Origin of the sequence: Xanthomonas hortorum pv. pelargonii (genome assembly GCF_024499015.1) — a bacterium.
GTDB classification, from domain to species: Bacteria; Pseudomonadota; Gammaproteobacteria; order Xanthomonadales; family Xanthomonadaceae; genus Xanthomonas; species Xanthomonas hortorum_B.
Genome location: NZ_CP098604.1, coordinates 4,315,168 through 4,372,838, shown reverse-complemented (window position 1 = coordinate 4,372,838; position 57,671 = coordinate 4,315,168). Strand labels below are relative to the sequence as shown.

General features: G+C 64.6%; 35 protein-coding genes, 1 tRNA gene and 3 pseudogenes (2 of these 39 only partly in view). 12 read left to right on the top strand and 27 right to left on the bottom strand.

Annotation, left to right across the window (positions count from 1 at the left end):
- Both coaD and rsmD read right to left on the bottom strand, forming a co-directional pair.
- Positions 1-450 carry the 5' portion of a pantetheine-phosphate adenylyltransferase gene (coaD, locus tag NDY25_RS18735; protein WP_006448932.1) on the bottom strand. Its footprint begins 57 nt before the window's first position, so 450 of the gene's 507 nt are visible here — the first part of the coding sequence; the start codon lies at positions 448-450; the stop codon falls past the left edge of the window.
- A complete protein-coding gene (gene rsmD, locus NDY25_RS18730) occupies positions 447-1,070 on the bottom strand; it encodes a 16S rRNA (guanine(966)-N(2))-methyltransferase RsmD (protein WP_168958401.1) in 624 nt (207 codons plus the stop codon). The genes coaD and rsmD overlap by 4 nt, the downstream gene beginning before the upstream one ends.
- Before the next feature lie 238 nt (positions 1,071-1,308).
- Between rsmD and htpG the strand changes: the two genes are divergently transcribed.
- On the top strand, positions 1,309-3,213 hold the full coding sequence (gene htpG / locus NDY25_RS18725; RefSeq protein ID WP_256627623.1) for a molecular chaperone HtpG: 1,905 nt from the start codon (positions 1,309-1,311) through the stop codon (positions 3,211-3,213).
- Between the two features lie 201 nt (positions 3,214-3,414).
- Here htpG and NDY25_RS18720 read toward each other — a convergent pair whose 3' ends face one another.
- From NDY25_RS18720 to NDY25_RS18690, 7 genes are all read right to left on the bottom strand, one after another.
- Positions 3,415-5,790, bottom strand: coding sequence for a glycoside hydrolase family 127 protein (locus NDY25_RS18720; RefSeq protein WP_168958403.1), 2,376 nt, complete (start codon positions 5,788-5,790; stop codon positions 3,415-3,417).
- Positions 5,791-5,956: 166 nt separating this feature from the next.
- On the bottom strand, positions 5,957-8,854 hold the full coding sequence (locus NDY25_RS18715; RefSeq protein WP_168958404.1) for a TonB-dependent receptor: 2,898 nt from the start codon (positions 8,852-8,854) through the stop codon (positions 5,957-5,959).
- A gap of 560 nt (positions 8,855-9,414) precedes the next feature.
- A complete protein-coding gene (locus tag NDY25_RS18710) occupies positions 9,415-11,778 on the bottom strand; it encodes a S9 family peptidase (RefSeq protein ID WP_168958405.1) in 2,364 nt (787 codons plus the stop codon).
- Between the two features lie 191 nt (positions 11,779-11,969).
- Positions 11,970-13,589 (bottom strand): family 43 glycosylhydrolase, encoded by a 1,620-nt coding sequence (locus tag NDY25_RS18705; protein ID WP_256627622.1) that lies wholly within the window; start codon positions 13,587-13,589, stop codon positions 11,970-11,972.
- On the bottom strand, positions 13,586-17,947 hold the full coding sequence (locus NDY25_RS18700) for an Ig-like domain-containing protein (RefSeq protein WP_168958407.1): 4,362 nt from the start codon (positions 17,945-17,947) through the stop codon (positions 13,586-13,588). Before NDY25_RS18700 ends, NDY25_RS18705 begins: the two co-directional genes overlap by 4 nt.
- A 54-nt stretch (positions 17,948-18,001) precedes the next feature.
- Entirely contained in the window at positions 18,002-20,815 is a 2,814-nt protein-coding gene (locus NDY25_RS18695) for a TonB-dependent receptor plug domain-containing protein (protein ID WP_168958408.1), read from the bottom strand.
- A 440-nt stretch (positions 20,816-21,255) separates the two neighbouring features.
- On the bottom strand, positions 21,256-23,613 hold the full coding sequence (locus NDY25_RS18690; RefSeq protein WP_168958409.1) for a glucosidase family protein: 2,358 nt from the start codon (positions 23,611-23,613) through the stop codon (positions 21,256-21,258).
- A gap of 504 nt (positions 23,614-24,117) precedes the next feature.
- Here NDY25_RS18690 and NDY25_RS18685 point away from each other — a divergent pair.
- From NDY25_RS18685 to NDY25_RS18675, 3 genes and pseudogenes are all read left to right on the top strand, one after another.
- Positions 24,118-25,683: a S53 family peptidase gene (locus tag NDY25_RS18685; protein WP_168958410.1), complete on the top strand. Its 1,566-nt coding sequence runs from the start codon at positions 24,118-24,120 to the stop codon at positions 25,681-25,683.
- A gap of 189 nt (positions 25,684-25,872) precedes the next feature.
- Entirely contained in the window at positions 25,873-27,039 is a 1,167-nt protein-coding gene (locus tag NDY25_RS18680; protein ID WP_233366509.1) for a DUF5694 domain-containing protein, read from the top strand.
- Between the two features lie 409 nt (positions 27,040-27,448).
- A pseudogene (locus NDY25_RS18675) lies at positions 27,449-28,533 on the top strand (DUF5694 domain-containing protein).
- A gap of 598 nt (positions 28,534-29,131) precedes the next feature.
- Here NDY25_RS18675 and NDY25_RS18670 read toward each other — a convergent pair.
- The 13 genes and pseudogenes from NDY25_RS18670 to NDY25_RS18610 form a co-directional block, all read right to left on the bottom strand.
- Positions 29,132-29,428, bottom strand: a complete 297-nt coding sequence (locus NDY25_RS18670; protein ID WP_168958412.1) for a flagellar basal body rod protein FlgC — start codon at positions 29,426-29,428, stop codon at positions 29,132-29,134.
- 232 nt (positions 29,429-29,660) lie between these two features.
- Positions 29,661-31,300 (bottom strand): annotated as a pseudogene (locus tag NDY25_RS18665) (DUF5597 domain-containing protein).
- A complete protein-coding gene (locus NDY25_RS18660; RefSeq protein WP_233366508.1) occupies positions 31,297-33,645 on the bottom strand; it encodes a S9 family peptidase in 2,349 nt (782 codons plus the stop codon). Before NDY25_RS18660 ends, NDY25_RS18665 begins: the two are co-directional and overlap by 4 nt.
- Positions 33,635-35,221, bottom strand: a complete 1,587-nt coding sequence (locus tag NDY25_RS18655) for an APC family permease (protein WP_168958414.1) — start codon at positions 35,219-35,221, stop codon at positions 33,635-33,637. Before NDY25_RS18655 ends, NDY25_RS18660 begins: the two co-directional genes overlap by 11 nt.
- A gap of 66 nt (positions 35,222-35,287) precedes the next feature.
- Complete coding sequence (locus NDY25_RS18650) at positions 35,288-37,168, bottom strand: DUF885 domain-containing protein (protein ID WP_168958415.1); 1,881 nt, start codon at positions 37,166-37,168, stop codon at positions 35,288-35,290.
- On the bottom strand, positions 37,165-39,003 hold the full coding sequence (locus NDY25_RS18645) for a DUF885 domain-containing protein (protein ID WP_256628013.1): 1,839 nt from the start codon (positions 39,001-39,003) through the stop codon (positions 37,165-37,167). The genes NDY25_RS18650 and NDY25_RS18645 overlap by 4 nt, the downstream gene beginning before the upstream one ends.
- Positions 39,004-39,098: 95 nt before the next feature.
- The gene (locus NDY25_RS18640; RefSeq protein WP_168958417.1) at positions 39,099-40,298 is read right to left on the bottom strand and encodes a M24 family metallopeptidase; all 1,200 of its coding nucleotides are present in this window, start codon (positions 40,296-40,298) and stop codon (positions 39,099-39,101) included.
- On the bottom strand, positions 40,295-41,911 hold the full coding sequence (locus NDY25_RS18635; RefSeq protein ID WP_168958418.1) for an aldehyde dehydrogenase family protein: 1,617 nt from the start codon (positions 41,909-41,911) through the stop codon (positions 40,295-40,297). Before NDY25_RS18635 ends, NDY25_RS18640 begins: the two co-directional genes overlap by 4 nt.
- Before the next feature lie 212 nt (positions 41,912-42,123).
- Positions 42,124-43,032: a dihydrodipicolinate synthase family protein gene (locus tag NDY25_RS18630; protein ID WP_168958419.1), complete on the bottom strand. Its 909-nt coding sequence runs from the start codon at positions 43,030-43,032 to the stop codon at positions 42,124-42,126.
- Positions 43,029-44,342, bottom strand: coding sequence for an FAD-dependent oxidoreductase (locus tag NDY25_RS18625; protein ID WP_168958420.1), 1,314 nt, complete (start codon positions 44,340-44,342; stop codon positions 43,029-43,031). Before NDY25_RS18625 ends, NDY25_RS18630 begins: the two co-directional genes overlap by 4 nt.
- Positions 44,335-44,580: a 2Fe-2S iron-sulfur cluster-binding protein gene (locus NDY25_RS18620; protein WP_055825951.1), complete on the bottom strand. Its 246-nt coding sequence runs from the start codon at positions 44,578-44,580 to the stop codon at positions 44,335-44,337. The genes NDY25_RS18625 and NDY25_RS18620 overlap by 8 nt, the downstream gene beginning before the upstream one ends.
- The gene (locus NDY25_RS18615; protein WP_168958421.1) at positions 44,577-45,839 is read right to left on the bottom strand and encodes an NAD(P)/FAD-dependent oxidoreductase; all 1,263 of its coding nucleotides are present in this window, start codon (positions 45,837-45,839) and stop codon (positions 44,577-44,579) included. The genes NDY25_RS18620 and NDY25_RS18615 overlap by 4 nt, the downstream gene beginning before the upstream one ends.
- Positions 45,839-46,777 (bottom strand): proline racemase family protein, encoded by a 939-nt coding sequence (locus NDY25_RS18610; RefSeq protein ID WP_168958422.1) that lies wholly within the window; start codon positions 46,775-46,777, stop codon positions 45,839-45,841. The genes NDY25_RS18615 and NDY25_RS18610 overlap by 1 nt, the downstream gene beginning before the upstream one ends.
- A gap of 160 nt (positions 46,778-46,937) precedes the next feature.
- Here NDY25_RS18610 and NDY25_RS18605 point away from each other — a divergent pair, with 160 nt between their 5' ends.
- The 4 genes and pseudogenes from NDY25_RS18605 to NDY25_RS18590 all read left to right on the top strand — a co-directional run bounded on the left by NDY25_RS18605 (position 46,938) and on the right by NDY25_RS18590 (position 51,007).
- Entirely contained in the window at positions 46,938-47,654 is a 717-nt protein-coding gene (locus NDY25_RS18605) for an AraC family transcriptional regulator (protein ID WP_006451835.1), read from the top strand.
- A gap of 204 nt (positions 47,655-47,858) precedes the next feature.
- Positions 47,859-49,545 (top strand): annotated as a pseudogene (gene ftsY, locus NDY25_RS18600) (signal recognition particle-docking protein FtsY).
- Positions 49,546-49,601: 56 nt separating this feature from the next.
- On the top strand, positions 49,602-50,675 hold the full coding sequence (gene mutY / locus NDY25_RS18595) for an A/G-specific adenine glycosylase (protein WP_168958424.1): 1,074 nt from the start codon (positions 49,602-49,604) through the stop codon (positions 50,673-50,675).
- Between the two features lie 53 nt (positions 50,676-50,728).
- Positions 50,729-51,007, top strand: coding sequence for an oxidative damage protection protein (locus tag NDY25_RS18590; protein WP_168958425.1), 279 nt, complete (start codon positions 50,729-50,731; stop codon positions 51,005-51,007).
- Positions 51,008-51,784: 777 nt separating this feature from the next.
- On the opposite strand, the gene NDY25_RS18585 is transcribed toward NDY25_RS18590, so the two are convergent.
- The gene (locus NDY25_RS18585) at positions 51,785-53,407 is read right to left on the bottom strand and encodes a hybrid sensor histidine kinase/response regulator (RefSeq protein WP_168958426.1); all 1,623 of its coding nucleotides are present in this window, start codon (positions 53,405-53,407) and stop codon (positions 51,785-51,787) included.
- Between the two features lie 115 nt (positions 53,408-53,522).
- The gene (locus tag NDY25_RS18580) at positions 53,523-53,855 is read right to left on the bottom strand and encodes an SMR family transporter (protein ID WP_168958461.1); all 333 of its coding nucleotides are present in this window, start codon (positions 53,853-53,855) and stop codon (positions 53,523-53,525) included.
- 287 nt (positions 53,856-54,142) lie between these two features.
- Between NDY25_RS18580 and NDY25_RS18575 the strand changes: the two genes are divergently transcribed.
- Positions 54,143-54,817 carry a class I SAM-dependent methyltransferase gene (locus tag NDY25_RS18575; RefSeq protein ID WP_074057240.1) on the top strand — a complete coding sequence of 225 codons (675 nt, stop codon included), beginning with the start codon at positions 54,143-54,145 and terminating at the stop codon, positions 54,815-54,817.
- Positions 54,818-54,833: 16 nt separating this feature from the next.
- Here NDY25_RS18575 and NDY25_RS18570 read toward each other — a convergent pair whose 3' ends face one another.
- The 3 genes from NDY25_RS18570 to NDY25_RS18560 all read right to left on the bottom strand — a co-directional run bounded on the left by NDY25_RS18570 (position 54,834) and on the right by NDY25_RS18560 (position 56,225).
- A complete protein-coding gene (locus tag NDY25_RS18570) occupies positions 54,834-55,415 on the bottom strand; it encodes a hypothetical protein (protein ID WP_168958462.1) in 582 nt (193 codons plus the stop codon).
- 183 nt (positions 55,416-55,598) lie between these two features.
- Complete coding sequence (locus tag NDY25_RS18565; RefSeq protein ID WP_043889283.1) at positions 55,599-55,865, bottom strand: hypothetical protein; 267 nt, start codon at positions 55,863-55,865, stop codon at positions 55,599-55,601.
- 284 nt (positions 55,866-56,149) lie between these two features.
- Positions 56,150-56,225 (bottom strand) — tRNA-Phe (locus tag NDY25_RS18560).
- Between the two features lie 180 nt (positions 56,226-56,405).
- Between NDY25_RS18560 and NDY25_RS18555 the strand changes: the two genes are divergently transcribed.
- The 3 genes from NDY25_RS18555 to NDY25_RS18545 form a co-directional block, all read left to right on the top strand.
- The gene (locus tag NDY25_RS18555; protein WP_168958427.1) at positions 56,406-56,942 is read left to right on the top strand and encodes a lipocalin family protein; all 537 of its coding nucleotides are present in this window, start codon (positions 56,406-56,408) and stop codon (positions 56,940-56,942) included.
- Positions 56,943-57,049: 107 nt separating this feature from the next.
- Complete coding sequence (locus NDY25_RS18550) at positions 57,050-57,526, top strand: LEA/WHy family protein (RefSeq protein WP_023904379.1); 477 nt, start codon at positions 57,050-57,052, stop codon at positions 57,524-57,526.
- A gap of 37 nt (positions 57,527-57,563) precedes the next feature.
- Positions 57,564-57,671, top strand: partial view of an acyl-CoA dehydrogenase C-terminal domain-containing protein gene (locus NDY25_RS18545; protein WP_168958428.1) — the beginning only. It continues 1,686 nt past the right edge of the window; only the first 108 of its 1,794 coding nucleotides appear in the window; the start codon lies at positions 57,564-57,566; its stop codon lies off the right edge, out of view.

Below are 57,671 nucleotides of genomic sequence, written 5' to 3'. Positions count from 1 at the left end.
AACGAAACCGGACACGTCCCCGCCCAGCCGCGCGATTTCGCGCACCAGCGAGGACGAGATGAAGCTGTATTGCTCGGCCGGGGTGAGAAACAGCGTCTCCACCTCCGGGATCAGATGGCGGTTCATGCTGGCCATCTGGAATTCGTATTCGAAGTCGGACACTGCGCGCAGACCGCGCAGCAGCACACCGGCGCCCATGTCGCGCACGAAGTGGGCCAGCAGCGTATCGAAGCCGCGCACTTCCACGTTGGCGTGTGCGGCCAAGGCTTCCTGGGCGAGCTCGACGCGGCGCTCCAGCGGCAGCGCCGGCCCCTTGGACGGACTGTAGGCAACACCGACCACCACCCGCTCGAACAACGGCGCGGCGCGATTCACCAGGTCGATATGACCGTTGGTGATCGGGTCGAAAGTACCGGGATAGACAGCAGTGCGGCTGTTGGCCACGCTCATACGGAAACTACCGGGGTCGGGTCGCTGTTCAGTGTAGCAGCGGCCCGGCGGTACAGCGCATAGCGCACCTGCTGGGTGGCGCCTTCGCGATGCAGATGCCAGCCGGCCGGTACCTGCGGCGGCAATTCGGCCGGGCCTTCCAGATACAACCAGGCATCCGGTGTGAGGTGCGCGGGCAGGCGTTCCAGCACGCTCGGCCACAGGCCGGCGGCAAACGGCGGGTCGACGAACACGATGCTGGCCTGCGCTGCAGGTGCACGCTCCAGCCAGCGCAGTGCGTCTTCCTGCAGCACCTGCACCTGATCGGCCGCCTCCAGCCGGGCCACGTGCTCGCGCAGCCGCTGCACCAGGCCGGGGTCGCGCTCGATCAGGGTCGCATGCGCGGCCCCGCGCGACACCGCTTCCAGACCCAGCGCGCCAGACCCGGCGAACAGGTCCAGCACGCGCGCACCGGGCAGGCGCGGCATCAGCCAATTGAATACCGTTTCGCGGACCCGGTCGCTGCTCGGGCGCAGGCCTGGCAGATCGGGCACCGCCAGCTTGGTGTTGCGCCAGCGCCCGCCGACGATACGCACCTGCCCTTCCGCGCCGCGTGGCGCTGGCCGTGCGGGGCGGCTCATTGCAGCGTTCCTGATGGAGGACAGCAAGCGCGGGAGAGTGGCAGGACGCGTGGCGGCATGGAGCAAGGCAAGGCAAACGGGGCCGCCATGATAGCGCTGCCCGGCGCTGGCGCCGCTGGTGTCGCAGTGCGCCGACAATGCCGGATCCACCGGCTTGCCTTGAAAAAATCCTCGTGCGACCTCATCCCCCAGGCCATCGGCCGCACTGCGGCCTTGGCCACCACGGAGCACGACCCCAATGACCGTTGATACCGACAAGCAGACGCTTGGCTTCCAGACCGAGGTCAAGCAGCTGCTGCAGCTGATGATCCACTCGTTGTACTCGAACAAGGAAATCTTCCTGCGCGAGCTGGTGTCCAATGCCGCCGACGCCGCCGACAAGCTGCGTTTCGAAGCATTGGTCAAGCCCGAGCTGCTGGAAGGCGGCGGCGAGTTGCGCATTCGCGTGGACTACGACAAGGACGCGCGCACCGTCACCATCGACGACAACGGCATCGGCATGAGCCGCGAAGATGCGGTCTCGCATCTGGGCACGATCGCCAAGTCCGGCACTGCCGACTTCCTCAAGCACCTGAGCGGCGACCAGAAGAAGGACGCCAACCTGATCGGCCAGTTCGGCGTGGGGTTCTATAGCGCCTTCATCGTCGCCGACCAGGTCGACGTGTATTCGCGCCGCGCCGGCCTGCCCGCCAACGAAGGCGTGCATTGGTCCTCGCGTGGCGAAGGCGAGTTCGAAATCGCCAGCATCGACAAGCCCGAGCGCGGCACCCGCATCGTGCTGCAGCTGAAAGAAGGCGAAGATAGTTTTGCCGACGGCTGGACGCTGCGCGGCATCCTCAAAGAGTACTCCGACCACATCGGCCTGCCGATCGAAATGCGCAAGGAGCATCACGGCGAAGAGGCCGACGCGCCGGCTGAGCCGGAGTGGGAAGCGGTCAACCGCGCCAGCGCGCTGTGGACGCGCCCCAAGAGCGAGATCAGCGAGCAGGAATACCAGGAGTTCTACAAACACGTTGCCCACGATGCGGGCAACCCGCTGGCATGGAGCCATAACAAGGTCGAAGGCAAGCTGGATTACACCTCGCTGCTGTTCGTGCCCGGCCGCGCACCGTTCGACCTGTATCACCGCGATTCGGCCAAGGGCCTGAAGCTGTATGTGCAGCGCGTGTTCGTGCTGGATCAGGCCGAGCAGTTCCTGCCGCTGTACCTGCGCTTCATCAAGGGTGTGGTGGATTCATCCGACCTGTCGCTCAATGTGTCGCGCGAAATTCTGCAATCCGGCCCGGTGGTGGATTCGATGAAGTCGGCGCTGACCAAGCGTGCGCTGGACATGCTGGAGAAACTCGCCAAGGACAAGCCCGAGGACTATGTGACGTTCTGGCGCAACTTCGGCCAGGCGCTGAAGGAAGGCCCGGCCGAAGATTATGCCAACCGCGAAAAGATCGCCGGCCTGCTGCGGTTCTCGTCCACCCACGACACCACTGGCGCGCAAAGCGTGGGCCTGGCCGATTATGTCGGTCGCCTGACCGAAGGCCAGGACAAGCTGTATTACCTCACCGGCGAAAGCTACGCGCAGATCAAGGACAGCCCGCATCTCGAAGTGTTCCGCAAGAAGGGCATCGAAGTGCTGCTGCTCACCGACCGCATCGACGAATGGCTGATGAGCTACCTCACCGAGTTCGACGGCAAGTCGTTCGTGGACGTGGCACGCGGCGACCTGGATCTGGGCAAGCTGGATTCGGAAGAAGACAAGAAGGCGCAGGAAGAAGTCGCCAAATCCAAGGAAGGCCTGGCCTCGCGCATCAAGGCCGCACTCGGCGACGACGTGGCCGAAGTACGCGTCTCGCACCGCCTGACCGACTCCCCCGCCATCCTCGCCATCGGCCAGGGCGACCTGGGTCTGCAGATGCGCCAGCTGCTGGAAGCCAGCGGCCAGGCCGTGCCGGAAACCAAGCCGGTGTTCGAGTTCAACCCGGCCCACCCGCTGATCGAAAAGCTGGATGCGGAACAGGATATGGATCGGTTTGGCGATTTGAGCCGCGTCTTGTTCGACCAGGCTGCGTTGGCTGCGGGCGATAGTCTCAAGGACCCAGCTGGGTATGTGAAGCGGTTGAACAAGTTGCTGCTGGAGTTGTCGGCGTAAGGCTTACGGCACACGTGTGATACACCAAGACCGGCGCATGCGCCGGTCTTTTTGCGCATCTCTCAGGGCGACTGTTGGAAGAGCGGCGGCAGCGGTGTCCGACACCAACCGATCCGACAACGGCCCGCACTCCTCCTGCGCGCATGGTGCTCGCTCCGGCCAAAGCGCAGGCAACGTCATTGAAGCTGTGGCGGCCGGCGCTTACGCAGATTCCAACACCCAACACCCAAACGCAGGCCCGGCCGAATAGCCGGTCTCCGGCTCGATGCGGATCTGCAAAGTGGCGCGTCCGGCTACAGCTGCAGGCAAGGCGTAATCCACATCGACGAAATCCAGGCCGCGGTTGCCGTCCAGGCGTTCGTTGGCAATGAGTTCGCCGTCGGCGAGGATGCGGAAGCGGCGGCGGGTTTCGTCGCCCCAGTAGCGCAGGCGCAGGACGCTTGCCTTGGTGGTGTTGCGCAGGGTGAAGGCGATGAAGCCGCCGGTGCGGGCATCGCGGCCGGCGCGGCGACGGTAGCTGAGGGCGTAGGAGCTTTCGCTCTGCAGGCCGTGGGCTTTTTCGGATGCTTCGTCACCCAGGGCGATGCGATCCAATGCGCGCGTGTCGAGTGCCTGCTGTCTGGCCTCGGCTGCGGCCTGCTCGGCCTGTTGCTGCTGCCACGCGGCGGTGTCACGGTGTTCCAGATAGAGCGCGCTGCGGCGATCGAATTGGGCGTAGAACGGGGAGAACCGCCAGTGCTGGGCGCCGTCGCTATAGTCGAACGCGGACTGGCCAGCCACCGGCTGCAAATGCTGCAAGACCTCATCGCCGCCGATCAATGCCGGGGTTTTGCCCGACCAGGGTTTTGCCGCATCGCCTAGGTCCGCAGCCAAGACCAGCGGCCCGCGCAGCACCGAGACCCAGGCCGGGTCGCCCGCTGCGGCTTCTAGGCGCAGTGGCATTTCGAACGACAAGTTGAGCGTGTCGCCAGCGCGCCAAACGCGGGCGATGCGGAGATAGCCCTCGCTGACGGCAGCATCGACAGGCTGGCCATTGAGCTGCAGCACCGGCGACTGCGCCCAGCCGGGCACGCGCAGTGCAAGCGTGCGTTGCTCTGCCGGCGCGGCAGCGATGCGGAGCGATGCACTGCCCTGCTCCGGCATCGCGCTGTGCAGGGTCATATCCAGCCCGGCGGCATCGCGCACGCTGGAGGGCACGTAGAGGTTGACGTAAACGCCCTGCCCGTCCTGCCAATAGATGGAATCGCCGAACTGGGCATGCGCCTCCATGCCGCTGCCGACGCAGCACCAGAAATCGTCGAATGGCGAGGACCAGCCGCGCGCTTCGCCGGCCAGCATCGGTGTCATGTAGGTGAACATACCGGTGCGCGGATGCTGCTGCGCCATCACGTGGTTGAGCAGCGTGCGCTCGTAGTAGTCGAAGAACTCGGCCTGCGGGCCCCACTGGTACAGATGCCGGGTGAGCTTGAGCATGTTGTAGCTGGCGCAGTGCTCGCAGGTCTGTTCGGTAAGAAACTTCGAAGTGCTGTCCGGCTGCTGGAAATATTCGCGATCGCCATTGCCGCCGATCACGTAGGTATGGTGGTCGGTGACGGTGTGCCAGAAGAAGCGCGCCGCCGCGCCCGAGGCGGCATCGCCGGTGACTTCGTACTCGCGTGCCAGGCCGATCAGCTTGGGGATGTTGGTGTTGGAATGCTGGTGCACCAGTTCGTCGCGCTGGGCGATGAGCGGATCGAGCACGGCGTGGTGGTGCAGGCGTTGCGCCAACGCCAGCCACTGCGCATCGGCGGTGCGCACATGCAGCTCGACGAAGGATTCGTTGAGACCCCCGAATTCGCACGACAACACCTTTTGCAACTGCGCATCGTCGAGTGCGGAAAACACCGCTTGCAGATAGCCAGCCAGGCCCACCGCGACCTGCAGCGCCTGCGCGTTGTCGCAATGCGCATGCACGTCGAGCAGGCCGGCGAACAACTTGTGCCAGGTGTACAGCGGTGCCCAGCTGCCGTTGAGATAGAACGGCGCCGGGTCGATCTTGCCTTTCTTCAGTTCATCGAACACGGCGCGGCCGCTCTCGATCTTGCCTGCGGCATTCTTGCGCGTGAATCCGGCCACGTAGCCATCGCCTGCATGCGCCTGGCAGCGTGCGAGCTCTGCGACCAGATAATGCGCACGCGTGCGGCATTGCGCATCGCCGGTCTGCGCATGCATCAAGGCCAATGCGCTGAGATAGTGTCCCAGCGTATGCCCGGCGATGGTGTCCGCTTCCCAGCCGCCATACGCCGGCGCCTTGGGGTCGAGGCCGGCGTACAACACAAAGTTGTGCAGCAGCCGGTCCGGCTCCAGCCGCATCAGATAGCGTCGATTGGCGTGCAGCGCATCCAGAAACAGCGACGGGGTCAGCCTGACCTGCGCCAACGGTACCGCGCGGATACTGCCGGGTTGTGCAGCGTTGGCGTGCGCAGGAAATCGCAGAAAACCCGCAGCAACCGCCAGACTGCTCCAGGCCAGAAAGCGCCGCCGCGACAAGCTCAGCGCGTGGTCGGTGGTGTGCTCGGTAACGAAGACATCGGTCATAGGATCAGCTTAGCTCCTGTCGGTGCGCGCAGACTGCGCGCGCCGTTACAACCCACACTGGCAGAAGCCGCCAGAGAAGCGATTGCGTGGCACCGCCTGCGCGCGCCCGACCGGATCGGGTGGCGCGCACCAGTGTATTGAAACCGCAGCGACGACACGGCGGCGATCAGAACTTCACCGTCGCACGTGCCCAATAGAACCGACCAAGCAGATCGTAGGTCGCCACATCGGTGTTGGCGTTACCCACGTTGTTGGAGTAATACAACGGTGGTTGCTTGTTGGCGATATTGTCCACGCCCACTTCAAAGCGCGTATGCCACGGCTCCACGTTATAACCGAGCTGCAGGTTGTTGTAGACGTAGGCGCCGATCTTGCGCACCACCGTCGGCTCGTTGGAATCGGCCGACAGGCTCTGGTCCGGATCCGAATTGCCGATGGCGGTATTGCCGACATAACGGATGCGCCAGGTGGCGCTCCAATCGTCCAACGCCCAATTCACTGTCCCCAGCGCACGCCAGCGCGGGAAATTGCCGTAGGCCTGGGTGTAGCGGCCCACGTTGTGGATGGTGACCGAGCTGGGATCGGTGGTATCGGGCAGCACGTCGTAACGGGTGAGATAGGTGCCATTGAGACCTGCAGTGACATTGCCCCAAGGCGTGGATGGCAGGCGATAGGTCAGATTGAAATCGATGCCCTTGGCCCAGAGCTTGCCCAGGTTGACGGTGGGCTCGGCGATGTAATTGATGGTGCCGTTGCCGTTGCGATGGATCAGCGCGCAGAAGGAGCTGGCCGAGTTGGCGAAACATTGATTGAGTACGGTCTGCGCCGACACCGTGGTGATGGTGTCTTCCAGATCGATGCGCCACCAGTCCGCGCTCAGCGACAGGCCATCGATCCACTGCGGATCGTAGACCAGCCCCACATCGTAGGACTTGCCGGTCTCCGGCTTGAGTTGATAACCGGCCACCACCGCGCCGGACACCTTGCCCGACACCTGACCATCGGATTGCTGATAGCTGCCGTTGGTCGGCACGTTTGCGCAGGCCACGCTGTTGCCGCCGGTGTAACCGTTGCACGGGTCGTTGACGGTGGCCGCATCGCCGGCCACGCCGGCATACAACTCGTTGATGTTGGGCGCGCGGAACACCTGCGAAACAGTGCCGCGCAGCAACAGATTTTCGATCGGGCGATATTCCAGCGACACCTTGCTGTTGGTCTTGCTGCCGACCGAGCTGAAGTCGGAAAAACGCGTGCCCAGCGTGATGTTCAGTGCGTTGATGCCGGGCAAGTCCTTGAGCAACGGGAACAATGCTTCGGCATAGGCTTCCTTGACGTCGAAACTGCCGCTCAAGGTGGATGCGCAGAACTCGATCACACCGCACAGGCCGTCTTCATCGCCAGTCCACAGCGCATCGGAGGCGGTGGTCGAGCGCTCCTTGCGATAGGAGATGCCGCTTGCCAGGCTGACGGTGCCGGCCGGCAAATCGAACAACGAACCGTTGGCATTGGCCTCGAATTGCTTGACGGTGTAGACGCTGGTCACGATCGGGTTGACCACCATGCCCTGCAACGTGGCGAGGTTGCTGCTGTCGTTGAGGTTGAAGAAATTCAGCGGTGTGCAAGCGGCAATCGCCGCGCCCGCACTGCCGCACCTGACCACACCATCGCTATCCAGGAACGACGGGCCGATGGCCTGATTGAACGTTGCGTAGTCGAGAAAACCGTTGTTGATCGACTTCTGTTTGACCTTGCCGTAATTGAAGTTGGCGTCCCACTGCCAGGAGCTGTCGCCGAAGTGACCGCGCAAGCCCGGGCTGATCTGGAAGTTGTAGGTGTTGTATTGATAGCTGCGATTGCCCAGCACGGTGGCGCGCGTATTGAGGTCGTTGTAAGAGGTGCCGGTGCTGCGATCGGTGCCGAAGTTCACCCCGAACGGGTTGTAGTAACTCTGCGACGACACCAGGATGTTGTCGCCATTGGAGAAGATCGGAATCGGCGCGATGATCGAGGCGGATTCGGTTTTACTGAACCAGGTGTTGACGTAGCCTTCGACATTGTCGGTAAAGCGATAGGTGCCTAGCAAAAAGGCATTGGTGCGCTTTTGCGGGGTCTGCAACAGATTGAACGGCTGGTAGTTGTAGGAGTCGGCGCTGGCGTTGTAACAATGGAAATCGCCAGGGCCAGCGCGACCGCTGACGCCGCTGTTGAGGGTGACGCGTCCGCAGCCGTTGGCCTGCGCAAGCTGCGTGGACTGATCCGAACCATCGTTGAAATTGACCGTGCCGGTGGGCGTGGCGGACGAGCCCTGCTTCACCGGTTGGCCGTTGGTCAATGCCAGCGCGTCCTTGGAATAGTCGCGCGCCGCTGCCGAGACCGGATCGATGTTGTGGTACGACAGGCCACCGATCAGGCTGCCGCGTTCCCAGGTCTTGCCGGTGGTCAAGGCGAAGTTGCGTCGGTTGCCATCGCCCTCGCTGCTGGTGCCGAAGTCGCTGCTGAATTGCACGCCGTCGAACTGGCTGCGCAGGATGAAATTGACCACACCACCGATGGCATCGGAGCCATACACCGCAGAGGCGCCATTGCTGAGCACCTCGATGCGCTCGATCATGCTGGCCGGAATCGCGTTGACGTCGTTGTAGGCGAGCCGGATACCGTTGACCAGCACCAGCGTGCGCTTATCGCCCAGGCCGCGCAGCGAAATCGCCGAGGCGCCGGTGCCGCCGCCGTTGTTGGTATACGGGTTGGTGGCGTTGCCGGCGATCGATGGCAGCTCCTGCAGCAGATCGCCTACGGTGGCCTTGCCGGTGGCGGCAATCTGTTCCTGGCTGACGGTGATCACCGGGTTGGCGGTTTCGGTATCCACGCGGCGCAGGCGCGAGCCGGTGACGACCACGCTATCGAGCGTTTGCGGCGCATCGCTCGTGCTGCCTGCCTGCTGCGCAGCCACTGGAGCGGCCGCAGTTGCCGAAAGCGCCAGCAACAGCGCGCTGGTAAGCATGTTCGGCAAGGGCCGCACACTGGCAACGGTGGTCCGTGAGAAAGGCAACAGCAACATCGGCATGCGGGGCTCCTGATTCAAACGACAGACAAACGGCGGGCAACACACGCCCGTGCCGGCGTGCACCAGCGCGGGTGGAGACAAGTGGCAGCGGCGCGTCGCAGCGACATCTTTGGCGACGGCCATACAGTGGACACGCAGACAACCTGCGATGCGCGCGACCAGCAGAGGCCACGCAACGACGCGCGTTGTCTAAAGAGGTCATTCCGCACTGGAGTCGCCCATGCGCTCCAGTTTCATCAGCTGGTCACAATGTGCCTGTGCGCACGCGCTACGTCTTGTCGCATTTGGCGACCACGCATGCGGAAAACAGCATGGTTCGCATCTGAACGATCATCGGTTGGCGTTGTGTTGGCAGTCCAGTCCGCAGCTGGGCGTGCCGTTACGCGGCAGTTTTTGAAGCAGTTGCGGTGGCGTATCGCTGGTCACTACCTGCACTGATGTTTGGGCGCGCCGGTAAAAATGACAGCGAGCAATGCGCATTCTTCTGCGCGCACTGCTCACTCCACCAGGGCACACAGTGCGCGATCAGGCAGCGTGCCGTGGCACGCAACCCGCATCCATCACGGTGCCTGCGTGGTCGGCGTTGCCGGGTTGCGATTCCATTGCGGCGTTGGCGATTGCTGCATCCAGCGCATGAAGAAATCCAGCAGACGGCGTTTGCCGTAATCGCCACCGGCGCCATGATCGCCGCCAGGTACCACCAGCAGATCGAAATCCTTGCCGGCCTTGATCAGGCGGTCGGCCACCTGGAAGGTGCTGGCCGGGTCGACATTCATGTCCATGTCGCCGGTGACCAGCAGCAGATGGCCTTGCAGCCGTGCTGCGTTTTCCACGTTCGACGATTCGGCGTACCACGGCCCCACCGGCCAGCCCATCCATTGTTCGTTCCACCAGATCTTGTCCATGCGATTGTCGTGGCAACCGGAGTTGGCCACGCCCGCCACATAGAATTCCGGATGAAACAGCAGCGCGGCCAGCGCGTTCTGGCCGCCTGCCGAGGTGCCGTACACACCGACACCGCCGGCGATGTCGTACCACGGATATTGCGCGGCGGCGGCCTTGTGCCAGGCGATACGATCCGGCAAGCCGGCATCCTTGAGATTGCGCCAGGCCACATCGTGGAAGGCGCGCGCGCGATTGTTGGTGCCCATGCCATCGATCTGCGCCACCGCAAAGCCCAGCCCGGTCAGCGCCGGCACGCGCGTGGTGAAACTCTTCGGCACGAACGAGCCCTGCGGGCCGGCGTAAATGTATTCGATCACGCGATAGCGCTGCTGCGGATTCAGTTGCTGGGGGCGCTGGATCACGCCCCAGATCTCGGTCTTGCCATCGCGCCCGGTGGTATGGAACGGCAACGGCGGCTGCCAGCCAGCGGCCTGCAAACGACTCAGATCGGTACGCTCCACCGTGCGCGCCAGGCTGCCATCGACACTGCGCCGCAACTCCAGCACCGGCCCGAGATCCACGCGCGAGTAAAGGTCCAGCAACCACTTTCCATCCGGCGAGTAACTGACCTGATGGTCGGCGGCGGTTGGCGTCAATGCAGTGAGTCCGTTGCCATCCAGGCCGATGCGATAGGCGTGGCGGTAGTACGGGTCTTCGCCGGGCTGCATGCCGGAGGCGGTGAAATACAGCTGCCCTGCGGCCTCATCGAGGTAATCGAGCTTGCGTACCACCCAATCGCCGCGGGTGACCTGGCGAATCACCTCGCCGCTGCGGCCATCGTACAGATACACATGCTCCCAGCCATCGCGTTCGGACGCCCACAGGATCTGCTTGCCATCGGCAAGATCGCGCCGCGCGTGCTTGCCGCCATTTTCGTGGTCGCCGCTGAGTTCGGAGTATTCGATAAAGGTGGGCGAGGTTTCTTCGATCAAGCTGCGCGCGGCGGCCGTGCGTGCGTCCACTTCGATGACCCGATAAAGCTGATGGCCGCGCGCGTTGTATTCGAAGGTAAAGCCGCGGCTGTCCTTCCACCAGACCATCTCGCTCAAGGTGAAGGCATTGGGCAGCAAGGTCATCGCCACCGGATGCACAGCGCGCGTAGCGATGTCGAACAACACCGGCTGCATCACCGGCAACACATCGCCGGGCTTGGGATAGACCTGTTGATGCAACTTGGGTTGCACCTGATCGGCCGGTGCGGATTCGATGTAATAGACCATGCGCGGCGGTGGCGCCTTGACCCGATACGCGGCCAGATGCTGCGAATCCGGCGACCACTGGATGCTGTCGAGCGCGTAGTAATCGTCGGCACGACCATCACGACTGAGCACGCTGCGCTCGCCACCGGCCACCGGCGCGATGACCAGATTGGCTTGCTCCACCCAGGCGCGCCAGCGGCCATCCGGCGACACCTTGGCCTCGCGTTCGCCCTGCTTGAACGGCAGACGCATGTCCATCGTCTCGGCCGGCACATCGCGCTCGGGCACATGTTCGCAGTGGTAGCGCGCCAGATCGCATTGCCAGCCCAGCTTCGCCAGCTGAAAGCCCAGGCGTTGCTGTTGCAGCGTGGGGTCCTCCAGATGCAGTTGCGTTGCATCGATGTCCTGCGCACCGGCCTGCGTCAAAGCCGCCGCCAACCTTGCATGATCGAAGGCCAGCGTATTGCGGCCACTGGCGGCATCCACCAGGCGGTACTCGATGGCCGGCGCCTGGTTGGTGCGTGCAACACCGCGCCGATACAGGAAGCGTCCCGCATCGATCCAGACTGGCGCCGTCGGTTGCTGGTCGACCAGGGACGCGTAGTGATCGGACAGGCCGATGGCCTGCGCGTACTGCGCCGGTGTGGGCGGGGGTGTGGGCGGGGCTGCGACCGATGCAGCCACTGCGCTTGCCGATAGCGCGCAGAGCACGATGCTCAGGCACCACGCTGCGATGGTGTGCCACCGGGAGGTCTGTGTGTGGTGCAGCGTTGGCTTCATGCGTTTGTCCGGGAATGGAGCGTGGTCACGATCAACATTTGTCATGCAAGTCGAGATAGGAAAGCGTGGTTGATGCAATGCGGTGATTGCCCGAGTCGGGCACACCCTGATTGAGCTGCCTGCACGCCGACGATTGCGTAGCGTCGCCAGCACCCAGCCGCAGCGTGGGCGCCAGCGCTTTTTCAGCCGCGTTAAGGCGCATCACAGTGTGTACTGTCGGCAGCGCTCGCTGCAGGCAGACGCTGCGGCTGCGGCGCCAACACTTCCCATTCCTGCACCGCCAGCGCGGCATGGCGGGTTCCGGCGCCGGAGGCATCCAGCACCACACGCACGCAACGCGTTGTCACCGGCGCGAACGACACCGCTTCGTAGCGATCGACGCGCGTGCCGTAGCTGTCGCTTGGCTGCACCGGATGCCATTGCCCGCCTTGCCGAAATTCCAGATGCCAACGCGCCGGCGGCGCCACGCCGATCTGCGCACCGGCCGGCTGATCGGCCCAGAACACGATGCGGGTGCGGTCCAGGGTCACCGGCTGTGACCAGCTGTATTGAATCCACTGCTGCGGCGGATTGTTCGGTGTCCAGCTTCCCCATAGTTGCGGCGGCAGCGGATTGGCCCTGACGATGCCGTCGTTGAGCGCGGCCATCCAGTACTGCAGCGGAATGTCCGGGCCGTTTGAAGCGGTGGCGTAGGCGGCAGGCGCCTGATTGCGCTGCAGTGGTGTGGGCGGCTGCGGGCGCCGGGTCGGGGTGACGGTGCGAACGCGCGCCGGTTGCGTGCTGTCGTCCCACTCCAGGCGATCGATCGCCACGCTGCGGCGAAAATGCCCGCCACCGCGCGCATCGGCGGTGTGATAGACCAGATACCACTGCTGGTTGAAGGCCACTATGCCGGGATGCGAGGTGGTGGAAGATACTGGCGGCAACACGATGCCGCGATAGGTCCACGGCCCCAGCGCAGTCGGCGCGCTCGCATAGGCGATGCACGCGTGATACAGCGTGGGCGTGCAGGCGGAATCGCGGCCGGCATTGTTGGCTGCATACGCCAGGTAATAGCTGCCGTTGCGCTTGAACAGCCAGGGCGCTTCGAAATAGCCGGTCAGCGTCTCCACCCGCACCGGCGTGCCCTTGAAGCTGACCATGTCGCGCTGCAGCTCCACACCGTACAACGCGCCGAAGGTGCCCCAGTACAGATACACGCGCCCATCCTCGTCCACCAGCACGGTTGGGTCGATGTTCTGGATGTCGTTGGTGCCTGGCACCGACTGCGACACCACCGGCCCTTGCGGATGCGCATCGGTCCAGGGGCCGAGCGGGCTGTCGGCCACCGCCACGCCGATGGCGAACGGATCAGGGTTCGGCGAATTGCGCTGCTGCACCGGCGCATACAGGTAATAGCGCCCATCCGGCCCCTGCACGATCTGCGCGGCGTAGGCGTAGCGTTTGTCTGCCCAGGCGAACACCTGTTGCGGGCGCAGCACATCGCGGTAATGCATCCACTGCCCGCTGCCCGGGTCGCTGCTGACGAACATCTGCCAACCCGGCATGACGAATGCGTTCTGGTCAGGCGCGGCGGTATCACGCCCGGCCAGGATGTACAGCTTGCCGTCGGCGACCAGCGGCGCCGGGTCGGCCGAATAGCTGCTGCCATCGGCCAGGATCGGGTTGCCGGGTGCGTGCAGGCGCTTGCCTTGCGTCGTCGTCGTCGTCGTCGTCGTCGTCGTTGGCGTTGGCGTTGCGGCGCATGCCGGAACACTGGCCAGCGACACTGCACATGCCAGTCCGAACACGCGAGTGAGGATGCGCGTCATGGAGTGGCGGTCTTGATCTGCACCGTCAGCGGGACCGACACCTGCCCGGTGGGCGCTCGCCCCTGGGCCGTACCGGTCAATGCGATCTCGCCGGGGTGCGCGTAGCGCGCAGGTGCCAGCGCCGGCCACTGCACCGGTAGCCGTTCGCGCGAACCGTCGTTGTACTGCACGCTGACAAACCCCGGCAGCGTCGGCGCATGCCCAGCCATCGCGCTCACCACTGGCAACGCCTGCACGCTGGTGATCTGCCCTGGCGGCGTGGCGCGCAACCAGACGCTGGCCTTGATCGGAATCGCGCCTTCCACCAAACCTTGTAGCTCCACTGCGCCCTCCCCGCTGAGACGATCCGCAGGCAATTGTGCCCACTGCACCGCAACCGGCAACACGCTGCCGTCGGCGAAGAACGCGGTGATTTCCTGTGGCAGCGAGGGCGGCTGCCCGGGCGCGGTGCGCAGGTCGATCGTCTCGAGCTGGCTGGGCAGTTCGGAAAACACCTGCCATTCGTCCACGCCGACTGCCGCATGCCCGGTCGCAGTGGCTTGCGTGGTCAGCACTGCACGCAGCCCGGTTGTCACGATGGGCGCAAAAGTCGCCGTGCTCGCTGCGCCGCCGCCGACAATCGGGTAGCCGCCCTTGGCCACGATGTCCTGCCAGCGCCCGTCGCGCAGGAACTGCAGCTTCCAGCTGGAGGGCGGCGCCACGCCGCCGTCGGGCTGGTCGTCCCACACCGACAGCGTGCTGGACGAGACACGCACCGGCCGTGGCCACTGGTACTGCAACCAGACCAATGCAGGTTGCGCGCGGCCATAGCTGCCCCAGCGACGCGCGTTGCCCGGCACACTGCCCGCAGCGGGAATGAAGCCGTCGTTGAGCGCCGCCACGCGGTGATGCGCACTGGTAACCTCGGCGCTGTCGGTGGCCATGCCCTGTAACGGCACCTGCTGCAGTGCCGGCGCTTCGGGCGCATCCACCTGCACATCGGCATGACCGGCGAGCGCGCCATCGTTGGCCAGCAGCCGCAGCCTATAGCGCCCTGCGCGGGTGAAGCGTACCGCTGTGCGCATCGCGGCAGCATCCGCAAACAGCGCTTCACCGCCGTCGGGCGCGTGCTGTGTCTGCCAGTGCACCTGCAGCGCACCGTTGGGCAAGCCGTCGTCGCCCACGCGGCCATCCACCACCACGCTGCCATCGGATCCGGGATCGTCCAGCTGCCACGCCTGCACCTGCGGCGGCGCATTGCCGGCGACTGCAGGCGCCGGCATGCCGCTGTCGAAGACCTGAATTTCCTTGATGCCAGTGCGCGCACTGCCGGCGTGGGTCACCACTACACGCAGCGCACGCGCACGGATCGGCGGAAAGCGCACGCGGTTGCGATTGCCCTGCGCAATCGCTGTATCGCGCACCTGTCCGGGAACGCGCTTCCAGTTGCCGGCGCCGTCCTGGTACTGCACGACATAGATCCACGGCGCGGCGTAACCAGGAAGGGTGCCAGACGCAAAACCGTGTTGCTCACCAGCGGGCGAAGAGCTGCGATAGAAATACAGCACCAGCTGATCCAGTTGCCGTGCTTGGCCCAAGTCCAGCGCAATCCAGTCGCTAGCCAACGGCGAGCCGGCCGTGCCCCAGAACGGCGTGCTGGCGGTGCTGCCGTCCACCGCAGCAGCTGCCGCAAATCCGGGCGTGGCGAAGCTGCTGGTGACAGCGGCGCCTTCGGCCAGATTGCGGCTGGCAGTGGTGGGCAGTGACACATCCACACCGGCCTTGGCCAGGATCTGGGCGGTGCGCGAGGTGCTCGCAAAGCGCACCTGCGACATCGCAGCCAGTTGCAGGGGATGTGCGTCGAGCACTTGCGCCACGCCATTGCGATTGACCGCATCCGGCGCTGCACTCACCTTGCCGCTCGCCGGGTCGTAGATCACATGCGCCAGCCGGTCGACGCGAAACGCCAGCCGTCCATCCAGATACACGCTATATCCCTTGCCCACCTTGCCACCGTAATGGGTGCCGGTGCGATCCCAGACGATGCTCAGGTTGCGATCGCGATAGCGCAGATGTTCGGCGGCAAAATATGCCCAGCCGATATCGATCGGATACAGCTCGATCTTTTCATCGCTGCGCGGGCGCAAGCCCATCGCATCCTCGATCATGCTGAAGTTGGTCGCACCCAACTGGGTGTGGTGGATCCATGAGCGGTAGCCGATCTTGCCGCCGTTGCCTGCACTGCCCTTGGCCCAGAATTCGTTTTGGTCTGGGTAGCGGTTGTCGCCGTCGATGTAGGGCGCCCACGCGTTCCAGTACAGCAATGTGCGGTAACTCTGCGCGCTCAGAAACGGGCTGGGGTAATCGCGCAGCGCCTCGCCCAACAGACGGAACGCGACAGTGGCGTTGATGGTGGAAAAGTTGTTGCTGCCGGCATCGGCGCCGCTGCTGCGCGCCTGCAGATCGACCTGGTTGGCGGTATAGAACGGAAACAGCGGGTACTGCGCCGCATCGGCAAACAGGCGCAGTGCCCGCACATATTTGGGGTCATAGTCGGGCTCGCCCTGCTTGGGCATCAAGCCCACGCTGAAGGGGTAATAGTTGTTGGTCTCCTTCCAGTCCACCGGTAAGCGCGGCCCGCTGGCCTGGCGATGCTTGAGCAGATCGCCGTGCAAACCCACCGAGTCGGCGGAGTCGCTATGGTCCTGCCACAACACCTCGACAACCGCCTTGCGGATGCGGCGCGCGGTGGCCTGCATGCGCACCGCTGTCGCGGTGTCGCCGGCCAGCAACGCAGCCTGCGCGGCGGCCTGCGCGTTGGCATACACATAGGCGCTTTCGGTGCGATCCATGCGGATCTGCCCGTGCTGCTTGGCCCAATCGAACGACACCGCATCGGCGTCGTTGCCGGTCATCGCGGCCCAGTCGTACTCGATCAATCCGTTGTGATTGAGATCATAAGCGGCCAGGACACCATCCACATCGCCGCTGCCATAACGCGCCAGTTTTTGCGCGAGTGCGGCCGGCCCGCCATGCAACTGCATCGACCGCCATGCGGCGGCGGTGATGTATTGCGCATAGGAGTTGGACCAGTGTTCCGGCGAGCCGGGATTATCGGTGTACTTGCCACCGCCGGCGGTCTCGCCTGCACTGAGCCAACTGCCGTAGGCGTACAGCGGGTCGCGCAGATACTTCAGGTCGTCCAGAAACATGCCGGTGGTCAGCACGATCGCGTTGTTGTAACCAAGCACGCCTTCGATGGCGACCGGAAACTGGTAGTCGTTGCCTGGCACGTTGGCATCGAGAAAATTGAAGCGCAGCACCCACCAGCGATAGAACAGGCTCTTGGTGATGTTCTCGTCGGGCGTGTCCAGATACGGCAGGTTGTCCACCCACCAGCGATTGTAGCTGGCGACATGTGCCTGGTAGGCCTGCTGCGGCGACTGTGCGGCGATGCGCAGGTACTCGTCGCGCGCTTCCGGCAATTCGTGCGTGAGCAGGCCCAGCTGCACTTTCACTGCAGCAGTCTCGCCGGTGGCGGGCAAGGCCACCTCGCGCACCAGATGCTTGCCATCCACCCGAAAACCATCGCCGGACAAGCGTGGAAACACCGTGGTGATCGCGTTGTAGGCAGCGAAGGCGCCGGTCAATTCATTGCCGTCTGCATGCTGCGCCATCGGCGAGAGCGCCTGTACCGATAGCGCATGCGCTGCGCCATCCAGGCTGGAAAAGGTGAGACTGGCCACCGCGACATTCTGTTCGGTGATGTACTTCACCAACCGCATGCGCACGCCTGCGTTGACATCGTCGTACACGCTGCTGAAATAACTGGGCGTTTGCCGTCGCTGCGTGGCGTCCTCCTTCCACTGCACCGGCTGCGGGCCCTGCATGGACTGGATCCGCAGCAGCGCGTCGTAATCGGTGGCATGCCAGTACGCCACCTGGCCAACGAAGCCGGGTTGCGCAGGTTGGTGATCGGCCAGATAGGCGGCGCGGCCACGTGTCAACAACCACTGGTTGCTGTCGCCTGCCCCACCGCCCTCCCCGTCGCGCGCCAGCATGCGGTCGATCCAGAAATCCTTGCCCGGCGCCTGCCCGGCCCCGTGTGCGATATCGGCGGCATAGATCCTCGCCAGTTGTCCGCCAGGCGCGAAGGCCACACCGCTGTCCGGCACCGGATGCGCGAGCCCGCGAAAACGTGGCTCGCCAATGGCGGCGTTGGTCGCCGCAATCGGCGTGTCCTGCGTTTCATTGGCGGTTGCCGACGGCACGCTCAAGACCGCACACCCCCAGAGCAGCGCGGCCGCACCGGAACGCTGCACCAGGCGCGGCCAGCGCCGGTGCCGATCCAGGAACGACATCACGCGAGATCTGCGCATGCGCAGGCTCCTTGAAAAGTGCCAGCCCACACGGTCAGCACCTGCAACGGCACTTCAAAACTCCACCCGCACTCTGCTCCAGAAGTAACGGCCCAAGGTGTCGTAGGTGGTGGCATCGGTGTTGGCCGCATTGGAGTAGCTGTAGAACCGCGGCGGCGCGCGATTAGCGAGGTTATCCACGCCCAGCGCGAGCGTGCTATGCAGCGACGCGATTTTCCGGCTCAGCGAGGTGTTGTGATAGACCACCGACCCGATAGGAAAGTAACGGCAGCTACCATCGGCTTCGGTGTCGGCACAAAAATCGTCGTACACGCTTCCGTTGACGGTACGGCCCAGATAGCGGGTGGTCCAGCTTGCATGCCACGGCCCGTTGTCCCAGGCCAGATTGGCCACCGCACGCCAGCGCGGCATGTTGCCCCAACTGGAATTTTCGCCAACATAGTTATGCGTTTCGCCGGCGAAACGAAAGCTGGAGAAGAAGGTCGCGTCCAGACCGGCGGAGAAATCGCCCCATGCGGTCTCGGCCAGCGTGTAGTGGATGCCGGCGTCGTAGCCGCGGATATCCACCTTGCCGCTATTGTAGGAAAACGGCACCGACACGCGGGTCAGCTGACCCGCCGCATCGCGCTGAATCAAGGGGCAGAACCCGGCGTCGCGTCCCTCGAAGCAATCGTTGACCACCTGCTGCAGGCCCACACCGGACAGCATGTCGTCCAGCACCACGCGCCAGCTGTCCAGGTTGAGCGACAAGCCAGGCATCCGATCCGGGTCGTAGACGAGGCCGACGTTGTAGGAGCGACCGCGCTCGGGCTTGAGCTGAAAACCGACGTTGTTCGCACCGGACGTCACCACATCGAACTGCGCGGTATTGCGGAAGCTGCCATCGTTGGGCACGTTCGCGCAGGCCGGATTGGGCGCACCGGTGAAGCCTTCGCAAGGGTCCTGGAAATCGCCGGTGTTATCCACCACAGCCGTGTAGGGAGAGCCATACAGATCCCCCAGCGCCGGCGCGCGAAAGACCTGCGAGCCGGTCGCGCGCACCAGCAGGTTGGCGACCGGCCGCCATTCGATGGCGACCTTGCTGTTGGTGGTGGCGCCCCAGGCGTCGTACTTGGAATAGCGCGAACCGAGATTGAGATTGAGACTGTTGGCAAACGGTACCTCCTTCAATAGCGGCACCAGCAGTTCTGCATACGTCTCGCGCACCGATTCGTCGCGCCCCTGCTTGAGGATGCAGCCATCGTTGTAGTCGCAATTGCCGTCGGCATCGGCAGCCGCCACCTCGCTGCTGGTGCCTTGCGCAAACTTGTTGGTGCGATAGACCAGGCCGACGGCGGCCTGCACCGTCCCGGCCGGCAGTTTGAACAGATCGCCGTTGGCGCTGATGTCGACAAAGCGCATCTGGCTCTCGTCGATCAGATCCACCGGCCGCTGGGTGCCGCGCAATGCGGCGATGGTGGCAGGGTCGTTGGGGTTGAAGATGTTGATCGGCGTGCAGCCGGCAATCACCGCACCCGGCGCACCGCACTTGACCACCCCATCGCTGTCAAGAAACGAGGCCCCCACCGCGTTGTTCAACGCAGAGGTGATCGAAAACCCGGTGCGCACCAGGGTGTCCTTGTAGCGCGCATAGCCGGCTGCGGCATCCCACTGCCAGCTGCTGCCTTCCACACGGCCGCGCAGCCCGGCCACGATGTTGGTCTGGAACATCGTCGCGGTGTAGACGCGCGTATTGGCTTGTGTGGAGCGCAATAGATAGCGGTCCAATTGATCGCCGAACGGGTTGTAGTAGTTGTCGGCCGCACCCTGCATCTCCATGCCGAACGCATCCAGCCGCGAAGTGGTCTTGCTGCGGGTCCAGAACACGTCCATGTAGCCCTGCACGGTCGGGGTGAACTCGAAACTGCCGTGCAACGAGGCGTTGGTACGCTCGATCGGCGTGATCAAATACTGCGCATCGTAGACGTTGTAGCTGTCTGTCGCGCGTTGATAGGGGCGAAACGCATCTTCACCTACGGCGCCAGGTGCAACGCCCTCTGCGGGTGTGAGCACGCGCCCGTCGTTCAAGAACGCGCGCGTGTTGCCGCCACGGATTTCGCTGACCTGGCCGTCGAGATACTCCACCGCCTTGGCAGCATAGCTGCGGTCGCGGTTGAACACCGGGTTCATCGAATTGCGACTGAGCCCGAAGATCAACCCGCCGCGCTCCCAGGTCTTGCCCCATTCCACCCCGAGCGTGCGGCTGTTGGCATCGCCATGCGTGCTCTGCGCGTAATCTACCGTGGCGGCAAAGCCGTCGTACTTGTCCTTGAGAATGATGTTGACCACGCCACCGATCGCATCCGAGCCATACACCGACGAGGCTCCATCGGTGAGCACTTCCACCCGCTCGACCATCGATGCGGGAATCGCATTGACGTCCACGCCCGGCGCCGAGGCCACGCTGCTCGCAGGACCGGCCATGCGATGACCGTTGACAAGCACCAGGGTGCGTTCGGGCCCCAGATTGCGCAGCGACACCAGCGCGCGGCCATGGCTGAAGCCGGAGTTGAGCGCCGGGCCCGGCATGAAACCGGCCATCGCCGGCAATTGCTGCAGCAACTGGCCGAGCGTGCTCTTGCCGCTGTCTTCGATGCGCTGCCGGTCGACCAAGATGACCGGGCTGGCCGTCTCTGCATCGACGCGGCGCAGATGGGTACCGGTGACGTTGATCTGATCCAGGGTCTGGGTGGCGTCGTCGTCGGGTGGGCGCTGCTGTGCGCCTGCCGGCACTGCCACGATCGACAAGACCAGGACGATCGCCTTGACCAACGGATGACGCGTGGAAACAAGGGGTTGCGACAGAAAGACGGAGTGGCTGGGCGACATCGGAATTCCTTGTGTTTTCGTGGGGACAACGGCCAACCTGCGCGCACGGCCAAGCCTCACTGCGACAGCGCAAGATGAGAGATCGATCGCGACAAACACGACACCAGTGAGTTGCCGCACGAAGCAGCAACTGTCCAAGCAAGACGACGACTCTGCTCTCCCCCTCCGAGAGCACGTGACCAATCGATGACAGATCACGTCAAAAAATCTTGCGGCAACGCCTCGGCGCCGTCTTGACGAATTTATCCGGCAGCCATGCGGAAATTCACATGCTTGTGCCGACGTGTCGACATGACGGCCAACACCGTGGCGCGATCAGCGCAGCTGACATGGAAAGTAACCAGGCTACCGAGCGCACAAGATCCTGCGATCGACGCCACTGACGCCACGCTGTACTCAGCGCGCGCCGCGTGCCGATTCCGGCACTGCGGCACGGTGCGTCACACGTACCACGCCTGCACTGCCACCACGGTAGCGCTGCCAGACAACGCCACGCGATCCGCATGTGGCCCTTGCAGGCGTGCAGGCTTGCCGTCCACAAGCACGCGCTCCAGCCGCCGGCCTTGTGGCGCACGCAATGTCAGCCAGGTGCGCTTGGGTGGCTGCTCCGGCAGTTGCACCTGTGCATCGATACGGCGCGCATCGACATCCGTACGCAGCGTCAGCGTGACCTTGCCCCAGCGCGTCGGCGCTGCGGTGATGCCGACCGTTGCACCGCTGCCCAACCACGCACGCGGCAGCGCACGCGCCAAAAACAACTGCTCGCCGGCGCTATCGTCGCTGACCAGCATCCAGCGCAGCAGCAGCGGAATGGTCATCTGCGCGGGAATGCAGAACAACGGCATGCCACCGGTGATGCCGCTGACTTCTCCCGCTGTCCAGCTGCCACGCGTATGCACCTGGTAGCGGTGCGCATAGACGAACAACAGATACTCTTCGATGCGATCCAACCGCAGCAGCTGTTGCGCATAACCGTAAGAAATGAATCCAAGCAGATCGCGGCTACCCGGCTCCGGCGGCGCGATATTGGCCACCACGCCAATGCTGGTGCCACCATGGCCGCGCAGGCAATCGATCACCAGGTGAGCCAACGCGTCCGGCAACACATCGGCCTGCAGCAGCTCAGCGTAGGCGCGGTGCGGCCATTGTTGTTCGCTGGGCTTTTCCTGCAGCAGCGATTGGCGAAAGGTGAGTTTGACGCCCGGTAACGGACCGACATACGGCGGCGATACATCGCGGCGCACATTGGCACTTAGGCTGGCTTCCAACCGCGTGCGCAATTGTTTGGCGCGGCGCTGCCATTGGTTGGCCAAACCGGCATCGCCACCGAGCGTGCTCCAGACCTGCGCGATGTCTTCCCAACCGCGAATCGTCAGTGCGCTATTGGCGTAGTACGGTTTCCACCACAGCGATGGATCGGGAAACAGACAGGCGTCGGATTCGTTCCAGCCGTGCAGCAGGCCATAACCATGCGCGCTGCGCGGCAACGCCAAGGCCTGGTCGTGCAAGTCGCATAGCACCTGCGCAGTGGCCGCGATCTTGGGCAGCAGGCGCCGTAGCCGCGTCGCATCGCCGGTGTAACGCAGATAGCGCGCCAACAGCGACAGGGTCAGCCCGAACTGCCCGACCTCCGGTCCGCGCATGTTCGGCAGGCCATCGTCCTGCACGAAGTCGTCGAAATAATTGTCCAGCACCGCGGCAGCCTGCGCGAAGCGGCCCCATTCCAGATTGGCGTAGAACGAACTGGTGAAGGTGTCCTGGAAGCCGTCGTACTCGTTGCCGTAGTAGTCGCGCTCCACCGCACCGTACTTGGGGTAATCGCCACCGGGCCGCACCACCAGCTCGCGCGCGAACGCGAACTGCGCCATGTCGTTCCAGCTGGCATCGGGCAGCTGCGCCTGCACCGTACCATCCAGGGCCTGCTGCCAGTACGCGGCGAAATCGATCAACGCCGCATAGAACTGTTCGGCAGTGGCGGGCTTGCGCGACGGTGCGAACGCGGGATAGCTATGCGTGTAATGCACGCCAACGATCTCGCCGCCGCGCACATGCATCGTGCGATGCCAGGTCTGCACCACGAAGCGATCGCTGGCACGCACGTCGGCAAAGACCAGTACGTCGTACCAGGCATCGGCCTCGCCCTCACGGCGCATGACCTTGCGCACTGCCGGCATCCAGCCGCCCAGCATGCCTTCTTCGCGGCGCTTGATCAGGGCTTCTTCGCCCAACTCGGCAAACGCCTGCTCCGGCCGCGAGGTGCGGCTGCGGCCATTGGGCAGGATCGGCATGGTGTCCAGGCTTTCGCGCGTGCCGACGAAGGTGGTCCACGGCCAGCGCCCACCATTGTCCTTGGGGTCGAGCAGCGAGGCCGGTGGCGGCGCGACATCGCGCACCTGCGCCTCGTCCGGGTCGCCATCGCGCAGCAGGCGATCGGCGAGCAGATCCGCTTCGGCCATCGCCACCTCCGCCAGCGACATGCCGAAGTACGGCTTGCCCTCGGCCGGATAGGCCGGCTCGGTGCGTTTGTCCAGGCGCAGCATGCCGGCCTCGGTCCACAACGTCAGCTGGCCCTGCGGGTCGTCGAGATGCTCGTAGACGGTCCAGTCCTGCTGCAGATGCCGAAAACTGCAGAGTTTGCTGCCGACATGCGCGGCAGAAGGGAGCGCTTCCAGGCGCGGGCGCGCGGGCGGCGGCAATGCCGTCGCCGCTGCGCTGGCAGCCGGCGTGGTCATCGCGGCACCGGCGCCAACGACTGCGGTGGCCACCATGCCCTGACGCAGAAAAGTTCTACGGTCCATCGTCGCGCCCTCACGTGATCTGTCCCACATCGTGCGCGACCAGGCGCCTCGCGTCTTGTGGCAGGTCTTTGGCGCGTATGCGGAACTCTGCACACAACCGCGCATCGATTGGCTTGCGGTTGTGCCTGCTGCGATGCCATGTTCTGTCTGAGGCTGCCGTGTCGGCGCTGTCGCAGGATGTGCTACGAGACCACGCCATGCTGCAGCCGCTGCACAACGTCAATGGCATCACGCAACCGCGTCCCGTCATGGGGAGTGGAGCGGCGGCAATGCGCATGGCGGCGTGTCATACAGCGTGATTTGCATGGCCCGGCTTCGCATGGCGAGCCATCGCGACCGTCGATGGCACCGACCAGGTGCCGGCATGCTTTTCAATGTTCAATCCGATGCGTGCCTGCAATGCCGTGGCGCAATCCAACCGCGTGACAAGCGCCGGTAGCCAAAGATGTATGCGCTTCATAGTCACCCTCGCAGCACCGCCCCATCCGAAGGAGTCCAAACCCGATGCACACCATTATTGCCGGCAGTGAGCGCTACATTGCACCGTCCAACATCGAGGCCGGGCCACCGCCGCTGGACGAACGGCTGCGCGTGTTGTTGACGGTGCGCATGCCTACTTTGAATGCCGCTGCAGCAGTGCTGCTGCAACTGCAGGCGAACACTGCACCGGTAGCATTTTCGCGCACGGAATTCAGCCAACGCTTCGCTGCCAGCGAAGCGGATCTGCAGGCGGTTGCGCACTTCGCCGCCAGCTATGGATTGACGGTGGAACGCGCGCATGCGGACAGCGGCAACGTGATTCTGGAAGGAACCGTGCAGCAATGCGAAGCGGCGTTTCAGGTCAGCCTGCGCGAGTATGTGCAGGGTACGTTGCGGTACCGCGGCCGCACCGGGCCGGTGTCGATTCCGCAAGCGCTCGATGGCATCGTCACCGCCGTGCTCGGGCTGGATGCCCGTCCGCAGGCGCAGACGTTGCCGAGCGCACCCACGCCATCTGCAGCTGCATCACCACCAGCGCCCTCGCCCACTGCAACCAGCGCGGGCCCGGTGATGCAGTACACGCCGCCACAGCTGGCGCAGCTCTATGGCTTCCCCGAACACGATGGGCGCGGGCAGTGCATCGGCATCATCGTGCTGGGCGGCGGTTATTCGCGCGAACAGATGTCCGCCTACTTCGCGCAATTGAAGCTGCCGATACCAGCCATGGTGGATGTGCTGCTGCCCGGTGCGGAAAACCGGCTAAGCACAGGCAGCAAAAATGCCGATGTCGAAGCGCAGATGGATCTGCAGATTGCTGGAGCCATCGCGCCGGGCGCCAAGCTGGTGGTGTATTTCGCACCCAACACCGACAACGGATTTCTGGAAGCGATCAACGCCGCCATCCACGACGCCGAGCACTCCCCGGGCGTGATCGCCATCAGCTGGGGCTTCACCGAAGCGCAATGGACCCCGCAATCGCGTCAAGCCTACGACTGTGCGTTTCAAGCCGCCGCATTGCTGGGCATCACCGTCTGCATCGCCGCTGGCGACGATGGCGCCAGCGACGGGCAGCCGGGTTTGAACGTCTGCTTCCCGGCATCCAGCCCGTTCGTACTCGCTTGCGGCGGCACGCGTCTCAACATCACAGCAGAGACCGCCAACGAACAGGCGTGGTCGCAAGGTGGCGGTGGGCAGAGCAAATTCTTCGCGCGCCCGGCCTGGCAGAAGAACCTGCTGTTGACCGATGAACAGCATCACTCCCAACAACTGAGCATGCGTGGGGTCCCCGATGTCGCCGCCAATGCCGATGCGCAGACCGGCTACTACCTGCATATCAACGGGCAACCGGCGGTGATGGGCGGCACCAGCGCCGCCGCGCCCTTGTGGGCAGCATTGCTGGCACGCATCTACGCGGTCAACCATGACCAACCCAGCTTTGTGGTGCCGCGCCTGTACGGCCAACCCGATGCCTTCCGCGACATCGTCGATGGCGATAACGGTGGCTTCCGTGCATCGGCCGGATGGGATGCCAACACCGGCCTCGGCGTCCCCGACGGCGCGCGGTTGACGGCGTTGCTCAAGCACGCGTGACGCCGGCTGCACAGTTGGTGCAGTGCCGTAGCGATCACGACGCAGTGGCTGCTTGTGCCCCCTGCCATTTGGCCAAGTGACCTTTCGGCCACGCGACTGCGTGCGGTGCCAGCCACACTCGCTGCACGAACGCCCGCTGCATCAAAGCGATGCGGTGGCGTAGCCACGACCAGACCAACAAGGAATGTCATGCAGGCACGCGCCTTTCCCCTCTCGCATATGGCCCGCGCCGCAGCATGCGTTTTCAACACCAGCGCCGAATCCGCCAAGGTCTTCAAACAGCCAGCGGGTTACTGGCTGTGGCTGGCCTTGATCTCGCCCTGCATCGCGCAGGCGCAAGTGGATCTGTCGCAGCTGGATGCCGAGATGGCCGCGCCACGCACCCAGGTGCTGGTCCTCGGCAGCGTGCACTTGTCACAGTTGCCCAAGGGCAGCGACATCGGTGCGGCGCGCTTGCAACCGTTGATGGACCGGCTGGCCGCCTACAAGCCGACCATCATCACCGTAGAGAATCTCTCGGGAGAAACCTGCGATCTGATGCGACGCCATCCTGCAGTCTATTCGCCCGAAGACAGTGCGACCTATTGCCCCGACACCAGCGAGGCAGCGCGCGCGACCGGGTTGGATGTTCCCACCGCGCTAGGCCAGGTACGCGCAGCGCTCGGCACCTTGCCGAGCGCTCCCACACCGGCACAGCGTCGACACCTGGCCGCGCTGTTTCTGGCCTCCGGCGATCCGTCGTCTGCGCTGGTGCAATGGTTGCAGCTTGCGCAGGCCGAACAGCGCAGCGGCGATGGCCTGGATGCGGCGTTGGTGAAGCGACTGCGCGCCATGGAAACTCGCCCGAACGAGAGCGACCAGATCGCGGCGCGACTGGCCGCAAGGCTCGGCTTGCAGCGCGTCTACCCGGCCGACGATCACACCGGCGACAACGTAGACCTGGGCGACCCTGCCGCGTACGGCAAGGCCATCCAGGCGGCCTGGGACAAGGCCGCACCGCGTGCCAACGCCATGCGTGAGCGCGAAGACCAACTGGCCAGCGAAGGCAAATTGTTGGAGCTCTATCGCGCGATCAACCTGCCGGCCAGCCAGCAGTTGGCCATCGCAGTGGATTTTCGCGCCGCACTGAGCGAGGGGTCGCCGCAGCACTTCGGCTACCGCTACATGTCCGGCTGGGAAATCCGCAACCTGCGCATGGTCTCGAACGTGCGCGCCAGTTTTGCCGAACAACCCGGCGCGCGCGTGCTGGCGGTGGTCGGCGCCATGCACAAGCCCTGGTTCGACAACTGGCTAGGACAACTGCAAGGCGTGGATATTGTCGACGCGGAGAAGGTGCTGGGCACTGACGGGCAGTGAGTTCAACGTGACCGGCGAGCCGACTTCGGCAGTTTGGGGAAAGGCGATACAGATCGTGCACAGTCTTTCTCAGCACTGGCGGCGCAGCAGGATTGGAAGCGGCACCAACCCGCTGACCGCAACGCCAGCACTGGCCTGCGTGCTGGCCGCGACGGCCTGATGCCAGCGCAATCGCGACGCACCCGCTACGCGTCGCCACCCTGCCATTCGACCAGGTTACTATCCGGCCGCGCCGCTGCCTGCCGTGCCAGCCATACTCGCTGCGCAAACGCAGGCTGCATCCTGGCGATCCAGCCGCACATCCAAGACCAGACCAACAAGGAATGTCATGCAGGCACACGTCTTTCCCGTTTCGCATATTGCCCACGCCGCAGCGTGCATTTTTAAAGCTGGTCCTGAGTCCATCAAGATGCTGAAACGACGGGCGCTGTATTGGATCGGGCTGGCGCTGGTCGCACCCTGCATCGCGCACGCGCAGGTGGACCTCGCGCAACTGGATGCCGAGATGGCTGCACCACGCACCCAGGTACTGGTCCTCGGCAGCGTGCACTTGTCGCAGCTGCCCGAGGGTAGCGACGTCAGTGCGGCCCGCTTGCAGCCGCTGCTGGACCGGCTGGCCGCCTACGCACCGACCATCATCACCACAGAGGATCTCTCCGGAGAAACCTGCGACCTGATACGCCGTCACCCCGCGGTCTATTCGCCTGAGGACAGTGCGAATTACTGCCCCAACGTCGACGACGCGGCACGTGCGACCGGGCTGGATGTTCCAACCGCCATCGGCCAGGTACGCGCAGCACTCGACACCTGGCCAAGCACACCCACACCGGCGCAACGTCGACACTTGGCTGCGCTGTTTTTGGCATCGGGCGATCCCTCGTCTGCCCTGGTGCAATGGCTGCAGCTTGCGCAAGCCCAACAACGCACTGGCGATGGCTTGGATGCGGCGCTTGTGGCACGGCTGCGTACTGCAGCGCATCGCCAGGACGAGACTAGCCAGATCTCCGCGCGGCTGGCGGCACGGCTCGGCTTGCAGCGCGTCTACCCGGCAGACGATCACACCGGCGACAACATGCACGTGGATGACCCGGCTGCGTACGGCAAGGCTGTCCAGGCAGCCTGGGAGAAGGCCGCGCCACGTGCGCGCATGATGCTCGATCGAAAAAACAGTTAGCGCAAGAAGGCAAACTGTTGGAGCTGTACCGCGCAATCAACCTGCCGGCCAACCAGCAGCTGGCGATCGAGGTGGACTTCCGCGCTGCGTTGAGCGAGAACTCGCCGCAACACTACGGCTATCGCTACGTGTCCGGTTGGGAGATCCGCAATCTGCGCATGGTCTCCAATGTGCGTGCCAGCTTTGCCGACCATCCCGGTGCACGTGTTCTGGCGGTAGTGGGCGCCACGCACAAGCCCTGGTTCGATAACTTTCTGGGACAATTACAGGGCGTGGATATCGTCGATGCGGCGCAGGTGTTGGGCACTGGCGGGCAGTGAGTACAACGACTTCAGCATGAGGCTCTAGGTCAAAAGCCTAGTCAGTCGAGGGCGCGGCGAGGCACCGCACCAGGGAGCTGATCGCTAGCTTTGTGAAAAGCGGGCCATCTCTCCGGTTACATCGGCCTGCTGATGTAGGCCGTATCTACATGAGAGTTAGCGAATTGGAAGCACGTCATGCACTGCTTGCACCCTGCACACCGACACTCTTGATTGGTCCTTGCCCGCCCACCGTCGCGGGACCTTACGCGGCATGGATGCCGCGTAAGAGCCTACAGGGACGTACTTGCGGCGTGTCCCGCGATGATGGGCGGGCAAGGGCCCTGCAGCAAACCCACAGATCATCCGCTCTGCAACTGATCTACCCGCACTGTCCAATCACGTTAAAAATCGAAAGGAACATGCGTTGTTGGCCGAGCTGGAACCGGGCGATGTCGAGTCGTTCATCGACACTGGCGGGCGAAGCAGCCAGCGATTTACCGACTCAAAGACCTGCAGAGCGTGAACTTCGAGCCAGCTACCACTAGGTACGACATCAGACTGAAGGCCCTGCACTCGATGCAACAGATCGACAACGGCCGTCGTCCACTCCGAGCTCTCAGCTCAATACGTCCAACAAGCTGCCCAACATCTCGTCGGAGCGCCGTAGCGCAGTGGCGTTGGCCTGGAAATCGTTGCGTGCCGATAGCCCTTCGACCAGATCAGTGGCTGGCGCAGAAGGATCGGAGCTGGCATCGACCACGCTGGCCGCCACTCCGCCATTGGCTTGCGTGCTGGCCGCAACGGCCTGACGCGGACTGCCGTCCACCGGCTGGCGGGCCACATTGCTGGCGGCCACCTGCTGACGCAGCGCGGCCACCTGCATTCCGGAACTGGCGATAGAACTGATGCTCATGATGGCTCCGGTGCAGAAACTGAGAAAAAACCGATGATGTTTGTTTACCGACCAATCAGCGCAATCGTTGCTGGCAAACGCGCTGTGCTGCTGTCGCTCTTACGCCATCCAATGCGCGTGGCAAGCGTTCCTTACGTGAGGACAACCGGCGGACAGAAACTGCAATCCAGGTCTAGCACTCACCGATTCCGACCACACCCGCCACACGGCTGCGCAGTCGCCTCACGCACGCTCAATACGTGCCGACCCGCACACGCAACACCACAGGCACCTCGCCCGCCGCATCCACACGACCGAAGTTGAGGCCGTAGTCGGTCTGGTCGCCGTTGAGCTGTCTTTCGACCTGCCAGCGCCCGTCCACATACCGCCCCTGCTCCACCCGCAACAGTTGTCCATGACGGGTATCGGCCGCCTCGCGGAAAAATTCAATGCGCGCGGCCATGCCGGTGACCAGGAACTCCTCCGGCCCCAGCTGCGCCACCAGCAACCGGCCGGCATGATCGTCGTTGCCCGGCAGGATCGCCGGCGCATCGCCCCACATCGGCGCACCGAACGACACCTTGGCCTCCCAGTCGCCGAAGCGCAGCGTGCGTTGCGGCGCGCCGGGCTGTTCGGCCACCGCCTGCAACCGGCCGTCGAAGGCCGCCTGGGCCAGGATCCGCTGCAACGGCGCCAGCAACTTGAAGTTGGCCGCATGCGCAGCAATCGCGGCACGGTTGGCGGCGCTGTCCTGGTTGCCATCCATGCCGAACACCGAAAAACCGATCCCCCCTGCCCCAGCACATGGAACAGATACGGCGCCGTCGCCGCCTCGAAGCCGGTTTCCGACACCCAGGCCGGATTGTCCGGCCGCGCGTACTGGCCGATGACCTTGGTGTACTCGTTGTAGTCGTTGGTGTAGATGTCGGTGCCGATGAAATCGATCGACGGCGTGGCCGCGCGCCACAGCGCGAACATGTTCACCGTCGCGCCGCCGGACGGGTAGTCCAGCCCTGGATAGCGTTTGCCCTTGTAGCGCAGCCAGGTGTTGACGTAGAGCGGCAGCGGGTAGGCGCGCTTGCCGGCCGCGGCCACTTGTTCGATGTACGCGGCGGTGGCATGCGCATTGAAGGCTTCGGCCGCTTCTGCACCGAACAGCTGCTGCCAGCTGCCCTGCGGTTTACCCAGCGCTTGCGTAATTGCGACAGGCACGGGCTGCGCAAATGCCGCCTCACCGGCCGGGCCATGATCGCGCACAGTGCCGATCGCACCAGGCTCGTTTTCCACCTGTACCAGGATCACCGTGTGGCGGTCGCCATCGACCTTGCGCAGGTGCTGCATCAACGCGGTGAACGCACGCGCATCGGCCTGTACGTTGGCGGCTACATGCGGCGACAACACATCTACCGGCTCGCCGTTGGCATCGCGCATGCGCGGATAGGTGGCCTCGTCGCGCTTGATCCATTCGGGGACGTAATGCATCTGGCCGTTCTTCCAGCTGCCGAACCACAACAACGCCACACGCAGCCCACGCTTGCGCGCGCCGGCAATCAAGGCATCCACGTTGGTGGTATCGAAGCGCCCGGGCGCCGGCTCGAACTGCTCCCAATACACCGGTGCTTCCACCGTGTTGGCATGCAGCGTGACCACCTCGTCCAGCGCCTTCGGCAGCACGGCCGGCCAGGCACTGGAGTTGTGCAGTTGCGCGGCCAGTACGGTATATGGCGCGCCATCGACGAACACCGCATGGCGACCGTTTTGGGTAACGAAGCGCGGCAGGTCTTCTGCACTGGCAAGCAGCGGCGCGCTACTGGCTAACACCGCGAGCGACCACAGCAGGCCTGCGATACGGCCGCGCGGTTGCGCCATTTTCAGGGCAAACAAACGCATCATCGCGCCTCCGACGGTAGTGAGTTCCAATGCAGTGTGGGTTCATGGCGCAGATGGCGCACGAAGAAGTCGTACTGGCGGCGCTGCACATAGTCGATCGGCCCGCTGGACCGGCCCACCGAATGCTCGCCGCCGGGCACGTTGAGCAGGTCGAAGTCCTTGCCGCTCTTGATCAACGCATCGACCACTTGGGCCGTGGAGGCAGGATCCACATTGCTGTCCTGCTCGCCGACGATCAGCAGCAGATCGCCCTGCAGCGTGGCCGCGTTGACCACGCCCGAGGCCTGCGCATAGCTGGCATCCACCGGCCAACCCATCCACTGCTCGTTCCAGCTGATCTTGTCCATGCGGTTGTCGTAGCAACCGGCAAACGCCACGCCCACTTTATAGAACTCCGGATGGCGTTCGAGTGCGCCCAGCGTGCTCTGCCCGCCGGCCGACGCGCCATAGATGCCGACCCGGCCGATATCGTAGGACGGATCTTTTGCGGCCAACGCGCGATGCCAGGCAATGCGATCGGGAAAGCCGGAATCGCCGAGGTTTTTCCACGCTACATCGTGAAAGGCCTTGGAGCGATTGGCGGTGCCCATGCCGTCGATCATCACCACGATAAAGCCCAGATCGGCCTGCGCCTGCATGCCGATCTGCTTGTCGCCACCGGAGTGATAGCCGAACGGCCAGAATGTCTTGGGCACGAAGGAGTCGTGCGGTCCGGCGTAGATGTTCTCAATCACCGGATATTTCTTGCTGGGATCGTAATCGCGCGGGCGCACCACCATGCCCCAGATGTCGGTGCGCCCATCGCGGCCCTTGGCCACGAAGGTCTCCGGCGCGCGCCAGCCGGCTGCCAGCAACTTGTCGATGTTGCCCTGCTCCACTTGCTGCAGCAGCCGGCCATTGATGGCGTGCAGTTCCATCACCGGCGGCAGATCCGGACGGGAATAGACATCGACGTAATGCCGGCCGTCTTCAGCAATGGTCACATCGTGATCGGCGTCGGTGTGGGTCAGCCGGGTCAACTGGTGGCCGTCGAAATCAACGCTGTAGAGCTGCCGGTAGTACGGGTCCTTGCGGGCATCCATGCCGCTGGCGGTGAACCAGATGCGCCGCTGCGCATCGTCCACGCGCAACACATCGCGCACGATCCACGCACCATGCGTGAGTTGTCGCTTGGGCTTACCGCTGCGGCCATTGATCAGATACAGATGCCGCCAGCCGTCGCGTTCGGAGATCCACAGCAGTTCATCGCCGCGCCCATTTACCTCGTGACGGAAGCTACGGTCGGCATACACGAATGTAGACGTGTCCTCGCCGACAGCAACATGCGCGCGACCTGTCTGCGCGTCCACCGTAATCACCCGCATGCGTTGAAAGCCGCGTTGCACATAGTCGAAGCTCACGCTGCGGCCATCACTGCGCCACTGCAAAGGCGACAGCACATACGGATTGGCGAACAAGCTGGTCTCCACGTCCTGGCGCGTGCCGTCCACGGCGAACACCACCGGGCGCTCCACATCCACCGCATCGCCGGGCTTGGGATACAGCTGGGTGCGCACGACCGGCTGGCCGCCGCCCGCAGGCGCAGCCTCCACACGGGTCACGCGGCGGGCAAGGCCGGGACGCACGCGATACACCGCCAGCCGCTGCGAATCCGGCGACCAGGCGATGCTCTCCGGATCGAAATAATCCTCTGCACGACCATCGGTGCTGAGCCGGGTCAGCTGCCCATCGGAAACGCGGCGCAAGACCAAATTCCAGCCATCGGCCAGCGCTTCCCAACGGCCATCGGGCGAACGACGTGGCATGTTGTCTGCTGGTACTACAGGGTCGCGCACCACACCGAAGCCGCGTGGACGTGCCTGCGTACCGGCATCATCGCGTGCGCAGCGGTAGCTCGTCAGCGTGCAACGCCAGATCTCTTCGCCAAGCTCGAAGCGGATCGCAACGGCGTCACCCTCGCCGTCTTGTGCATACGCAAAGCGCTCGAACGGCAACTGCAGCGCCGTGTAGGTCTTACCAGTCGCAGCCTGCAATGCCTGCGCCACGCGCAGTTGATCAAAGGCCGGTTTTTTCTGCAGCGTGGCGACGTCCATGCTGACAAAGGCGAATCCGCCCGGCACCGTCTTGCGGTAATAAAACGCGCCGCTGTCCTTCCATTGCGCGGGCCACGCCACGTTCTCGGTCAACGTACTCCATTGTTCGCGCAACCCCAGCGAGCGTTGGTAATCGGCCACGCTTGGCGCCGCCTGCGCAGCAGTCGATAGCACCAAGATGCACGCAGCCAACCCATTCCAGCAGCCACGCAACCAGTGCGACACACGCGCATCACCGCGCAGCTCACTCGCCATCGTCCTCCTCCAGCGCCAGCTCATCGCTGCGCAAGCCGCTACGCGCGCCCCAGTGGTAAATGAAGAACGCAATCACCGCCACGCTCAAGGTGTCGAACGGATGCGCGATCCAGCCGTGACCGCCGAACGTGCCCGCCCACGACACCGCCATCACCAGCACGAAGAACACGATCAACCACAGCGATGCACCCACCTGCCGCAGCAAGCGTGCACGGCCCTCGCGTAAGGGCAAGCGATACAGCACGTACAGCACGAACGCGAGCACCTGCAGACCGAGCAACCACGACAAGGTGGGCCAGGTGGACCAATAGATGATCAAGGCGGCGACAATGAACGACAACGGACCCAGCACCGCAAAACCACGCACCCGGAACGGCCGCGGCAAATCCGGCGCGCTGCGGCGCAACGCGGCCACGGTGACCGGCGCCACCGCATAGCTCAGCACCAGCGCGGCCGACACCACGCCGATCAAGGTCTCCCACGACGGGAACGGCAACGTCCAGAAGATCGACAGGCCCAGGCTCAACCACAACGCCGGCCGCGGAATGCCCGATTGCGGATCCACCCGCGTCAGCACCGGCAAGAACCCGCCGCTACGCGCCCAGCCGTACACCACGCGCGGGGTGGCATTCATGTAGATATTGCCGGTGCCGCTGGGCGACACCATCGCATCGCAGATCACCAACGCGGCCAACCACGCCATGCCCAGGGCCAATGCGATGTCGTGATACGGCAGTGCAAACACCTTGTCGATACCGCTCCACCCCGGCGCCAATTGCGCAGCCGGAATGCTGCCCAGAAACGCCAGCTGCAACAGCACGTAGATCACCGTGGACAGCGCTACCGACAGGATCAACGCGATCGGAATATTGCGCTGCGGGTCGCGCACCTCGCTGGCCACCGACACGATCGGCGTCAAGCCCAGGTAGGCGAAGATGATGCCGCCGGCCGAGATCGCCGCTTCCACCCCGGCCATGCCCGAAGGCGCAAACCCGTGCACGGTGAGATTGCCCGGATTGAAGTGCTTCATCAGCAGCACGATCACCAGGATCGGCACCAGAAACTTGAACACGCTGACGATGTTGTTGGCCAGCGCAAAGGTCTTGACGCTGAAATAGTTGAGCAGGAAAAACAGCAGCAGCAATGCCAGCTGTACCAACCAACCCCAGATGCTTGGGTGCGAGCCATTGGCCTGATTGAGCACCGGAAACCATGCCGCCGCATATTGGCGCGCGGCTTCCACTTCGATCGCGATCAAACTGGAAAACGCGATCAAGGTGATGAAGCCGGTCAACGAACCGAGCAAGGCGCCATGCGAATACTCCGGGTAGCGCACCACCCCGCCGGCACGCGGCAGCGCTGCGCCTAATTCGCAATACACCAAGCCCAGCAGCAGCACCGCGATGCCACCGAGTATCCACGACAGGATGCCCGCCGGCCCGGCGATGGAAGAGACATGGCTGGCCGAAAACAGCCAGCCCGAGCCGAAGATCGAACCCAGCCCGATAAAGGTCAGGTCGGTCAGGCTGAGTCGCTTGTGAAACTTGCCTTGCGTGATCGCACCGTGTGTGGTCATTCGTCGCCCCGAAGAGTGGAAAGCGCGGTTGCTGTTGCGAAAAAACGTCAGCGGGTCTTACGTGGATCAGTCGCTGGCAGCCGCCTTGGCATCTGCCGCCAGTGACTCGGCAGCGTCTTCGGCGGCATACGGCGAGACACCACCGTCGGCAATGAACCGGTCGATGCGCGCCTCCAGAACCGGCAGCGGCACCGAGCCGGTCTGCAGCACCGCGTCGTGGAAATGGCGCAGGTCGAATGTCTCGCCCAGGGCGGCTTCGGCCTTGCGACGCAACTCAAGAATTTTCAACTCACCCAGGTAGTACGACAACGCCTGCCCCGGCCAGGCGATATAGCGATCCACCTCGGTGGTGACTTCGTGCTCGCTCAAGGCAGTGTTGTCGCGCAGGTAGGCCTGCGCCTGCGCACGCGTCCAACCCTTGTGGTGGATGCCGGTGTCGATCACCAAACGGCAGGCGCGCCACATCTGGTAGGTCAGGTAACCGAAGCGATCATAGGGCGTGTCGTACATGCCCATTTCCTGGCCCAGATACTCCGAATACAGCGCCCAGCCCTCGCCATAGGCGGAGATGAACCCATAGCGGCGGAACTCCGGTAGGCCTTGCGCTTCTGCCGCCAGCGGCATTTGCAGTGCGTGGCCGGGCGATGACTCGTGCAACGTCAATGCGGTCAGGTTGTACAACGGCCGCGATGGCAGGTTGTAAGTATTGACCAGATAGATGCCGGGACCGCCGCGGCCGCCGGTATAGAACGGCGCCAACTCCGGCGGCACCGGTTCGATGGCGAAGCGTCTGCGCGGCAGCCGGCCGATGTAATCGCCCACCTTGGCATCCACGCGCTTGGCGATCCATGCAGCCTGTTTGAGCAATTCTTCCGGCGTCTTGGCATAGAACTGCGGGTCGCTGCGCAGGAACTGCAGAAAGGCCGGAAACACCGCCTGCCCGGCCGGCGGTTTGAAGCCGCTGGCGACGATGGTCTCATCCATCTGCGTGCGCAGCTTGGCCACTTCCTGCAGGCCGATCTGATGGATTTGATCGGGGCTCAACTCGAGCGTGGTGAACTCGCGGATCTGCGCGCGGTAGTAGGCCTGGCCATCCGGCAAGGCCTCGCCGGCCAGCGTGGTGCGTGCGCGCGGCTGGTACTCGTTGCGGATGAAGTCCAGCAGCTTGGCGTAGGCCGGTAGCACCTGCGCATCGATGGTCTGCACTGCCTGCTGCCGCAGTTGCGCCTGTACATCGGCCGGCAGCGTCGCCGGCATCTGCTTGAACGGCGCATAGAACGGATTTGCCTCGCCCTTGGCTTGCGCCACATCGGCGATGGACTGGTCGCGTCCGGTCAGTGTCACCTTGGGCTGGCTGAAACCACGCGCCAGGCCGGCACGCATATTGTCGGTGTGCTCGGCGAAATAGCGCGGGATATCGGCCAGCATCTTCAGATAGCGCTGGTAGTCCTCGCGCGTGCGCAACTTGGCCTCGGCGCTGAAACCCAGATCGCTCCAGAACGCCGAGTCGCTGTTGAACGGCATTTCCCAGGCACGAAAATGCTGCTGATCCAGCAGCACCAGCAACTGTTGCCGATACACCTGATAACTCACCTGGTCTTCGGCCGGCAACTGCGCCGACGGAATCGCATCCAGTTCCTTCAAGGCGTGTTGCCAGTACGCGGTGCGCTGGTTTTGCGTGGCCACATCGACCTTGGGCAGATGGTCGGACTGCTTGTCTTGCGTGGCCTGGTTGTCTTCGTCCACCGCGCCGGACAGCTGCGCCTGCCGCCAGCGCCATTCGCGTGTGTACAGCGCTTTGAAGCGCGCGGCTGCCGCGTTCTGCGTGGCGGTATTCTGCGTGGCGGCGACCGGCTCGGCGGCCTGGACGGTCGCGGCAACGCCACTCACGCTCGCGGCAATCAACAGACTCAATGCGCTGGCGCGTAAAACGCTGCTCGTCTTCATCCGCGTGCCTCCGGCGCGGCTTTGGCCTGCGCAATCCACTGCCGCACGCGCTGCTGCAACATCGCCAGCGGCATCGCGCCACCGCCCAGCACCGCATCGTGGAAGGCGCGCACATCGAAGCGAGCGCCGAGTTCTTTTTCAGCCTCCGCACGCAGCGCCAGAATCTGCAGCTGCCCCAGCTTGTAACCCAAGGCCTGGCCCGGCCAGACGATATAGCGATCAGTTTCGGACTGGATGCTGGGCTCGTCATCGGACGGATGCGCGTGAAAGAAATCCACCATCTGCTGGCGATTCCAGTGCTTGTAATGCACCCCGGTGTCGAGCACCAGCCGATTTGCCCGCAACAGTTCGCCGGAGAGGCGACCGTAATCGTTGTACGGATCCTTGAAGAAGCCGATCTCCTTGCCCAGGCGCTCGGCGTACAGTGCCCAGCCTTCGATGTAGGCGTTGTAGCCGGCCTGCTGGCGGAACGGCGGCAACGGCAGCGTCTGCGCAAGCGAAATCTGCAGGTGATGGCCGGGCACGCCTTCGTGATACGCGGTGGTTTCGATATTGATCAAGGTGCGGCTGGCGAAGTCGCTGGTATTGACCTTCACGATCGCCGGCTTGGTGCCTTCCGGATTGCTCTGCCAGTATTCGGCGCCGGGTGCGCTGCGCCGGAACGCCGGCATCGCCTGTACGTCCAGCGGTGTTTTCGGCAGGTGGCCGAACAGCTTGGGTAACTCAGGTTCCATTGCGGCGATGTACTGGCGGTATTGCTGCAGGATCTGCTCGCCGGAGGTGGCGAAATGGCGTTTGTCGGTGTCCACCGCCTTGCGGAAGCTGGCCAGATCCGCAAAGCCCTGCGCCTTGGCGATCACCGTCATCTCGCCTTCGATACGCGCGACTTCCTTCAGGCCGATCTGGTGGATCTCCTCCGGTGCCATATCGGTGGTGGTCTGGGTATGGATCGCGTAGCGATAGCGACGCTCACCATCGGGCAGCGACCACACACCTTCCTGCGCGCGCCCTTGTGCGGCGTATTCATCGCGCACGAACGCGGCCAACTTGCCGTAGGCCGGGCGTACCTGTTGCTCGATCGCAGCGAGTAATTGTTTGCGCAGCGCGTCGCGCTGGTCGGCCGGCACGGCGGCGTCGAGTTTTTTCAGCGGCGAGGCGAACGGGCTCTGCTCGCCGGTCAGCGCGGCGATCTTGTCGATCTGCTCGGGCAGGCGCTCCAGCAAATAACGCGGCTGCACCAGGCCCTCCTTCGCGCCCTGGCGCGACACCGCAATCACCTGATCGATCACCGTGGGAATCGTCTGCAGGCGCTTGATGTAGTCCTGATAATCCTTGGCGTTTTCGAACGGAAACGCATCGCCATAGCCTGCCAACCCCAACTGGATGCCGCCGATCGGCTCCAGCGGCATCGCATAGGTTTTCAGGTCGATGCCTTCCAGCTTGTCGCGTAATTGGCCGAGCATCATCTGCAGGCTGAGCTGGCGTTGTTCGTCCAGCGTCTTGCTGTCGATCGCTTCGAACTGCTTGAGCAGCTCGGCAGTGGCGCTGCGCTCGGCCTGCACGGCCTCAAGCGAGTAGTCGCTCCAACGATCGTTGTAACGTTTGTCGCCGATAATGCTGGCGAACTCCGGGTTGTGCTGCAGCTGGTACTGCCATTGTTTGTCCAGCAGCGCGTCGAAGGCCTTGGCGGCCTGTTCGCTGCTCGGCGCGGAAGTGGCCGCAGCCGCTGTCTCCGCTGCGGGCGGCGCCGGCTTGCAGGCAGTGAACAAGGCGGCGGCAAGCAGGCCGATGGCAACAGGACGCAGGTGGTTCGTGCAGTTACTCCAAGATGCAATGGCGGCTGTAGGAGCGCGCTTGCGCGCGATGGGCTTTACCGATAAAGCCATTCGCGCGCAAGCGCGCTCCTACGGATGCGTTGGCCCGTGCAGGCTCATGCAAACGGTTGGTCGATCGCTAGCGACGGCGGCGTAAACCACTGCGCGCCGGCGTCGGTGACATAGAAATGATCTTCCAGACGCACGCCGAACTCGCCGGGCACCACGATCATCGGCTCGTTGCTGGCGCACATGCCCGGCTGCAGCGGCTGCGCATTGCCACGCACCAGATACGGCGCCTCATGAATCGCCAACCCGCAGCCGTGACCGGTGCGATGCGGCAGGCCGGGCAAGCGATAGTCGGGGCCGAGCCCTGCCGCCTCCAGTACCTTGCGCGCCGCCTGGTCCACTGCTTCGCAGGCGATGCCTGGGCGTATCGCCGCAAACGCCGCAGCCTGCGCCGCCTGCTCCAGGTCCCAGATGCGCTGTTGCGCAGCATTCGGCGTGCCGTAGATCCAGGTGCGAGTGATATCGGAGTGATAGCCCTGCACGGTGCAGCCGGTGTCGATCAGCACCAGCTCGCCTTCGCGCAGGTGCTGCACACCGGGAATGCCGTGCGGGAATGAGGTGGCATGGCCGAACTGCACGATGCAGAAGGTGGAGCCGTTGTCCGCGCCCAGCGCGCGATGCGCCTCGTCGATGAAGCGCACCAATTGATCGGTCCCGATGCCTTCCTGCGCGATGCCGGCCGCCAGCCGCTGCACCAGCAGGGTCATATCGCAGGCCTGCTGCATCAGCGCCAGCTCGGCCGGCGACTTGCACATGCGGCAGCCGTCGATGATGGCCGCGGCATCGCGGATCGCCGTGCCCAGGTGCGCGCGCAGGCCGGTGTGCACGGCAAACGCAATCCCTGGATCCAGCGCCAATGCATGCGCGTGGCGTTCGTCCATGGCCTGCACCACCAGCGCGTACGGGTCGTGGTGTTCTTCCCACAGATATTTGGCGACCGGGATCTTCAACACTGCATCCAGCGAGCCTTCTTCGAAGGCCGGGCAGATCAACACCGGGTCGCCATTAAAGGTCAGCAATAACGCGACCAGACGCTCGCTCGCGCCCCATGGCACGCCGGTGAAATAGCGCAGCGAGGTGCCGGCGCCGACCAGCAATGCATCCACGCCATGCGCGCGCATCAGGCGGCGTGCGCGTTCGATGCGCTGTTGGTATTCGTCGGCGGCGATCGGCGCGGCGCGTTGCGTCCACGGCGTCAGTTGCGCGCGTGCCTGTTCCAACGACACCCCGCCGATCTGGCTGCTCATGTGCCCGCTCCGAGATCTGCAGTGCTCCACTGCCCATCCACCAGACGTGCCACACCGCCCGGATTGCGTTGGCGTAACTCGGCCGGCAGCAAGGCGTCCGGCACCGCGTCGTAGCTATGCAAGGCAGCGAAACGGCGAATGGAGCCAGGCATTCCCACTGCGGTGAACCCCGGATGCCCGGTGCTGGGGAACGGCCCGCCATGATTCTGCGCAGCGCTTACCGCTACGCCGGTCGGCATCTTGCTGTTGATCAACCGCCCCACCCGCGCGCGCAGCACCGGTGCGATGACCTGCCAGGCGGCATCGTCGCTGCAATCGGTTGCGCGATACAAGGTGCCGGTGAGATTGCCTTCGAATGCAGCAGCGACCTGCGTCATCTGTGCGACGTCGCGCGTACGCACCAGCAGGCTCACCGGGCCGAAGGCCTCGGTCTGCAGCGCCTGCGGATTGGCGATGAACGCCTGCGCATCCACGCTCAACAAGGTCGGCGCATAGCGATAGCCGTCCTCGCCGGTGTGCCCGCCAGCAAGCAGCGCGGCACCGGCAGCGCGCAAGGCCGCCACACCGCGCTGCACACCTTCCACGCCGGAGCCGGAAAACAGCACCATCGGCATGGCGGCGTCGAAATGCGCCGTGGTCGCGGCAACGAACGCATCGCCGGCTTCGCCATGCGGCACCACCACCACGCCGGGATTGGTGCAGAACTGGCCGCTGCCCAAGGTGCACGAGGAAAAGAATTCCTGCGCCAAGGCGGCACCGCGTTCGGCCAGTGCGCCCGGCAACAGGAACACCGGGTTGACGCTGGAGAGCTCTGCATAAAACGGCACGCCGGCCGCATCGGCGGCCGCCTTCAGCGCCAGCCCGCCTGCGCGGCTACCGGTGAAGCCGATTGCCCCCAGCCGCGCGTCGCCGGCCAGTCGCACACCTATCGCGTTGTCGAAGTGATACAGCAACTGCACTGCCGCAGCCGGCAGGCCCGCCGCGACCAAGGCGGCGTGCGCAAGCTGCGCCATGCGCTGGCTGGTGGCCGGATGCAGCGGGTGCGCCTTGGCGATCACCGGATTACGCGCAGCAATGGCCGAGGCGAAATCGCTGCCGGCAATCGCATTGAAGGCGAACGGGAAATTGTTCGGGCCAAACACCAATACCGGCTTGCCCAGCGGCGCCAGATGCGAACGCAGATCGGCAGCGGTATCGATGATGGGTTGGGTCCAGCTGTAACTACGCACTGCCTGTGCGGCCTGGCGCAATTGGCCGCTGGTACGCGGCAGTTCGTTGCCGCGCAAGCGCGTGGGCGCCGGCAATGCGGTTTCAGCATGCGCAAGCGCGACCAGCGTGTCGGCATCGGCGTCCAGCGCGTCGGCGTAGGCGTCGAGAAACCCGGCAATCTGTTCGCCCGGCGCTGCCGCAAGCTCTGCTGCAACCGCTTGCGCCGCCGCAATCGCCGTCTCGATGTCGTCCGCACCGCTGACCGGGAATTGCGGCCCGATCGCCTCGCCCGTGGTCGGGTCGGCCGCACGGAAGCTGCCGGTCGCATCGCGGCTGGCTTGCCACTGGCCGGCCAGCAATACCTCGGCCTGCTGCAAGGGGATGGAGTGGATCGTGTCGTTCATTGCGGCACCTTCGGTTGCATGAAACAGTTGCATGGAAACAGACCCTGCGCACCGTGCGGCAGCGGCCGACCAGGAGCGATGAGGATGTCGCGGTAATGCGACATCCTCATCGACAAACGTCTCACTACACCAGTCTCGCTACACCGGCCGCCACGTCAGCGCGTGACTCCGTGCACGGCGATCACCCAGTAGCGTGCAGCAAGACGTCATCGTCAGGACAGTTTTGGCGCAGTGGCAATCGCGTGATCGATGACCTTGAGCGCAGCCTCGCGCTCGGCGCCGGCCACCACCAGCCGTGGTGCGCGCACATACTCGCTGCCCAGGCCGACCTTTGCCTGCACCAGTTTGATCAGCTGCACGAAGGTGGGCACGGTATCCAGGCGCAGCAGCGGCAGGAACCAATCGTAGAGTTCCTTGGCGGCCGGATACCCGCCATCGCGCGCGAGTTCGAACAGGCGCACCGATTCCTTCGGGTACGCATTGACCAGACCGGCGATCCAGCCCTTGGCACCCATGCTCAGGCCTTCGACGATGGCATCGTCCATGCCGACCAGCAGCGCCAGACGATCGCCCAGCAATTCCTGCAACGCGGCGAAGCGGCGCACATCGCCCGAGGATTCTTTCACTGCCTGCAGATTGGGGAATTCGGCCGCCAGCTCGGCGATCTGCGCCGGGCCGAAGTCGGTCTTGTAGGCCACCGGGTTGTTGTACAGGATCACCGGCAAATCGGTCGCGGCGATCACTGCGCGCACATGTGCGCCCATCTCGCGCCAATCGGTGGAATACACGTACGGCGGCAACACCATCAGCCCGCCGCAACCGAGTTCCTTGGCCGCTTTCGCCAGCGCCACCGCTTCACCGGTCGCCAGGCTGGCGATACCCGGCACCACCGGCACGCGGCCGTTCAATGCAGTGATCAGCGTCTTGAGTACGGCCAGCTTGTCGTCCACGCTCAGGGTGGCCGCTTCGCCCAGCGAGCCCAGCGGCACGATCGCGGTGCAACCGGCGTCCACCAGTTGATTGGCGTGCTTGGCCAGGAAGTCGTGGTCGATCTCACCGGAGGCGGTGAACGGGGTGGTGATGGCCGGCAACACGCCGTGCCAGAACGCAGCAATACTCATGGATGATTCCCTTGCGAGTCGGAAGTGAACGGGTCGGCCAGCGCCGCGAGGCGGACCGGGAACAACGGCGGCCGGCGGCCGGCGTCGGTGGAAAGCTCGGGCGGGCAGCGCCCCAGTTCGGCCAGCGCAGTGCCGCAGATACGGCCCTGGCAGGCGCCCATGCCGCAGCGCGAAGCGAGCTTGGCATCGCGTGCATCGTTGAAGGTGTCCAACGCGCCCAGCGGCACGTCTTCGCAGCGGCACACCAGCGTGTCCGGCTGCGCCAGCGTGCGGATACGTGGATCAAGAGCGAACTGCTGTTGCAGCAACTCGGCGAACGCACGCGCGGCACGTCGCCGCGGCTGCAGGCGCAGCGCAGCGTCCGGTGCGTCGGCAGCCATGTGCCCGGCCATCGCGCCTTCGATCAGCGCGCAATCGCGCCCGCCGATGCCGCAGGCCTCGCCCGCAGCAAAGACCTGGGTGACACTGGTGCGTAGCAACGCATCCACGCGTACTTGCTGATGCGCGCCGCAGGCTTCTAGCTGACACCCCAGCAGTTGCGCGAGTTCGGTGTTGGGCACCAGGCCATAGCCCACCGCCAGTTGATCGCAGGCGACACGCGTACGACCGGCAGGCCCTTCGATTTCGATTTCGCGCAGTTGCGTGTCGCCGTAAGCGGCAACAACCAAGCTGCCGGCGCGATACGCCACCGCGCGCAACTGCAGGCGCAACGACACCGCCTGCGCCGCCTTACCCGGCCAGCGCCACAACTGCAATGCGAACTGCCGCAACGCAGCTGCAGAAGTTTGTTCGTGGATGCCAAGCACCTGTGCGCCATGCCGTTGCAGCGTGGCCGCACTGGCCAGCAGCAACGGGCCGCTACCAGCGACGACCACGCGCTTGCCGGCCAGCGGCCAGCCCTGTTTGGCCAGCGCCTGCGCGGCGCCGGCGCCGGTGACGCCGGGCAAGGTCCAGCCCGGAAACGGCAGCAGCAATTCGCGCGCGCCGGTGGCCAGCACCAGCGCGGCGTAATGCAGTTGCAGCGTGCCGTCCGGGCCATCGGCTAACAGCCAACCCGGCTGCGCCAACAGAATCTGCGTGCGCGTCAGCAGCGTGATCGATGCATCGCCCTGCACCTGTTGCAACAGCGCACGCGCATCGGCCGGCGCGCCGTGCTGCACATCGCTGCGCCACACTTGCCCGCCGGCACGCGGCTGCATGTCGACAACGCCCACGCGCACGCCATGACTGGCAGCCGCCTGCGCCGCCGCCAGACCGGCCGGGCCGGCGCCGATCACCAACACATCGAAATGCTGCACGCGCTCAGCCATCGGTGCGTACCTGCATGCCGTCGCGCGCATCCACCAGGCAGGCGCGTTGCTGGCCGATGCCATCGATACGCACCCGGCATTCGAAACACACGCCCATGCCGCACAACGGCGCGCGCGGCTGGCCACTGCACGATTGCCGAAACTGCAGCGTCGCCAGCGCCACCGCCGCGGCAACGCTGGCGCCGGCCGGCACTTCGACCAGTTGCGCATCCACGTGCAGACGCACCGTCGCGCTCATGCGGCCGCACCGTGCACGGCGCGTGCCGGTGCATAAGGCGCCGGGTCGATGGCCGGCGTACGCCCGAGCAGGCTGTCCACGATCACCCGTGCGCTCCCCAGCGCCGTGGTGACACCCAGCCCCTCATGACCGGCGGCCACCCACACATCGCGCCGGCCGGGCACCGCCCCCAGATACGGCCGCCCGTCCGGTGTGGCCGGGCGCAACCCGGTCCACACCCGGATCGCCTGCAGCTCGCGCAACACCGGCAGATAGGCGAAGGCACGTTGCAGCATCTGCTGCAGCACCGGCATCGACAGCGCGCGATCGTGCTCGCCGAACTGGCGCGAAGAGCCGATCAGGATCTGCCCGGTCGGTCGCGGCTGCACATTGAACGCCACGCTGGTGTCGTCGGCGCCATGCGCCGAATCCGCGTAGCCCAACTCCAGCAACTGATGCCGGATCACCCCCGGATGCCGATCGGTGATGACCAGATGGCCCTTGCGTGGGCGCAACGCCAGCTCGGGCAGCAACTGCGGCAAGGCCACACCGCTGGCCACCAGCACCGGGCCGGCCAACAGCTGACCATCGTCCAGACGCACCCCATGCGCCTGCAACCGCTCCACCTTGCGGCCGGCAAACAGCTGCGCGCCCGCCTTGCAGGCCAGGCTCACCAGATGCCGCGCCACCCGCGGCGGATACACCATGGCCTCACCGGGCACGCGCATGCCGCCGGCCAGGCCCGGCACCAGTTGCGGTTCCAGCGCGTACAACTGGCTCGCGTCGATGGCTTCGGCATGCAGCTCGGCCGCCGCCAGCCGTGCGATCTTGGCCGGCACCGCCGCCAGCTCGCGTGCATCGCGCGCCACCCACAGCGTGCCGCAGCGGCTGAATTCGGCCTCGCTCAGTTGCGCAAACCGCTCCCACAGCCGTAACGAGTACGCCGACAACGCCAACTCGGCCGGGTCGTCGTCCATCGCCACCAGGTGCCCCATGGCCGCCGCGGTGGAGCCGCCGCCGATCGGCCCCGGCTCGACGATCGCTACGCGCAACCCTTCGCAAGCAGCCGCCTCGGCGCAGGCCGCGCCGACAATGCCTGCTCCAATCACAATCAGGTCGTAGCTGCGTCGCGTGGACGCAGCGGTCGGCGATGTGTGCGTGTCTGCTCGTGCAGCGGCGTGTGCCGCCGCCGCATCACCGGTCTGCGCGGCAGCGGACACGGCGGCTGACGCAGCAGGCGCTGCGCTGGCATTTCCCTGCGCGCGCGGCGGCTGGTGCATCAGGCCACGATGCCCCAGGCGAACGGGTCGGCCGGGTCGATCGACAACTGCGAGCGCGCGGTGATGTAGGCCTGCCCGCTGATGCGCGGCGCAATGCCACGCCCACTCAACCGATAACTGCCTTCGAACGTGCTACCCAGAATGCCTTGCTGCACCCAGTGCTCGCCCTCGCCCAGCTTGCCGTCGGCGGCCAGGCAGGCCAGTTTGGCGCTGGTGCCGGTGCCGCATGGCGAGCGGTCGTAGGCCAGGCCCGGGCACAGCACGAAATTACGTGCCAGGCCGCTGCCATCGGGCGCGGGGCCATTGACTTCGATATGGTCGATCTCGCCACCGGCCTCACCGGTGATGCCGGCCGCTTCCAGCGCCAGCCGGATCGCTTCGGTGTAGGCGGTCAGTTCGCGCTGATGCGCCAGATCCAGCACGCACGGCGCCTGCTCGGTGATGAAAAACCAGTTGCCGCCCCAGGCCACATCGCCACACACCCGGCCATGCCCGGGCACGTCCACCTCCACGCCGGTCGCAAAGCGATAACTCTCGACATTGTCGACCGACACCGTGCCGTCTTCGGCCAGCTCCACGCCGACCGTGCCGACCGGGGTTTCGATGCGGTGCTGGCCCGGCGCGATGCGCCCCAGCGCGGCCAGCGTGCGCACCACTCCGATGGTGCCGTGCCCGCACATGCCCAGGTAGCCGACGTTGTTGAAGAAGATCACCCCGGTGCAGGCGCTGGGGTCGCGCGCCGGCAGCAGCAAGGCGCCGACCATGGTGTCCGAGCCGCGTGGTTCGCAGGCGATCGCGCTGCGCCACTGATCGAACTCGTTGCGAAAGCGCTCGCGACACTGCGCCAGATCGCCATCGCCCAGATCGGGGAAGCCGGAGAGGACCACGCGGGTAGGTTCGCCGGCCGTATGGGAGTCGATGACATCGATGGTGTGCATGGCTCATGCTCCCACTGCGGGCTGGCAGGCGACTAGCGTCCAATGCGAGTTGCAAATGCGGAAATCTGCACAATCGACAACCCGGTTCACAGCCCCGCGTTTGCGCTAGGATCATTGCTGGGCCGCGCCTTTCGTGCAGCCGTCAATCGTGACCGCCACCATGACGCCGATGGACCTCAACCTTCCCGCGCTGGAAATGCAGACGCTGTTCGACGCACTGCCGGACGTGGTGTTCTTCATCAAGGATGGGCAGGGCCGCTACACCCACTGCAACCTTACGCTCGTGCGCCGGCTGGGACGCAAGCTGCGCAGCGAAATCATCGGCCGCTCGCCGCTGGAAGTGTTCCCGCTGCCGCTGGGTGGAAGCTACATGATGCAGGACCGCCGCGTGCTGTGCGGCGAGCTCATCGACAATCAGTTGGAGGTGCATCTGTACCCCAATCGCCTGCCCGGCTGGTGCCTGACCTTCAAGCGCCCGCTATGCGAAGCCGACGAAGTGATCGGCATCGTGGGTATTTCGCGCGATCTGGGCCAGCCCGACAGCCGCCACTCGGCCTACGAACGCTTGAGCCAGGTGATGGAGCACATGCAGGCCAACTTCGGCGACAACCTGCGCGTGCAGAGTCTGGCCGATCTGGCCGGCTTGTCGGTGGCGCAGCTGGAGCGGCATTTCCGCCGCGTATTCCAGGTGACGCCGCAGCAACTGCTGACCAAGCTGCGCATCGAATCGGCGATGCGGCTGCTGTACGGCGACGACAGCATCGCCAGCATCGGGCAACGTTGCGGCTTTGCCGACCAGAGCGCGTTCGCACGCCAATTCAAGGCCACGGTCGGCATGACGCCGCGCGATTACCGCGCGCTCAAGGGCCAGTTGTAAGCGAAAAATCGGCGCTGACATACGGCTGGCACAAATGCCGAATTCGGCAGGATTCGGGTTGCCGTCGCGATGTCATTTGCGTAGTCCTTGCGGCGACCACGCAGCGCACCGGATGCTGCCCCGGATGAGGCGACGCTGAAGGTCGCGTCAAGGCGAGCCAGGGCCCGGATGGTAGAATTTCGGGTTTCCCCAACTGCGTTGCCAATGGCCAGCTTCTTTCGCCGCAACAAGCCAACCACGCCCGACAGCGCGCGTACCTCGCGCTACAGCCTGGAAGAACTGGCAGCCGCATTTCCGACCGCACCTTCTGCCGCCACCCCGGTTTCACCGGCTGAGGCCATGCCAGCTGCTGCGCCGAGCGGCACGCCAGCAGCGGTGCCGGTTGCTGCGCCGGGTGCCACACCTGCTCCCGCACAGGACGAGCCGACGGCCCCCGCCCGCTGCCGCTCCGGCCGAGCAGCTTGCGCAAGATATCGCCGCGCGTACCGGTCAGGCGCAGAGCATCGCGGCAGTGCCCACGGCGCCTGCCGCGCCGGCAACGCCCGCGCCTTCGGCATTGCAGGCACTGCCTGATCCCAAACCGCCTGTCACGCCTACTGCCCCCACTCCAGTGGTGGTGGCGCCGGTTGTCACGCAGTCATACACCGCACCAGTGCCGCCTGCTGCTGCGCCTTCGCAGCCGGCCACGCCAGCAACTCCTGCGACGCCGTCGCAGAGTGCCGCTTCTACGCTCGCACCTGCCGCACCGTCGACGACTGCGACACCTGCTGCGCCGGCTGCGACACCAACTGTCGTTGCACCGCCTGCTGCAGCGCCTATGTCTGCAGCTTCACCGGTTGCCGCAACTCCCGCGGTCGCTACGCCCGTCGTCACCGCACCGGTCATCGTCAGCACCCCGCCGCCGACCACCCAAGACAATGAACGCAACGACAGCATCGTTGGCCAGCGCGATGCGCTACCCGCAGCCCCGGCCGGCAAGCCGGGCTGGCGCGATCGTCTGCGCAACAGCACTTTCGCGCGCAGCTTCGGCGGTTTGTTCTCGCGCAACCCCAAGCTCGACGACGATCTGCTCGACGAGATCGAGACCGCACTGATCACCGCCGACGTCGGTATCGGCGCGACCACAGCATTGGTCGAAGGCCTGCGCAAGCGCATGAAGTCGCGCGAGTTCGTCGATGCACAGGCGATGTTCAAGGCGCTGCGCGCCGATCTCATCGCGCTGCTGCAGCCGGTCTCCAAACCGCTGGTCATCAATCGCTCGGTCAAGCCGTTCGTGATCCTCACCGTGGGCGTCAACGGCGTCGGCAAGACCACCACCATCGGCAAGCTCGCTAAGCGCTTCAAGGACGAAGGCAACAGCTTGATGCTGGCCGCCGGCGACACCTTCCGCGCCGCTGCGGTGGCGCAATTGCAGGCCTGGGGCGACCGCAACGGCGTGGCCGTGATCGCGCAGGGGCAAAACGCCGATGCCGCCTCGGTGGCGTTCGACGCGCTGCAGGCGGCCAAGGCGCGCGGCACCGAAGTGTTGATCGCCGACACCGCCGGCCGCCTGCACACCCAGACCGGGCTGATGAACGAGCTCGGCAAGATCCGCCGTGTGCTCGGCAAGATCGACGCCGCCGCACCGCACGAAGTGCTGATGGTCATCGACGGCACCACCGGCCAGAACGCCATTTCGCAGCTGCGCCGGTTCCATGCCGCCGTCGGCGTCACAGGACTGGTGGTCACCAAGCTCGATGGCACCGCCAAGGGCGGCGTGGTGTTCGCGCTGGCGCGCGAGTTCGGTATTCCGATCCGCTTTGCCGGCATCGGCGAGCGCCCGGAAGATCTGCGCGTGTTCGACCCGGTCGCCTTCGTCGATGCGTTGCTGCCGGAAGCGTTGGGCAGCTGATCGGCAGACGCTTGCACGCGTCTGCCGCCGTTATGAAGTCATCGCCAGCAGAGCCCATGCCAGCCGACCACGCCACGCCCACCGCTGACGCTTTCGTCCACCGCCTGCTGCACTGGTTCGACGGCCACGGTCGTCACGATCTGCCCTGGCAACATCCGCGTGCGCCCTACCGCGTGTGGTTGTCGGAAATCATGCTGCAGCAGACCCAGGTCGCGGTGGTCATCCCGTACTTCCTGAAGTTCGTCGCCAGCTTCCCGACCCTGGCCGACCTGGCTGCGGCCGACAACGACAGCGTGATGGCGCATTGGGCCGGGTTGGGCTACTACGCACGCGCACGCAATCTGCATGCGGCCGCCAAGCAATGCGTCGCCTTGCACGACGGCGAGTTGCCACGTGATTTCGATGCGCTGCTCGCGCTGCCCGGCATCGGCCGCAGCACGGCGGGCGCCATCCTCAGCCAGGCCTGGAACGACCGCTTTGCGATCATGGACGGCAACGTCAAACGCGTGCTGACGCGCTTCCATGGCATTGCCGGCTATCCCGGCCTGCCGGTGATCGAAAAGCAGTTATGGCAATTGGCTACGACGCATGTCGCACATGTGCCGGCCGGCCGCCTGGCCGACTACACGCAGGCGCAAATGGATTTCGGCGCCACGCTGTGTACACGCGCAAAACCGGCGTGCGTGCTGTGTCCGTTGCAGGACGATTGCGTGGCGCGCCGCGATGGCTTGGTGGAAGCATTGCCCACGCCCAAGCCCGGCAAACAATTACCCGAGCGCGAGGCCACCGCGCTGCTGCTGGAAAACGCAGACAAGCAGATCCTCCTGCAGCGCCGCCCGCCGACCGGTATCTGGGCCTCGCTATGGACACTGCCACAGGCCGAAACCGATAGCGGCATGCGCGCATGGTTCGCCAACCATATCCAAGGTGATTACGAGCGCGCCGATGAGATGCCGCTGATCGTGCACACCTTCAGTCATTACCGCCTGCATCTGCGGCCGTTGCGCATCCGCAAGGTCGCACTGCGTCCGGCGGTGCGCGACAATGACGATCTGCGCTGGGTGGCCCGCGCCGATCTCGCATCGCTGGGCCTGCCGGCGCCGATCCGCAAACTGCTCGACGCTCTGTAAGGCGCACTCACACTCCAAGCGCGCACACTGAGCGCGCATCCAAGGAAATCCGCATGTCACGCACCGTGTTCTGCCAGTACCAGCAATGCGACACCGACGGCCTGGATTTCGTTCCGTATCCCGGCGAACTCGGCCAGCGCGTGTTCGCGCAGATCGGCAAGACCGCGTGGCAGGCGTGGCTGGCGCATCAGACCATGCTGATCAACGAAAACCGGCTCTCGCCACGCGACCCCAAGCACCGCGCCTTTCTCGAAGCCGAATTGCAGAAGTTCCTGTTCGAGCGCAACGCCGACAAGCCGGATGGCTATGTCGCGCCGATGAGCGAAGAGTAAGCGCGGCCATCGGGCACCATTGCGCTTACCGCCAGACGGGCGCGCAGCCTGCCGGCTCATGCAGCACTGACTAATGCAGCGCTGATTTAGAGCGGCTCGCAAAACGACTTCACGCTGGTTTATTGCAGAGCGAACGATCTGGGTCTTCGCTGTAGGGCGGCTAATCTGCGGCTTGATCTGCGGCTTGGCTGCAGGGCCCTTGCCCGCCCACCATCGCGGGACACGCTGCAAGTACGTCCTTGTAAGCTCTTACGCGGCATCCATGCCGCGTAAGGTCCCGCGACGGTGAGCGGGCAAGGACCAGTCGAGATAGTCGGTGCGCAGAGTGCAAGCAATGCATATGGTCGGTGTGCAGAGTGCAAGCAATGCATATGGTCGGTGTACATGGTGCAAGCAATGCATGACGTGCGTGGTTTGAATAATTCCAGCTTCCCAACACAAGCCAAGCAGCAGGCAGGCTTTCACCCGACTACCGACCAACTCTATGGTGCGGTGCCCTCGCCGATTGCGGGACCGTGGCGGCATGGATGCCGCCACCGAGCCCCCAGGGACGGGTTCACGGCGTGTCCCGCGAGCGGCGAGGGCACCGCGCCCTCGACCGACCAGGCTTGTGATCTGGGCTTCTGACTACATCGAACAAGAAGCGGCCAACAAAAACCACTGCGCTCACCGCCAGGCGAACGCTCGCTACCGTTTTGACCGCTCGCTACGTTGTGTCAGTCGCCCTTGGCCGCGACACTTTCAACCAGGCATCCGCATAGCCTCGGCAAACATCGCTCAACAGATCCCAGCAGGCCCGTCCAGCAACAGGCGGATACGCTTGAGCAATTCCTTCTGCGTATACGGCTTGTTGACCACGCCGAACTCCGCGCCACCCACGTCGGTGCGCTGGATGCCGGCATCGGCGTAGCCGGTGGTGAGCAGAATCTTGATGTTGGGCAGCATGCGGCAGGCCTCGCGTGCGAGCACCACACCATTCATGCCGCCCGGCATGATCAGATCGGTGAACAACGCATCCACCTCCGGATGCAGCTCCAGCACTGCGATTGCTTCGCGTCCGCTGGATGCGCACAGGACACGGTAGCCGGCACCTTCCAGAAAGAGCTTGGCAACCACCGCCACGTCCTGCTTGTCTTCCACGATCAGGATGTTCTCGCTACCTCCCTGCTCGATCACGCGCTGTTTGACCGCCTGCACGTCCTCCGCATACTCGCTGGATGCCGGGAAATACAGCCGCACCGTGGTGCCCTCGCCCACTTCGCTATGGATGCGCACGGTGCCGCCAGACTGCTTGACGAAGCCGTACACCATCGACAACCCCAGCCCGGTGCCCTGGCCTTCTTCCTTGGTGGTGAAGAACGGCTCCATCACCCGGCTGGCGATGTCCGGCGGCATGCCCGAGCCGGTGTCGCGCACCGCGATGCTCACATACCGGCCCGGTGCCAACTGGTGATAGGTCGCCAGCTCGTGGCTGGTGATCTCCACATTCTGCGTCTGTACCGTGACTTCCTTGCGCTCGGCATAGGCCATCGCATCGCGCGCGTTGATCAACACATTCAGCAGCGCCATTTCGGCCTGGGTGGTGTCGATCTGACAATTCCACAGCCCCTCTTCCAGCGACTGCCGCAGGCTGATGTCGCCGCCCAGCGTGCGCTCGGCCATGTTGTTCATGCCCGACACCAGACCGTTGAGATTCACCACGCCGCCGCGCAACTTCTGCTTGCGCGAAAATGCGAGCAATTGCTGGGTCAATGTGGCCGCCTTGGCCGCAGCAGCGGCCGCCTGCTCGGCACTGAACGCAATGCGTTTGGCATTACCACCGCCGTCCGCAGCCATCATCTGGATCACTTCCAGATGGCCGGACATCACCTGCAGCAGATTATTGAAATCGTGCGCGATACCGCCGGTCAATTGACCCAGCGCTTCCATCTTCTGCGCCTGACGCAAGGCGTCCTCAGCGTCGCGGCGCCGGCTCACGTCCAGCTGCGAACCGAAGAAATACACCAGCTCGCCCTTGTCATCGAACACTGGCGAGACGAACAGCGCATTCCAGAACGAGGAGCCGTCCTTGCGGTAATTCAGCACCTCGGTGGCGAATTCGCGACGGTTGGCGATGGAGGCGCGAACCTCGTTGACGTTGGCCGGATCGGTGTCCGGCCCCTGCAGAAAGCGGCAATTGTGGCCGATGACCTCTTCCGACGAATACCCGGTCATTTCCAGGAATGCGCGGTTGGCGAACACGATGGGATTGTCCAGTAGATGCGGATCGGTCACCGTCATCGGCATCCGCGTGGTTTCCACCGCGGCAAAAAAGATATCCGAGCGTTGCCTCTCGGCAGGAGGAGCGCGAGATCCGCTGATGTGGGGCGCACATGGCGCTCCGTGACCGGGATCGTTCAAGTGCATCTTCTGCGCAGGGCAATGTTCATGACCGGAGTCTAGTTGGAGGCGGTTAGTTGACTCCTCACATGCGCTGGGTACGTTTTGCCACTACGGCAGCGCTCACCCGTACAGGCTAGTGTGGCGCAACCCTGGAAAACACATTGATCACCACTGCCCCAGCCGCGATCAACCCCATACCCAGCATCGCCGGTGCATCCAGCCGTTGCCCATGGAGTGCCCACGCCACCAGCGACATCAGCACGATGCCCGCGCCCGAACACAGGGCGTAGGCGATGCCGACCGGGATGACCCGCAACGTGAGCCCCAGAAAATAAAACGAAATGCCGTAGCCGAGCACCGTCAGCAGCGATGGCCACAAGCGCGTGAAGCCTTCGCTGGATTTGAGCGCCGAGGTCGCGGTGACTTCTGCGCAGATTGCCACCGCCAGCAACACCCAGTTCTTCATCGCTGCCACCTTGTCGTCCGCAATCCGGCGACCATAACCGCCAGCGCCGGCTTGCATGCAAGCGCGCAGCTGTGAGCCATTGCAGACATGGTCGCTTGCTGCAAGCCAGCCAAGCGTGGTGCCACACGCTGCCATGCCTAGACATCCGCAGACGTGCATCGGCAAGGTTTTGCCGTAGCATGCGCGGGCACCAAGCAGCTCCTGCGCCGCGTCCGGCCGTTCTGGCACCGTTGCGCGCATTCTTTCCCGCGCCAGTGCCTTCGTCTGGCGACCCATGCGGTATCACCATGCCGGGCTACCAGACCCAGATTCACGAGTTGACCTTCGGGCAGCTGACCTACGTCATTCGCGCACTGGCCGACAAGCAGCAGTACGCCGATCCCGATGAAAGCGCTGCCGAGGCGGGCATTTCGTCCGCGCAGTGGAGTCTGTTCGGCCAGGTCTGGCCGGCCGGGCAACTGCTGGCCGAAGCGATGGCCACGCGCCCGATCGAAGGCAGACGCATCCTCGAACTCGGTTGCGGCTTGGGGCTGGCGAGTCTGGTGCTGCGCAGGCGCGGCGCCGACGTCGTTGCCAGCGATCACCACCCGCTGGCCGAAGTGTTTCTGGCCTACAACGCTGCGCTCAATGCGCTGGAATCGGTGCCGTATCGGCGCCTGGACTGGGACACCGGCGCGCCGAACATGGGCCAGTTCGACATGATCATCGCCAGCGACGTGCTTTACGAAACCCGCCACGCCACCATGCTGGCAAAACTCATCCCCGCGCTTGCCAAGCCCTCGTGCGAGATCGTCATCAGCGACCCGGGCCGCGGCAATGCCAATGCGCTATCGCGCATGCTCGCAGACATCGGGTTTTCGCTGATTGCCGGCGATCGCCAGGCCTCGGTGCAGGTTGCCAAGGCACCGCGCCTGTTCGTCTATCGGCGCAACATGGACAACTGGAGGCCGACAGGCGGTTGATCGCAGCGCTATGCCATCACGGCGTCGGCGTGTACGCCGACAGCGACACCGGCTTGCGCGGGTCAGCCTTGATCTCGGTGTGCTCGCTCATCCGCATCGCCTCGGCGTCAGGCCTGTCATCGGTATTCATTTCCCAGCTTTCCGTCACACGCTTGTGGAAGAAGAACCCACCGCGCGCACGGTCGTAGCGGAAGGTGATGTAGTCGGTCCAATGCTGCCCGCACGACACGCCATTCTGCACGGTGAAATACGCGCCCTTCGCCACCAAGCCTTCTTCGCCATCCAGAAACGGATCGCACTGGCCGCCTTCGTCGGCCTTGAAGATTACCCGCGTATTGCGCCCGGCTTCGACAAAGCCACCGTCCGCGTTCGCCACCAACACCAGCAAGGTGCGTGCAGGCGCAACGCGCCCGCTGGAGCGCAGCGCATCCAAGGTGCCTTCAGACGCGGCGCGCAGGGCCACTACATAATCCTGCCGGCCGTCTCCAGTCAGATCCGCAGTGGCAACGCCGATCACCGTCTGCCCGGCAGGCAGCAACTTTGACGCATTCGCAGGCAGCGTGGACGCGCCACACGGCATGGCCGCAGCCAGTGCCATTGCCACCAACCACCAGTGGTTTTTCGTCATTGCCGTTCCTTCGTCCGATCAAGCCCACAAGGATACCCGGCCATGCAGGCTCCTCGACCGGTGATGCGTTGCGGAGTACCACGCGCTGCAGCACCACAGGCGATTGAGCACCACCTGCGCACAGCCAACAACTCACACACCGTTGTGGCGGCGCTAGGTCTCGCGAACCCGGTATTCCTTTGGATCCAGAAACTCCGCCAGGCAGGAGCCGACGCGCAGCGCCTGCTCACGCGCATCGCCGCGATACTCGCCCTGCCCGGCGCCCTCGATCGTGGCCACTGGCGACGCGCGGTCGCGGTGGTAGACGAACGCGGTCGACAGCCACAACGTCGCGCCAGGCGCCTGGCTTTCCAACGTCTCCACGCGGAACTCACCGCAATAGCCATGAATCAGCGTGCGTCGAAGTGTCTTGTGCGTCATGCGCGCAAGTATCGCCACGCGCAGTTGAAGACGACGTGGAAGCAAAGCACTCATCGCGAGACCGAGCAAGACGCCCGCGCAGATTGACTGCGACGGCAACTTGCAGCGTCATTCGAGCCGATTTGCAAAGACGGTTCGCGACACAGCCTTATCGTCAATGCACTCGCCGACAGACACGACAAAACCACCCGCCAATCTGTGTGCAGGTCTAGCTCAAAGGAAACAAAACAAGAGTCTCAAAACCCGGCGATTGCCGGAAAGCCTTGCGAATGAAGGCTGGGAAATGGTGGCCGAGGACGGAATCGAACCGCCGACACGGGGATTTTCAATCCCCTGCTCTACCAACTGAGCTACTCGGCCACTACCTGCAACGCGATGCCTGCGTTGCGAGGACGCGCATCATAGCGAGCAGGCGCAGTTTGGGCAAGCCTTGTGCGCAACTTTGTTGCGGGCCGGTGCCGGCAGCCGGGTTTCTTGCGCCGGTTCACGCCGCGCGGCGGGTGGCATGGCCTAGCCTGCGCGCGTCCCGAGGAGATTGTCATGCGCCTGCCCCGCCTGCTGCTGTCGTTCGCTTTGCTGCTGCCATTGACCGCTATTGCCCAACAGCCGATACGCGCGGTGCCGCAGCTGGACATCTCCCGCTACGCCGGGCAGTGGCACGAGATCGCGCACCTGCCGGTCTCGTTCCAGAAGAAGTGCCGCAGCGATATCACCGCCAGCTACACCTTGCGCGACGATGGTTTGATCGGCGTGCGCAACGGCTGCCGCACCGCCGATGGCGCCCTGACCCAGGCCGACGGTGTGGCGCGGCCGGTCGATGGCCAGCCCGGCCAACTGCAGGTGCGCTTCGCCCCGGAATGGCTGAGCTGGCTGCCACTGGTGTGGGCCGACTATTGGGTTATCGCGCTCGATCCGGACTACCAATGGGCGGTGGTCGGCGAGCCGGATCGCAAGTACCTGTGGATCCTGTCGCGCTCGCCACAGATGCAGCGCGCGCAGTTTGAACAGCTCAAACGCCAAACCACGCAGATGGGCTACGACCTGTCGCCGCTGATCGTAGCTGCGCCATTGCTGTGACTGCAGCGCTGTGACCGCACGCCCTCAGTCCCCGTTGCTGCAGCAAGGCAGCAACCGTACTGCGTAGTATTCTTGGCGCCGCCTTACCCAGCCAAGGATCCGAGTACATGCGTCGTGCCTATCGCCTTGTGATTGTGTCGCTGACCTGCGCCCTGCTGCTGAGCGCCTGCGGCGGTGCGGTGCGCCGCGTGTCTGAGCCGGCAGCCCGCATACAGCAGCTGACCGTGCGCCCGGATGGCGCCTGGTCGGTGGACCTGCGGCTGCAGAACTACAGCAGCATCCCGATGCAGTTCGAGCGCGTGGCGCTGGAGATCTCCGCCGGCGACCAGCTGGCCGGCAAGCTCGACCAGGCCGTGGGTATTTCGATCGGCCCGGAGACCGCCGACGTGGTGACTGTCACCCTGCAGCCGACCTCGCTGGGCCGCCTCACCGTCGCCGACGTGCTCGCCAGCGGGCGCTCGCTGCCGTACACGCTCAAGGGCACGGTATGGGCGACCCCGCAGGACAAGAAGCAGCGCGATTTCACCGTCGAATCGCGCAATACGCTCAGCCCGGCCCCCGGCCTCAACGGCGTGCTGCGCTGACGCGCACGCCTTCCCGCACTCGTTTGAAGGACTCCGCATGAGCAGCTACACCGCCCCGCTGACCGATTTCCGCTTTGCCCTGCACGACGTACTCGGTGCGCAAGCCCTGTTCGCCCGGCTCGGTTACACCGATGCCAGCACCGAC

Bases quoted from the DNA above. Each gene is read 5' to 3' on its own strand.
- rsmD (WP_168958401.1), bottom strand. From the start codon at position 1,070: ATGAGCCGCCCCGCACGGCCAGCGCCACGCGGCGCGGAAGGGCAGGTG.
- htpG (WP_256627623.1), top strand. From the start codon at position 1,309: ATGACCGTTGATACCGACAAGCAGACGCTTGGCTTCCAGACCGAGGTC.
- NDY25_RS18720 (WP_168958403.1), bottom strand. From the start codon at position 5,790: ATGACCGATGTCTTCGTTACCGAGCACACCACCGACCACGCGCTGAGC.
- NDY25_RS18715 (WP_168958404.1), bottom strand. From the start codon at position 8,854: ATGCCGATGTTGCTGTTGCCTTTCTCACGGACCACCGTTGCCAGTGTG.
- NDY25_RS18710 (WP_168958405.1), bottom strand. From the start codon at position 11,778: ATGAAGCCAACGCTGCACCACACACAGACCTCCCGGTGGCACACCATC.
- NDY25_RS18705 (WP_256627622.1), bottom strand. From the start codon at position 13,589: ATGACGCGCATCCTCACTCGCGTGTTCGGACTGGCATGTGCAGTGTCG.
- NDY25_RS18700 (WP_168958407.1), bottom strand. From the start codon at position 17,947: ATGCGCAGATCTCGCGTGATGTCGTTCCTGGATCGGCACCGGCGCTGG.
- NDY25_RS18695 (WP_168958408.1), bottom strand. From the start codon at position 20,815: ATGTCGCCCAGCCACTCCGTCTTTCTGTCGCAACCCCTTGTTTCCACG.
- NDY25_RS18690 (WP_168958409.1), bottom strand. From the start codon at position 23,613: ATGGACCGTAGAACTTTTCTGCGTCAGGGCATGGTGGCCACCGCAGTC.
- NDY25_RS18685 (WP_168958410.1), top strand. From the start codon at position 24,118: ATGCACACCATTATTGCCGGCAGTGAGCGCTACATTGCACCGTCCAAC.
- NDY25_RS18680 (WP_233366509.1), top strand. From the start codon at position 25,873: ATGCAGGCACGCGCCTTTCCCCTCTCGCATATGGCCCGCGCCGCAGCA.
- NDY25_RS18670 (WP_168958412.1), bottom strand. From the start codon at position 29,428: ATGAGCATCAGTTCTATCGCCAGTTCCGGAATGCAGGTGGCCGCGCTG.
- NDY25_RS18660 (WP_233366508.1), bottom strand. From the start codon at position 33,645: ATGGCGAGTGAGCTGCGCGGTGATGCGCGTGTGTCGCACTGGTTGCGT.
- NDY25_RS18655 (WP_168958414.1), bottom strand. From the start codon at position 35,221: ATGACCACACACGGTGCGATCACGCAAGGCAAGTTTCACAAGCGACTC.
- NDY25_RS18650 (WP_168958415.1), bottom strand. From the start codon at position 37,168: ATGAAGACGAGCAGCGTTTTACGCGCCAGCGCATTGAGTCTGTTGATT.
- NDY25_RS18640 (WP_168958417.1), bottom strand. From the start codon at position 40,298: ATGAGCAGCCAGATCGGCGGGGTGTCGTTGGAACAGGCACGCGCGCAA.
- NDY25_RS18635 (WP_168958418.1), bottom strand. From the start codon at position 41,911: ATGAACGACACGATCCACTCCATCCCCTTGCAGCAGGCCGAGGTATTG.
- NDY25_RS18630 (WP_168958419.1), bottom strand. From the start codon at position 43,032: ATGAGTATTGCTGCGTTCTGGCACGGCGTGTTGCCGGCCATCACCACC.
- NDY25_RS18625 (WP_168958420.1), bottom strand. From the start codon at position 44,342: ATGGCTGAGCGCGTGCAGCATTTCGATGTGTTGGTGATCGGCGCCGGC.
- NDY25_RS18620 (WP_055825951.1), bottom strand. From the start codon at position 44,580: ATGAGCGCGACGGTGCGTCTGCACGTGGATGCGCAACTGGTCGAAGTG.
- NDY25_RS18615 (WP_168958421.1), bottom strand. From the start codon at position 45,839: ATGCACCAGCCGCCGCGCGCGCAGGGAAATGCCAGCGCAGCGCCTGCT.
- NDY25_RS18610 (WP_168958422.1), bottom strand. From the start codon at position 46,777: ATGCACACCATCGATGTCATCGACTCCCATACGGCCGGCGAACCTACC.
- NDY25_RS18605 (WP_006451835.1), top strand. From the start codon at position 46,938: ATGACGCCGATGGACCTCAACCTTCCCGCGCTGGAAATGCAGACGCTG.
- mutY (WP_168958424.1), top strand. From the start codon at position 49,602: ATGCCAGCCGACCACGCCACGCCCACCGCTGACGCTTTCGTCCACCGC.
- NDY25_RS18590 (WP_168958425.1), top strand. From the start codon at position 50,729: ATGTCACGCACCGTGTTCTGCCAGTACCAGCAATGCGACACCGACGGC.
- NDY25_RS18580 (WP_168958461.1), bottom strand. From the start codon at position 53,855: ATGAAGAACTGGGTGTTGCTGGCGGTGGCAATCTGCGCAGAAGTCACC.
- NDY25_RS18575 (WP_074057240.1), top strand. From the start codon at position 54,143: ATGCCGGGCTACCAGACCCAGATTCACGAGTTGACCTTCGGGCAGCTG.
- NDY25_RS18570 (WP_168958462.1), bottom strand. From the start codon at position 55,415: ATGGCACTGGCTGCGGCCATGCCGTGTGGCGCGTCCACGCTGCCTGCG.
- NDY25_RS18565 (WP_043889283.1), bottom strand. From the start codon at position 55,865: ATGACGCACAAGACACTTCGACGCACGCTGATTCATGGCTATTGCGGT.
- NDY25_RS18555 (WP_168958427.1), top strand. From the start codon at position 56,406: ATGCGCCTGCCCCGCCTGCTGCTGTCGTTCGCTTTGCTGCTGCCATTG.
- NDY25_RS18550 (WP_023904379.1), top strand. From the start codon at position 57,050: ATGCGTCGTGCCTATCGCCTTGTGATTGTGTCGCTGACCTGCGCCCTG.